Source organism: Clostridium sp. CTA-5 (assembly GCF_054768135.1).
Genome location: NZ_BAAAAT010000009.1, coordinates 57,672 through 115,342 on the forward strand (window position 1 = coordinate 57,672; position 57,671 = coordinate 115,342).

51 protein-coding genes, 1 riboswitch and 1 other annotated feature (1 of these 53 only partly in view) are annotated in these 57,671 nt (G+C 26.5%); of the genes, 43 read left to right on the top strand and 8 right to left on the bottom strand.

Annotation, left to right across the window (positions count from 1 at the left end):
- Positions 1-236 precede the first annotated feature (236 nt).
- From ACYUET_RS14910 to hisS, 5 genes are all read left to right on the top strand, one after another.
- The gene (locus tag ACYUET_RS14910) at positions 237-1,127 is read left to right on the top strand and encodes a sulfide/dihydroorotate dehydrogenase-like FAD/NAD-binding protein (RefSeq protein ID WP_460280905.1); all 891 of its coding nucleotides are present in this window, start codon (positions 237-239) and stop codon (positions 1,125-1,127) included.
- A complete protein-coding gene (gltA, locus tag ACYUET_RS14915) occupies positions 1,127-2,518 on the top strand; it encodes an NADPH-dependent glutamate synthase (protein WP_460280907.1) in 1,392 nt (463 codons plus the stop codon). Before ACYUET_RS14910 ends, gltA begins: the two co-directional genes overlap by 1 nt.
- A 289-nt stretch (positions 2,519-2,807) precedes the next feature.
- Positions 2,808-3,230, top strand: a complete 423-nt coding sequence (locus tag ACYUET_RS14920; RefSeq protein ID WP_460280909.1) for a nucleotidyltransferase domain-containing protein — start codon at positions 2,808-2,810, stop codon at positions 3,228-3,230.
- Positions 3,211-3,669, top strand: a complete 459-nt coding sequence (locus tag ACYUET_RS14925) for a hypothetical protein (RefSeq protein ID WP_460280911.1) — start codon at positions 3,211-3,213, stop codon at positions 3,667-3,669. Before ACYUET_RS14920 ends, ACYUET_RS14925 begins: the two co-directional genes overlap by 20 nt.
- Before the next feature lie 512 nt (positions 3,670-4,181).
- On the top strand, positions 4,182-5,477 hold the full coding sequence (gene hisS, locus ACYUET_RS14930) for a histidine--tRNA ligase (protein ID WP_460280913.1): 1,296 nt from the start codon (positions 4,182-4,184) through the stop codon (positions 5,475-5,477).
- A gap of 499 nt (positions 5,478-5,976) precedes the next feature.
- Here hisS and ACYUET_RS14935 read toward each other — a convergent pair whose 3' ends face one another.
- Complete coding sequence (locus ACYUET_RS14935) at positions 5,977-7,047, bottom strand: bifunctional lysylphosphatidylglycerol flippase/synthetase MprF (RefSeq protein WP_460280915.1); 1,071 nt, start codon at positions 7,045-7,047, stop codon at positions 5,977-5,979.
- A gap of 319 nt (positions 7,048-7,366) precedes the next feature.
- On the opposite strand from ACYUET_RS14935, the gene tlp reads away from it, so the two are divergent.
- Complete coding sequence (gene tlp / locus ACYUET_RS14940; protein ID WP_460280917.1) at positions 7,367-7,594, top strand: small acid-soluble spore protein Tlp; 228 nt, start codon at positions 7,367-7,369, stop codon at positions 7,592-7,594.
- Between the two features lie 314 nt (positions 7,595-7,908).
- On the opposite strand, the gene ACYUET_RS14945 is transcribed toward tlp, so the two are convergent.
- A complete protein-coding gene (locus tag ACYUET_RS14945) occupies positions 7,909-8,859 on the bottom strand; it encodes a TDT family transporter (protein WP_460280918.1) in 951 nt (316 codons plus the stop codon).
- A gap of 219 nt (positions 8,860-9,078) precedes the next feature.
- Between ACYUET_RS14945 and ACYUET_RS14950 the strand changes: the two genes are divergently transcribed.
- The 8 genes from ACYUET_RS14950 to ACYUET_RS14985 all read left to right on the top strand — a co-directional run bounded on the left by ACYUET_RS14950 (position 9,079) and on the right by ACYUET_RS14985 (position 16,466).
- Positions 9,079-11,154: a molybdopterin oxidoreductase family protein gene (locus tag ACYUET_RS14950; protein WP_460280920.1), complete on the top strand. Its 2,076-nt coding sequence runs from the start codon at positions 9,079-9,081 to the stop codon at positions 11,152-11,154.
- A gap of 63 nt (positions 11,155-11,217) precedes the next feature.
- Positions 11,218-12,402, top strand: a complete 1,185-nt coding sequence (locus tag ACYUET_RS14955) for a molybdopterin molybdotransferase MoeA (protein WP_460280922.1) — start codon at positions 11,218-11,220, stop codon at positions 12,400-12,402.
- A gap of 13 nt (positions 12,403-12,415) precedes the next feature.
- Positions 12,416-12,973, top strand: coding sequence for a molybdenum cofactor guanylyltransferase (locus ACYUET_RS14960; RefSeq protein ID WP_460280924.1), 558 nt, complete (start codon positions 12,416-12,418; stop codon positions 12,971-12,973).
- Positions 12,974-12,985: 12 nt separating this feature from the next.
- A complete protein-coding gene (gene mobB / locus ACYUET_RS14965; RefSeq protein ID WP_460280926.1) occupies positions 12,986-13,474 on the top strand; it encodes a molybdopterin-guanine dinucleotide biosynthesis protein B in 489 nt (162 codons plus the stop codon).
- A gap of 59 nt (positions 13,475-13,533) precedes the next feature.
- On the top strand, positions 13,534-14,553 hold the full coding sequence (locus tag ACYUET_RS14970; RefSeq protein WP_460280928.1) for a molybdopterin-binding protein: 1,020 nt from the start codon (positions 13,534-13,536) through the stop codon (positions 14,551-14,553).
- A gap of 5 nt (positions 14,554-14,558) precedes the next feature.
- Positions 14,559-15,032 carry a cyclic pyranopterin monophosphate synthase MoaC gene (moaC, locus tag ACYUET_RS14975; RefSeq protein WP_460280930.1) on the top strand — a complete coding sequence of 158 codons (474 nt, stop codon included), beginning with the start codon at positions 14,559-14,561 and terminating at the stop codon, positions 15,030-15,032.
- Between the two features lie 24 nt (positions 15,033-15,056).
- Positions 15,057-16,025: a GTP 3',8-cyclase MoaA gene (gene moaA, locus ACYUET_RS14980; RefSeq protein WP_460280932.1), complete on the top strand. Its 969-nt coding sequence runs from the start codon at positions 15,057-15,059 to the stop codon at positions 16,023-16,025.
- A gap of 3 nt (positions 16,026-16,028) precedes the next feature.
- Positions 16,029-16,466, top strand: coding sequence for an MOSC domain-containing protein (locus ACYUET_RS14985; RefSeq protein WP_460280934.1), 438 nt, complete (start codon positions 16,029-16,031; stop codon positions 16,464-16,466).
- A 197-nt stretch (positions 16,467-16,663) separates the two neighbouring features.
- Here the strand turns inward: ACYUET_RS14985 and ACYUET_RS14990 are convergent, their stop codons facing one another.
- Positions 16,664-17,506, bottom strand: coding sequence for a DegV family protein (locus ACYUET_RS14990; protein WP_460280936.1), 843 nt, complete (start codon positions 17,504-17,506; stop codon positions 16,664-16,666).
- 135 nt (positions 17,507-17,641) lie between these two features.
- On the opposite strand from ACYUET_RS14990, the gene ACYUET_RS14995 reads away from it, so the two are divergent.
- From ACYUET_RS14995 to ACYUET_RS15055, 13 genes are all read left to right on the top strand, one after another.
- Positions 17,642-18,217 (top strand): TetR/AcrR family transcriptional regulator, encoded by a 576-nt coding sequence (locus ACYUET_RS14995; protein WP_460280938.1) that lies wholly within the window; start codon positions 17,642-17,644, stop codon positions 18,215-18,217.
- Positions 18,218-18,611: 394 nt separating this feature from the next.
- Positions 18,612-19,097: a flavodoxin family protein gene (locus ACYUET_RS15000; RefSeq protein ID WP_460280940.1), complete on the top strand. Its 486-nt coding sequence runs from the start codon at positions 18,612-18,614 to the stop codon at positions 19,095-19,097.
- Positions 19,098-19,343: 246 nt separating this feature from the next.
- Complete coding sequence (locus ACYUET_RS15005; RefSeq protein ID WP_460280942.1) at positions 19,344-19,898, top strand: GNAT family N-acetyltransferase; 555 nt, start codon at positions 19,344-19,346, stop codon at positions 19,896-19,898.
- A gap of 28 nt (positions 19,899-19,926) precedes the next feature.
- Positions 19,927-21,147, top strand: coding sequence for an exonuclease SbcCD subunit D (locus tag ACYUET_RS15010; protein WP_460280944.1), 1,221 nt, complete (start codon positions 19,927-19,929; stop codon positions 21,145-21,147).
- Positions 21,134-24,679 (top strand): AAA family ATPase, encoded by a 3,546-nt coding sequence (locus tag ACYUET_RS15015; RefSeq protein ID WP_460280946.1) that lies wholly within the window; start codon positions 21,134-21,136, stop codon positions 24,677-24,679. The genes ACYUET_RS15010 and ACYUET_RS15015 overlap by 14 nt, the downstream gene beginning before the upstream one ends.
- Positions 24,680-24,745: 66 nt before the next feature.
- The gene (locus ACYUET_RS15020; protein ID WP_460280948.1) at positions 24,746-25,306 is read left to right on the top strand and encodes a sugar O-acetyltransferase; all 561 of its coding nucleotides are present in this window, start codon (positions 24,746-24,748) and stop codon (positions 25,304-25,306) included.
- 198 nt (positions 25,307-25,504) lie between these two features.
- Positions 25,505-27,421 carry a molecular chaperone HtpG gene (gene htpG / locus ACYUET_RS15025; protein ID WP_460280950.1) on the top strand — a complete coding sequence of 639 codons (1,917 nt, stop codon included), beginning with the start codon at positions 25,505-25,507 and terminating at the stop codon, positions 27,419-27,421.
- A 441-nt stretch (positions 27,422-27,862) separates the two neighbouring features.
- Entirely contained in the window at positions 27,863-28,000 is a 138-nt protein-coding gene (scfA, locus tag ACYUET_RS15030; RefSeq protein ID WP_003371542.1) for a six-cysteine ranthipeptide SCIFF, read from the top strand.
- 578 nt (positions 28,001-28,578) lie between these two features.
- On the top strand, positions 28,579-29,934 hold the full coding sequence (gene scfB, locus ACYUET_RS15035; RefSeq protein WP_460280953.1) for a thioether cross-link-forming SCIFF peptide maturase: 1,356 nt from the start codon (positions 28,579-28,581) through the stop codon (positions 29,932-29,934).
- 332 nt (positions 29,935-30,266) lie between these two features.
- Positions 30,267-31,946 (top strand): methyl-accepting chemotaxis protein, encoded by a 1,680-nt coding sequence (locus ACYUET_RS15040; RefSeq protein WP_460280955.1) that lies wholly within the window; start codon positions 30,267-30,269, stop codon positions 31,944-31,946.
- 181 nt (positions 31,947-32,127) lie between these two features.
- Entirely contained in the window at positions 32,128-32,778 is a 651-nt protein-coding gene (locus tag ACYUET_RS15045) for a DUF5105 domain-containing protein (RefSeq protein ID WP_460280957.1), read from the top strand.
- A gap of 272 nt (positions 32,779-33,050) precedes the next feature.
- Positions 33,051-34,268, top strand: coding sequence for a M16 family metallopeptidase (locus ACYUET_RS15050; protein WP_460280959.1), 1,218 nt, complete (start codon positions 33,051-33,053; stop codon positions 34,266-34,268).
- 304 nt (positions 34,269-34,572) lie between these two features.
- Positions 34,573-35,991 carry an aminotransferase class I/II-fold pyridoxal phosphate-dependent enzyme gene (locus tag ACYUET_RS15055; protein WP_460280961.1) on the top strand — a complete coding sequence of 473 codons (1,419 nt, stop codon included), beginning with the start codon at positions 34,573-34,575 and terminating at the stop codon, positions 35,989-35,991.
- Positions 35,992-36,062: 71 nt separating this feature from the next.
- Here the strand turns inward: ACYUET_RS15055 and ACYUET_RS15060 are convergent, their stop codons facing one another.
- On the bottom strand, positions 36,063-36,371 hold the full coding sequence (locus ACYUET_RS15060; RefSeq protein WP_460280963.1) for a hypothetical protein: 309 nt from the start codon (positions 36,369-36,371) through the stop codon (positions 36,063-36,065).
- Positions 36,372-36,599: 228 nt separating this feature from the next.
- On the opposite strand from ACYUET_RS15060, the gene pulA reads away from it, so the two are divergent.
- The 10 genes from pulA (at position 36,600) to deoD (ending at position 48,588) form a co-directional block, all read left to right on the top strand.
- Positions 36,600-38,567, top strand: a complete 1,968-nt coding sequence (gene pulA / locus ACYUET_RS15065) for a type I pullulanase (RefSeq protein ID WP_460280965.1) — start codon at positions 36,600-36,602, stop codon at positions 38,565-38,567.
- A 124-nt stretch (positions 38,568-38,691) separates the two neighbouring features.
- Positions 38,692-38,942, top strand: a binding site (T-box leader).
- A gap of 275 nt (positions 38,943-39,217) precedes the next feature.
- Complete coding sequence (locus tag ACYUET_RS15070; protein ID WP_460280967.1) at positions 39,218-39,697, top strand: Lrp/AsnC family transcriptional regulator; 480 nt, start codon at positions 39,218-39,220, stop codon at positions 39,695-39,697.
- Positions 39,694-40,863 carry an aminotransferase class I/II-fold pyridoxal phosphate-dependent enzyme gene (locus ACYUET_RS15075; RefSeq protein ID WP_460280969.1) on the top strand — a complete coding sequence of 390 codons (1,170 nt, stop codon included), beginning with the start codon at positions 39,694-39,696 and terminating at the stop codon, positions 40,861-40,863. Before ACYUET_RS15070 ends, ACYUET_RS15075 begins: the two co-directional genes overlap by 4 nt.
- Positions 40,864-41,177: 314 nt before the next feature.
- The gene (locus ACYUET_RS15080) at positions 41,178-42,206 is read left to right on the top strand and encodes a LacI family DNA-binding transcriptional regulator (protein WP_460280971.1); all 1,029 of its coding nucleotides are present in this window, start codon (positions 41,178-41,180) and stop codon (positions 42,204-42,206) included.
- Positions 42,207-42,336: 130 nt separating this feature from the next.
- The gene (locus ACYUET_RS15085; protein WP_460280973.1) at positions 42,337-43,440 is read left to right on the top strand and encodes a BMP family lipoprotein; all 1,104 of its coding nucleotides are present in this window, start codon (positions 42,337-42,339) and stop codon (positions 43,438-43,440) included.
- Positions 43,441-43,679: 239 nt separating this feature from the next.
- Positions 43,680-45,203 (top strand): ABC transporter ATP-binding protein, encoded by a 1,524-nt coding sequence (locus ACYUET_RS15090; protein WP_460280975.1) that lies wholly within the window; start codon positions 43,680-43,682, stop codon positions 45,201-45,203.
- Positions 45,200-46,366, top strand: a complete 1,167-nt coding sequence (locus ACYUET_RS15095; RefSeq protein WP_460280976.1) for an ABC transporter permease — start codon at positions 45,200-45,202, stop codon at positions 46,364-46,366. The genes ACYUET_RS15090 and ACYUET_RS15095 overlap by 4 nt, the downstream gene beginning before the upstream one ends.
- A gap of 1 nt (position 46,367) precedes the next feature.
- Positions 46,368-47,321 carry an ABC transporter permease gene (locus tag ACYUET_RS15100; protein WP_460280978.1) on the top strand — a complete coding sequence of 318 codons (954 nt, stop codon included), beginning with the start codon at positions 46,368-46,370 and terminating at the stop codon, positions 47,319-47,321.
- A gap of 111 nt (positions 47,322-47,432) precedes the next feature.
- A complete protein-coding gene (locus tag ACYUET_RS15105) occupies positions 47,433-47,840 on the top strand; it encodes a cytidine deaminase (protein WP_460280980.1) in 408 nt (135 codons plus the stop codon).
- Between the two features lie 40 nt (positions 47,841-47,880).
- Complete coding sequence (deoD, locus tag ACYUET_RS15110; RefSeq protein ID WP_460280982.1) at positions 47,881-48,588, top strand: purine-nucleoside phosphorylase; 708 nt, start codon at positions 47,881-47,883, stop codon at positions 48,586-48,588.
- A 249-nt stretch (positions 48,589-48,837) separates the two neighbouring features.
- On the opposite strand, the gene ACYUET_RS15115 is transcribed toward deoD, so the two are convergent.
- The gene (locus ACYUET_RS15115) at positions 48,838-49,683 is read right to left on the bottom strand and encodes a DegV family protein (protein ID WP_460280984.1); all 846 of its coding nucleotides are present in this window, start codon (positions 49,681-49,683) and stop codon (positions 48,838-48,840) included.
- A 222-nt stretch (positions 49,684-49,905) separates the two neighbouring features.
- On the opposite strand from ACYUET_RS15115, the gene ACYUET_RS15120 reads away from it, so the two are divergent.
- From ACYUET_RS15120 to ACYUET_RS15145, 6 genes are all read left to right on the top strand, one after another.
- The gene (locus ACYUET_RS15120; RefSeq protein ID WP_219778361.1) at positions 49,906-50,067 is read left to right on the top strand and encodes a hypothetical protein; all 162 of its coding nucleotides are present in this window, start codon (positions 49,906-49,908) and stop codon (positions 50,065-50,067) included.
- Between the two features lie 288 nt (positions 50,068-50,355).
- Positions 50,356-51,240, top strand: a complete 885-nt coding sequence (locus ACYUET_RS15125; protein WP_460280986.1) for a DUF368 domain-containing protein — start codon at positions 50,356-50,358, stop codon at positions 51,238-51,240.
- 503 nt (positions 51,241-51,743) lie between these two features.
- Positions 51,744-52,811 carry an HD-GYP domain-containing protein gene (locus tag ACYUET_RS15130; RefSeq protein ID WP_460280988.1) on the top strand — a complete coding sequence of 356 codons (1,068 nt, stop codon included), beginning with the start codon at positions 51,744-51,746 and terminating at the stop codon, positions 52,809-52,811.
- 73 nt (positions 52,812-52,884) lie between these two features.
- Positions 52,885-52,983: riboswitch (THF riboswitch) on the top strand.
- 59 nt (positions 52,984-53,042) lie between these two features.
- A complete protein-coding gene (locus tag ACYUET_RS15135) occupies positions 53,043-53,585 on the top strand; it encodes a folate family ECF transporter S component (RefSeq protein ID WP_460280990.1) in 543 nt (180 codons plus the stop codon).
- Between the two features lie 252 nt (positions 53,586-53,837).
- Complete coding sequence (locus ACYUET_RS15140) at positions 53,838-54,881, top strand: HD-GYP domain-containing protein (protein ID WP_460280992.1); 1,044 nt, start codon at positions 53,838-53,840, stop codon at positions 54,879-54,881.
- A 357-nt stretch (positions 54,882-55,238) separates the two neighbouring features.
- On the top strand, positions 55,239-55,913 hold the full coding sequence (locus ACYUET_RS15145) for an NAD(P)/FAD-dependent oxidoreductase (protein ID WP_460280994.1): 675 nt from the start codon (positions 55,239-55,241) through the stop codon (positions 55,911-55,913).
- Positions 55,914-55,973: 60 nt separating this feature from the next.
- Here the strand turns inward: ACYUET_RS15145 and ACYUET_RS15150 are convergent, their stop codons facing one another.
- The 3 genes from ACYUET_RS15150 to ACYUET_RS15160 all read right to left on the bottom strand — a co-directional run.
- A complete protein-coding gene (locus tag ACYUET_RS15150) occupies positions 55,974-56,378 on the bottom strand; it encodes a bacteriohemerythrin (protein ID WP_460280996.1) in 405 nt (134 codons plus the stop codon).
- Positions 56,379-56,757: 379 nt separating this feature from the next.
- Positions 56,758-57,231, bottom strand: coding sequence for a hypothetical protein (locus ACYUET_RS15155; RefSeq protein ID WP_460280998.1), 474 nt, complete (start codon positions 57,229-57,231; stop codon positions 56,758-56,760).
- A gap of 334 nt (positions 57,232-57,565) precedes the next feature.
- Positions 57,566-57,671, bottom strand: partial view of a DUF1002 domain-containing protein gene (locus ACYUET_RS15160; RefSeq protein WP_460281000.1) — the final stretch only. It continues 896 nt past the right edge of the window; the window shows 106 of its 1,002 coding nt (coding positions 897-1,002); its start codon lies off the right edge, out of view; the stop codon is at positions 57,566-57,568.

The following is a 57,671-nucleotide window of genomic DNA, read 5'->3' on the forward strand; positions in this document are numbered from 1 at the left end:
ACTTACTTAGTTTTATAATTAAGTTAAAGTTTTAAAATACACATACTTAAACTCTCAGTAAAACAATTGCTCTCGTATAAGAGAGCTTTTGTTGTTATTAAAATAAACAGGAATATCATAGAAAAATAACAAATAAAAGTAAGCGCTAGACTAGGCACATAAAAGAAAATACATAAATTATTGGCTTATTATTTTTTGAATATGACTTAATATCAAAAAACACAGGAGGTACTGAAATGTACAAGATAACAAGTAAAAGAGAACTTACAAATAATATATATTTAATGGATATAGAAGCTCCAAGAGTTGCAAAATCAGCTCAGCCAGGCCAATTCATAATTATAAAGAATGATGAAAAAGGGGAAAGAGTTCCACTAACTATTGCAGATTATAATAGAGAAAAAGGAACAGTTACTATTGTTTTCCAAACAGTAGGAAAGAGTACACAAGAGTTAGCAAAATATGAAGTTGGAGAATGTGTAGCAGATTTTGTTGGACCATTAGGTCAACCAAGTGAATTTATTCATGAAGATTTAGAAGAATTAAAGAAGAAAAAATTAATATTCATTGCTGGAGGAGTAGGAGCAGCACCGGTTTATCCTCAAGTTAAATGGATGCATGAAAATGGAATAGATGTAGATGTTATAATTGGATCTAGAACAAAAGATTTATTAATATTAGAAGAAGAAATGAAAAAAGTGGCAGGAAATCTTTATGTTGCAACTGATGATGGATCATATGGATTTAATGGTAGAGTTACTGATTGTTTAATAGATTTAGTTACAAATAAAGGTAAAAAATATGATCACGCTGTAGTTATAGGGCCAATGATAATGATGAAATTCATGGCAGCTTTAACAAAAGAATTAGAAATCCCAACTACAGTAAGCTTAAATCCAATAATGGTAGATGGTACAGGAATGTGTGGAGCTTGTAGAGTTACTGTTGGAGGAGAAGTTAAATTTGCTTGTGTTGATGGACCGGAATTTGATGGACATCTAGTAAATTATGATGAATCAATGAGAAGACAAGCAATGTACAAGAGTGAAGAAGGAAGAGCACAATTAAAATTAGAAGAAGGAAACACTCATAACCACGGTGGTTGTGGATGTAAGGAGGATAAATAATGAATATGCAAGATAGAATGAAAAGAACACCTGTTACAGAACAAGCTCCTGAAAAGAGAGCTAAAAACTTTGGTGAAGTATGTTTAGGATATAAAGAAGAAGAAGCTGTAAAGGAAGCAAATAGATGTTTAGGATGTAAGAATCCTAAATGTGTAGAAGGATGTCCAGTATCTATTAATATTCCAGGATTTATAGAAAAAGCTAAAACTGGAGATTTTGAAAGTGCAGCAAAAGAAATAGCTAAATATAGTGCTTTACCAGCAATTTGTGGTAGAGTATGTCCACAAGAAAGCCAATGTGAAGGTAACTGTGTACTTGGAATAAAAGGAGAAGCAGTAGCTATAGGTAAATTAGAAAAATTTACAGCTGACTGGTCAAGAAAAAACAATATAGACTTAGCATCAACTGAACCATCAAATGGTAAAAAAGTGGCTGTTATAGGTAGTGGTCCAGCAGGATTAACTTGTGCAGGAGATTTAGCTAAAAAAGGATATGATGTTACTATATTTGAAGCTTTACATGAAGCAGGTGGAGTTTTAGTTTATGGAATACCTGAATTTAGATTACCTAAAGAAGATGTTGTTAAAGCTGAAATTGAAAACATAAAGAAGTTAGGAGTAAAAATTGAAACTAACGTTATTATAGGAAGAACAATAACTATAGATGAATTAATGGAAGAAGAAAAGTTTGATGCAGTATTTATTGGCTCAGGAGCCGGACTTCCAAAATTCATGGGAATAGATGGAGAAAATGCAAATGGAGTATTTTCAGCAAATGAATTCTTAACAAGAGTAAACTTAATGAAAGCATTTAAAGAAGGATATGATACACCTGTTAGAGCTGGTAAAAAAGTTGCTATAGTAGGTGGAGGAAATGTTGCTATGGATGCAGCAAGAACTGCATTAAGATTAGGAGCTGAATCACATATAGTTTATAGAAGAAGTGATGCAGAACTTCCAGCAAGAGCAGAAGAAGTACATCATGCTAAAGAAGAAGGAGTAATCTTTGATGTTTTAACAAATCCAACAGAAATCTTAGTAGATGAAAATGGATGGGTTAAAGGAATGAAATGTGTTAAAATGGAACTTGGAGAAGCTGACGCTTCAGGTAGAAGAAGACCWGTWGAARTTRAAGGWTCAGAATTYGTTATGGATGTWGATACAGTAATAATGTCACTTGGAACATCACCAAAYCCATTAATATCTTCAACAACTAARGGWTTAGAWATWAATAAGWGRARATGTATARTWGCAGATGAAAATGGATTAACTACTAAAGAAGGYGTTTATGCTGGTGGAGATGCAGTTACAGGTGCTGCAACAGTAATACTTGCTATGGGAGCTGGAAAGAAAGCTGCTCAAGCTATAGATGAATATCTTACTACAAAATAATTTAAAATAAAATATATATACATACACACTTATAAAAATTCCTTATTAAAATTCATTAGTAAGGAATTTTTTTATTTTTGATAATAAATAAAATATATAGACATTCTGGTATATTTTTTTACCTATGTTTTAAGGAAATATTAATAAAGTAAAATTTAGTGAAAGCGTCCATTTATATTATAATATCAAGATTATTTTAAAAGATAGATTTTTAAAAATAATTTAAATTTATGTTATAATGAAAGTAATAATATATAAAACTTAAAATATTATGAAAGCAGGGATAAAGGTGAAATTATTAAGTGATTTAAAAATAAATAATATAGATAATTTAATTTCATTAGCTGTATTTGGTAGTTATGGGACTAAATATTGGATAAATGGTAAAAGCGACATAGATATTTTAGTTTTAATGGAAAAAAGACAAGATATAATGGATGAGTTTGATTTAGAAGAAATACTAGAACCTATTTTAGAATCTTATTTTAAGTATGATAAAATACATTTAACATTTATTAATATGAGAGATTATGATAGTATTTTTGCAAGACAATATATAGATAGTGATGATAAATTAATTGTAAATGATTTTAAAGAAATTGATTTTAGATTATATATAAATAAATATTTAAGAGAAAATGATTGGCTAATAAAAAAAATAAAAAAAGATAACAAAGTAATGGAGGAGGCTCATGGTAGCAGCATATTATAAATATAAGAAGGAAAGTTTGAATTTAAAATTTAATAGTGCTAAAGATACATTAAAGCTTATGCAGGGAGCTATAAAGGAATATAAATTAACAGAGTCAGTTTATATAAAAAGAGCGATAATAGGCTACTTTCAGGATTTTTCAGAGTATATTATTGATATGTCAGAAACATATCTTGTAATGAATGAAAATTATGTGGATGGATATTCAGGTATTGAACTAATAAAAAAATCTAATTTATATGGATTTATCGATGATGATTTAAGTAAGTTTTTAATTTCTGCAATAAAACTTAGAAATAGATATACACATGATTACTATAAAAGAGAGCGTGTAGAGAAGGATATATTAGAGTACGCAATTTCTAAGATGGAGTTATTAGAAATTTTTCTTAAAATAACAGAACAAAAAGTTAAGTTAGATGCTAAGAATATTTTTTAAATATATTATAAACGTAACTAATTATATTAAAGAAACAGTAGGGAAGTTTTGTTTTAATACAGAATTAACTACTGTTTTTCTATTTCTAAATTAATTTATAAATAAGAGCAATAATAGGAATTATATAAATATGTCTTAAAATTATATTAGAATATAATATGGGGAACTGTATCACAAATAAGTATTATTTAGGTATATATATAGAATTTAATTAGGATTTTTTCATGTAATAAATTTTACAATAAGAATTGAATATTAAATAATTAAAATGTATAATATTAGTAATATTATTTTAGGAGGAAAGTTATGATAACACTTAATACTAGTAAACAAAATAGAATACATCATCATTACTAGAGACTTGGTCTGTAAAAAGCAGATACAAGTCTATCAACATTAGGCTTGTATCTCTAGGTAATGATAAATTAAGTGAAATCATAATTTATTTAGAGCCATGTGGGATATATGCCTACATGGCTTTTGTTATATAAAAATACATAGGAGTGATTAAAATGAAAAGAAATATTATAAAACCAAGTATATTACCAGGATTTATGGAGTTATTACCAAATGAGCAACAAATATTTAATGATATAGTATCTAGAATAACAAAGGTATATGAAGATAATGGATGTTTAGCAATAGATACGCCAATAATAGAAAAAGCAGAAGTATTACTTGCAAAGACAGGAGGAGAAACAGAAAAGCAAGTATATAGTTTTCAAAAAGGAAAAAACAATTTAGCTTTAAGATTTGATTTAACAGTACCATTTGCTAGATATGTATCCCAATATTATAATTACTTAGTTTTCCCATTTAAAAGATATCAAATAGGAAAAGTATATAGAGGTGAAAGAAACCAAAAAGGTAGATATAGAGAATTTTATCAATGTGACATTGATGTTATTGGTAAAGAAAAATTAAGTATAGATAATGATGCATGGGTTATAAGTCTAGCTTCTAAAGCTTTTAAATCGATAGGTTTAAATAATTATAGATTTAAAATAAGTAATAGAAAGATATTAAAAGGTATATTGAATGAATTAGAAATAGATAAGACTAATGAAGTTATGATATTAATAGATAAGTATGACAAGATAGGTAAGGATGTTTTTCAAAAGGATTTAGAGAGTCTTATAGGTGCTGAGAAAAGTCAATATATTAATAGAGTATTAGATATAAAGGGTAATAATAAAGAAATAATAGAGGAACTTTTAAAACTTAATATTAAAAATAAAGATTTTATTGAAGGAATAGAAGAGTTAAATAAGGTCTGTTATATATTATCAATATTAGGTGTAAGTGATGAAGAATTTGAAATAAATTTAAAGATTATAAGAGGTTTAGATTATTATACGGGAACAGTTTTTGAAACTATATTAATAGGAAATGAAGGTTATGGTTCTATTTGTTCAGGAGGAAGATATGATAATTTAGCTGAAAATTATACTAATAATATATTACCAGGAGTAGGCATATCAATAGGGATAACTAGATTATTTTTTGTTTTAAAGGAGATAGGATTTATAGATAAATATAAAATGAAAAATAAGTTAGATTATTTAATAATACCTATAGGTGATACAATTGAATATTGTGTTGAAGTAATGAAATACCTACAACAAAACGGAAAAAGAGTTACAGTTTATTTTGAAGAAGATTCATTAAAGAAGAAAATGAATTATGCTAATAAAATAGCTGTTAGTGATGTAATATTAATTGGTGAAGAAGAGGTAGAAAAGAGAAATGTAAAAATAAAAAATATGGATTTAGGTGAAAGTAAAAATCTTGATTATAAATTATTATAAAGTGCTATCATTTACTATTAAATATAAATAAGTATATAAGAAGTTATAAAGGTTTTTGTAATTATATAAAGCGATATAGTAGTTAATAAGTGTAATATTAGTTTTTTATATTATTGAATTCAAGGTAATTAAAAATAAAAAGAATATTTTTAAAATTATTTGAACATATTATAAAGGCAACTAGTTATATCAAGAAACAGTGGATAATTTTGTTTTAATATAGAATTATCTGCTGTTTTTATATTATTTTAAATAATCGCTATGTTTTAAGTTTTAGAGTTCTTAAATTAAATTTCTCTGTCCATGAGATTTATACTACAATATCGACACTGTTTTAAAACATAGGCTAAATAATAAGAATTTAAATTAATACTATTTAATAAAATACATTGGGACAGTAGATATATTTTTATTAGCTCTAAATAGCTACTGTCCCTATTACTAAATTCAAATAAAAATTCATATTAAATTTTATTAATTATAATTATATTAGATAAGGTTATCTATTTTTCAATATACTTTCAATCATGCTTTTAAAGACTCTATTTCCATTTTTTGCTTTGATTATTACATAGCCTATTTTTAACAAGGATATACTTTTATCATATGCTATATACCGTTCTACCCAATGTGTAGGAGAAAACTTTTTTTTATAATTAAATAATTTCTTAAATTCATAATCACATTTTACATTGTTATATATATAATTCATGCATTTTTCAAGTGATGTAGATTTATAATTTTTTGTATCTATTCCTACAAGGGGGGCAATTCCAAGACTTACATTTTCTATACCTTCATCTTTCATTTTCATAGCAGATGTAATAATAGCATGTTCCATGGCACCAGGAGCAGAATCCAATCTTCTTCTCATTACATCTAAAAAGTAAGACTTCCCTTGGTTGTATGGTGAAAACATAAGGATTGCTTGAATTTCATCTGATTTATCTAGAGAAATAAAGTATCTCCTGTCTAGTGGATTGTCAAGATGCATTTCCCCCATTGAAAAAGTCAATTGCCCATTTTTAGCTTTAAACCACTGATTTGATACTTGGTCAATTTTATTTTCTAAAGTTAGATCTCTAGAGCTTTTAGGATTATACTCTATGACTTTTAAACCTAAATTATTTGCTCTTTTAATTTTTTGACGTAATTTTAAAGTTTTTTTACCTATTATTTCATAACTATCTAATTTTAATACAGCTTCTTCTCCATATTTAGAAACAACAAATTTTAAATTTTTCAAAATAGTACTTGTTTCTTTAGTTATTGAAGAAAAACAAACCTTAACTTTCATTCTTTTACAATAATTTATAAATTCAAGAATAAATTCTTTTTTATCATTACTATCACATATTGGATCTCCAATACAAAGAGCTACCTTATTTACTATGACATATGCAATAAAGCCATCTACATTTTCAGATAAAAATATACTTCTATCTTTTTCAAAGGATAAATAATTTAATGAATCATTTCCATACATTTTAATTAAATATTCTAAGTAAGTATTATCATAATTGTCAATCGGAGTTTTGAAAGCAAGTGTATTATCATATAAGTATTCCATTAATTCTGCACCTCATTAATAAATTTAAATATCATTTATATATTCGAATTTAGTTTTTTTAGCTTTATAAATATATAAGGTTTTAAATTTGGGGATTTATCCAAAATAAGTAAAAGTAAATTTCCTAAAAATATAATAAATTTAGATTTATTTATTTTATAAATATAAAAACTACTACTATTATTTGAAATAATAAGAAATTGAACAAAATTTTTTAAGACATAATAAATATATTTAAACAGATAATAAACAAGAAAAGTATTTAAATACATAATACTTTATTAAAAATAAATTAAAAGAATAAAGGAGAGATAAAATTATGTATAACAAACCAGATGATAGAAGAAATAATGTAGATAGAATTCAACATAATATTAGTAATACTATTCAAAATATTCATCGTGCAGATGAAATGATTGAAAAAACAGATGATGAAAAGATGAAAAAAACATTGAGTGATAAAAATGATAGAAGAGAACAAGCTCTTAATGGTATGAGAGCAGAAATTAAAGACGAGGCAATAGATAAACAAAATAGTTATAGATAATAATGAAGAAAAGTTTTTAAATAAGGCACATTAAAAAATAATAGACCAGTATGTTCGTCTATTTGATCTATTATTTTATTTCATGTGCCTAAGAAAATAGGTTGCGATTTTTCGCAACCTATTTTTATTCTTTAAGAAATTATATTTTTTTAAATCTATGTATAAATCAGATTGTATTTTTAATTAAAGTTTTAGAAATAAAATCTAAAGAATAAAAAAGAAAATATATTTGCCTGCCAGATTTTTCTCACATAGGTTCAAAAAGGCACATGCGTAAAAAAATCGATGGCTCCACAGTTGTCTTGGCGATTTTTTTATTTTGTAAATTTTTTAGCAGGGATGTCCATTAAGAAATGGAACACAAATTTATAGAATACAAAGCAGATTACACCAGTTGCAATAAATAACTCAATACCTGCTATTTCATTAACTATTGCACCTAAATTTTTAAAATCAGTTTTTATTAAATATCCGCTAACTTTAACTGAAGCAACTGTTGATACAGCTAATGGGAAGGTAATCGCTGCAAAAGTTGGGTTAAAGTTTAATTTAAATATTCTTGGGAAGTTTATATAAACATATATAGTTGTGATTAAGCAAAGTATAAAGAATAAAGAAACTATATAAATGCTTGGATTATTAAATAAAGTTATATAACTTATAACACAAAGTGAAGCAGGTGCAGCAAAAATGCAGATTAATGGATATTGAGCATCTGGAACTTCAACAGTGCAAAGTCTATATATAACTACTGGTAAGTAAGTTAAGAATGAGATTACAACAAAGTAAAATACAGGCTTAACTATATTTTGTGTATGCATTGCTGGACTTGTAGTACATGAAACTGAAATACCAACTAAAAGCACATACCAGCAAGGTAAAACTGACTTTATATCAAATTTTTTAACAACATGTGTAATTAAAAAGAAAATTACAAAGAAAATATTAATTATGAATCCGATATACCATAAAGTTAAAGCAAAAGTATGATTAAACTTTAAAAAATAAACTGCAATATTCATTAATAACATTGTAGCTGTTGGATATAGTGCCATTAATATTGGATTATTCATTTCTTTCCACATTACGTCAGGATGTTTTAAGAACCTTAAAAACCAAAATATTAAAGCTATTAATCCTATGTAAATAAAGATACTTCTTACAGCATTAAATTCAAAATTGGGATAAAGACTTGTAAGAGTAACTGCACCTAGACATGTTCCAATAAATCCTATTGGATAATCTTTTAATTTAATTTTGTTCAAAATAATCACCTCAAAAAATTCTAAAAATTTAATTGCTTCTTAAATATACAGAAATTTAATAAAAATATATGTGATAAATATCACAAAATTTAAATAAAAATATATGAAATTTGTCTAAAAAGTATTAAAAATATCTAAAAACGTGATAAAAATCATATTTATTATATATTTTAAATGATAAAATTTAAACAATTACGTGAGTAATAAGGAGTGATGTTAATGATAAAACAATCAGTTTGTAATTATTGTTCTACAGGATGTAACTTAGAATTTAACTTAGAAGATGGCAAAATTCAAAAGATTACAGGAAAAAAAGGTTATCCTGTTAACAATAATATGGCTTGCATAAAAGGTTTAAATTTAGATAAGCAATGTTCGGTTTATGGGAAAAATAAATTACCTCTATTAAGAGGTGTAGATGGAAAAATGCATGAAATTTCTTGGGATGAAGCATTTAAAGTATTTTCTCAAAGAATGAAAGAAATTGAAGATAAACATGGAAAAGGGAGATCAGCTTTTATAAGTACAGGACAATTACCAATGGAAGAGATGGCTCTTTTAGGATATATAGGAAGAGGAATGATGAATATGGAGGGGGACGGTAATACAAGACTTTGTATGGCAACATCAGTTGTAGCTTATAAGCAAAGTTTTGGATTTGACGCTCCACCTTATACTTTAGAAGATATAGAACTTACTGATACGATGATATTAATAGGAGCTAACCCAGCAGTAGCACACCCTATTATTTGGGGAAGAGCTAGAAAAAATACAAAAGCTAAAAAGATAGCTATAGATCCAAGATTTTCAGAGACAGCAAAAGCTTGTGACGAATGGTATGGGATTAAACCTAAATCAGATCTTTACTTCTTATATACATTAGCTAATGTTTTAATAGAAAAAGATTATATAGATAGTGATTACATAAACAAACATACTGAAGATTTCGAAGGATTTAAAGAACACGTTTCAAAATATACTTTAGAAAAAGCAGAAGAAATAACAGGTATTTCTAAAGAAAAAATAATGGAATTAGCAGAAATTATTAATAATGGCCATAAGGTGTCGTTTTGGTGGACAATGGGGGTTAACCAGGGTTATGAGGCTGTTAGAACTGCTCAAGCTATAATAAACATCGCAGTAATGACTGGAAATATTGGAAGAGAAGGAACAGGTCCTAATTCAATAACAGGTCAAAGTGATGCTATGGGTTCAAGACTTTATAGTAATACTGCTTGTCTTTATGCTAGCAGAGATTATGCTAATCCAGAAGACAGAAGGTTTATAACAGAAGTTATGAATATAAAAGATGAGTATATTCCAACTAGACCAACTAAAGCATATCCAGAAATAATAAGTGGAGCTATAAATGGTGAAATTAAAGGAATGTGGATTGTTTCAACAAACCCCGCAGATTCATGGATTGATAATAGCACATTTATAGAAGCTCGAAAAAACTTAGATTTCTTAGTAGTTCAAGATTTATACTCAGATACTGATACTGCTAAAATGGCTGATTTATTCTTACCTGTTGCACCAGGAATAAAGAAATCAGGAACATATATAAATACTGAAAGAAGATTATCAGCATTAATTCCTATAGTTGAAAAGGAAGAAAATGAATTAACTGATTTTGAAGTTTTACAAGGAATAGGTAAAGCTATAGGAATGGAGGAAGAATTAAAAGGTTGGGAAACAACAAGAAAAGTATTTGAGTTACTTCAAAAATCATCAGAGAATACTCCATGTGATATAACAGGAGTAGATTATGATGAAATGGTTAAAGATTATAACGGAGTTCAATGGCCACTTAAAAAGGGTGAATCTTTGAAAAATGATCAAAGAAGGTTATTTGAGAATGGTAAATTTTATAGACCAAATGGAAAAATGAAATTTATGTATGAAGATGTAAAGATTAATGAAGATAAACAAAGTGAAAAATATCCTTATATTCTGAATACAGGAAGAGGAACAGTAGGTCAATGGCATACTCAAACTAGAACTAGAGAAGTTCCAGTTATAGAAAAGATGATTTCAAAAGAAGCTTATATAGAAATAAGTAAAGAGATTTCAGATAAATTAAATATAAAAGACGGAGATAAAATAGAAGTGGCTTCTGTTAATGGTAAGAGTGTATTAGTAAAGGCTAAAATAAATGAAGGCTTACAAAAGGATGAATTATATGGACCAATGCACTATAACGAAACAAATATTTTAACTCGTGGTTCATATGATGCATACTCAAAAGAACCTTCATACAAGTTTGCAACTGTTAATATAAAAAAAGTAAACTAGTTAATTAGTATGTCTACTTAAGATGGTAGGCATACTTTCTTATAAAAAGAAAGAGGGATAAATATGGTAAGTTTAGAACAAGCTGAAATTTTGCTCCTTAATAAAATACCAAAGCTAAAAACTGAAAAGATTTCGTTAAATGAGGCTAGAGGTAGAATACTTAGTGAAGATATTTTTGCAACTATAGATAATCCTCCATTTGATAGATCTCCTCTAGATGGATATGCAATAATAGCTGAAGATACCTTTGATCTAACAGATTTTGTAGAATTAAAAGTTATAGATACTGAATATGCAGGTTATATTTCAAAAGAAGTTGTTAAAAGTAAGACTGCAATTAAAATTACTACTGGCGCAAAAATTCCAGAGGGAGCAAACTGCATAGTTAGAAAAGAAGATACTGAATTTCTTGATGAATATGTTAAAGTATTCGTAAGTCTTAAGCCTTATCAAAATTATTGTTTTAAAGGAGAAGACTATAAAGAAGGACAAAAACTAATTTCTAAAGATATAAAAATAACTTCATCTGAAATTATGGCACTATCAAGTCTCGGCATTAAAGAAGTACATGTCTATAAGAAGCCTATTGTTGGAATAATTAATACAGGTGATGAAATACAAGAAATTGGAACAAAATTAGAAATAGGAAAAATCTATAATAGTAATGGCTATTTTCTAAAGAGTAGACTTGAGGAGCTTGGATGTATAGGGAAAATTTATGATATTATATGTGATTCTGATGAAGAGATAGTTAAAGCTATAGAAAGTTTAGAAGATGAGTGCGATATTATTATTTCTACTGGAGGAGTTTCAGTTGGAGAAAAGGATATAGTAAAGGAAAGTACGGTTAAGGCGGGATATGATATTTTATTTTGGAAAATTGACATGAAGCCAGGCTCTCCTATGTTTGCAGCTTATAAGAATAATAAATTATATATTGGATTATCAGGTACTCCTGTTGCGGCAGGTACAAGTTTTGAATTAACAGCAAGAAAAGTAATAGAAAAGATGTTTAATATTAAATCAAATAAAAAATATGGTTGTGTTCTAAAAGATGATTTTAATAAAGTAACTTTAAAGAGAAGATTTTTAAGAGTTTTTGTGGATGAGTTTAATAATGTTTTTATAAATAATGTCTATCAGACACCAGGTCAAGTTCATACCATGATAAACAGTAATGGAATACTTGAGATTCCTCCAAATACTGCTTTTAACAAAGGGCAAAAAGTTAATATACTAATGATTTAGTTTAGGAGAAATTATGAAAAAAAGTGCAGTAATATTATCAGGTGGCAAAAATTCAAGAATGAATTATAATACGAAAGCATTTTTAAAATTTTCAAAAGAAAGATTTATTGATTTGGAACTTAAAGCTATTGAGATGTTTGATGAAATAATAATTTCATGTAATGATGAAAAATCATATAAAGATTTAGGATATAAATTAGTTAAAGATGAGATAAGAGATATTGGTCCTTTAGGTGGAATATATTCATCTCTTAAAGAATGTAAATATGATGAGGCATTAGTTATAGCTTCAGATATGCCATTTATAGATAGAAATTTTATAGAAAAACTTTATAAATATGAAGTATCAAAAGATGCTTTAATTTTAAGAATAAACAGTAAGATTGAGCCACTTTGTTCAATCTACAAAAAAAAGTGTATAGATAAAATTTTGAAAATGATAGATAAGAAAGATTATAAAATTAAAAATTTAATTAATAATTTGAATATAGAGTATTTAGATTTAGATGATGAAAATAAAATTAGAAATATTAATACTGTTAAAGAATATGAAAGTTTAATTAGAAAGTAATGGTGAAGATAGATGCCAATAGTAGTTAATATAGTAGGGCAGTGTAGCAATGTTGGAAAGACTACTTTAATAGAAGGGTTAATAAAAGAATTAAAAAAAAGGAAATATTCAGTTGGGACAATCAAGCATGATATTCATGGCTTTGATATAGATAAAAAAGGTAAGGATACTTATAGACACAGAAAGGCTGGAGCGGATGAAGTAATTATATCTTCTAAAAATAGATTAGCAATTATAAAAGAATTAAAAGAAGAGATTAATCTTGAAGACATAATAGAAATGATGAAGGATAAGGATGTAATTTTAGTTGAAGGCTATAAAAACTCTAATTTAAAGAAAATTGAAGTATATAGATATGGATATAGCACAAACGTAATTACAGAATCTGAGAATTTGATATGTATTGCTACAGATTTTATAAATGAAGATGGAAAATATCTTCAAATCAATAAGGATCACTATAGTGAAATTGCAGATATTATACTAAAAACAAAGGATTAAGTATTATTTATTTTCTTTTATAACAGAATAATTAAACGCATTAATTAAGGGGGAAATATATGAAGAGTGTTGATGTAAGAGATGCTGTTGGTATGGTTCTTTGTCATGATATAACAAAGATTGTACCAGATGAGTTTAAAGGATGTGCTTTTAAAAAGGGGCATATTATAAAAAAAGAAGATATAGAAGAATTACTTAAGATTGGTAAAGAACATATTTATGTTTGGGAGAATAAAGAGGGAATGCTTCATGAAAATGATGCTGCAATTAGATTGAAAAATTTAGTATGCGGTAAAGGATTAGCTTTTTCTGAGATAAAGGAAGGGAAAATAAATTTTATAGCAGATAGAGATGGAATAGTTAAGATTGATAAAGAAAAGCTTTTAGAGATAAATATGTTAGGAGAAATAATAGTTTCAACTATTCATAACAATACACCAGTAAAAAAAGGTCAAGTAATAGGAGGAACTAGAGTAATCCCATTAGTAATAGAAGAAGATAAGATTATAGAAGCAGAAAAATTAACTAAGGAACCTTTTATAATTGTTAAAGAAATAAAAGGTAAAAAAGTTCATATGATTACCACTGGAAGCGAAGTTTATCATAGAAGAATAGAAGATAAATTTGGACCAGCAGTAAAAAAGAAAATAGAATACTATGGATGTGATCTTGAAAATCAAGTAATTCTTCCAGATGATAAAGATATGATAGTTAGTGAAATTAAAAAAGCTTTAGATAATGGAGCAGAAATGATAGTTTGCACAGGAGGAATGTCAGTAGATCCAGATGATATGACACCTACAGCGATCAAAGAGTGCGGAGCTACAATAATAAGTTATGGTTCACCAGTCCTTCCAGGAGCTATGTTCCTATTAGGATATTGTAATGATATACCTATAGTTGGATTGCCAGGATGTGTTATGTATTCAAAGAGAACTGTATTTGATTTAGTTTTACCTAGAATATTAAGTGATGAAAGACTAGATAGGAGGGAACTTGCAAAGCTAGGGCATGGTGGATTTTGTTTAGACTGTAAAGTATGCACTTTCCCATATTGCTCATTTGGTAAAGGAGAATAATTATTATGGATAAATTAACTCATTTTGATAGTAATGGAAATGCAATAATGGTTGATGTTAGTAACAAGGAAGTAACTAAAAGAATGGCAATAGCTACAGGAAAAGTTAAAGTAAGTAAAGAAACTATAGATCTTATTTTAAAAGATGAAATAGGTAAAGGTGATGTGTTTGGAGTTGCAAGGGTGGCTGGAATAATGGGAATGAAAAATACGAGCAATTTAATTCCTATGTGTCACCCAATTATGATAACAGGTTCTAGTATAGATTTTGAAATAGATAGAGAAAATAATGAGATTATTATAAAAGCTATGGCTAAATTAGATAATAAAACAGGAGTAGAGATGGAAGCTTTAACAGGAGTTTCAATAGCTGCTCTTACAATATATGATATGTGCAAAGCTGTTGATAAGAGAATGATAATTCATGACATTCATCTAGTTAAGAAGACTGGTGGAAAGAGTGGGGAATTTAATTTCTAAAGAATCTAAAGGTTCAAAAATGAGGTGAGGACAATTAAAGATAGATTTTTGAGAGAGGTAGATTACTTAAGAATTTCTTTAACAGATAACTGTAATTTAAGATGTATATATTGCATGTCTGATGGAAATGTAGAATTTACAAAAGAAAAGCTGACTAGTGAAGAAGTTATTAAAATAATTAAAGCCTCAGAGAAACTTGGAATAAAAAAAGTAAGGTTTACTGGTGGAGAGCCATTAGTAAGAAAAGATTTAATAGATATAGTTAGAGAAACTAATAGACTTAAAGGGATTGAAGATATTTGTATAACAACTAATGGAATGTTACTTTTAGATAAGGTACATGACCTTAAAGAAAATGGACTTAGTAAAGTTAATATAAGTCTTGATACATTAAACAAAGAAAAATATAAGAATATAACTCGTGGTGGGGATATAGATGTGGTATTAAAATCTATAGATAAATGTTTAGAACTTGGAATAAAAGTGAAGATAAACGTAGTTATTATAAGAGAAGTAAATGATGATGAAATCTTAGATTTAATGAATATTACTAGAGATAAAAATATTGATGTTAGATTTATAGAACTTATGCCGATAGGTGAGGGAAATAACTTTAATGGAATATCAAATGAAGAAGTAATAAAGCTACTAAAAGGTTCAGAATATGATATTTTAGAACATCAAAGAAAAGATGGTCCAGCAAGTTATATAAGATTAAAAGATGGAAAAGGCAAAATAGGATTTATTAGTGCTTTAAGTAATTGTTTTTGCGAGAAGTGCAATAGAATAAGGATAACATCAGATGGAATGCTAAAGGGATGTCTAAATTGGAAAGCTGGTATTAATTTGAAAAATAAGATGCAAAAAGGCATTTCAGATGATGAAATAAAAGAGTTAATTAAGAGTTCCATTTATAACAAACCAGAAAAATATTTATTTAAAAAAGATGATGAAAACAAAGAAATCAGATTTATGAATCAAATAGGAGGCTAATCTATGGGAAAGATAAAGGCGATATGCACTAGTGAAAGAAAAGGGACAATAAAAATAGAAGTACCAGAGATTGAATTAATAGAGGATTTTGGCTTAAAAGGTGATGCTCATGGTGGAAAGTGGCACCGTCAAGTAAGTATTTTAGAGTATAAAAAAATCGAAGATTTTAATAATGCTGGTGGTAATGTTAAATTCGGAGACTTTGGTGAAAATTTTGTGATAGAAGGAATAGAAGTTGATAAATTACCTGTAGGAACAAAGTTAAGAATAGGTGATGAAGCAGAAGTTGAAATAACTCAAATAGGAAAGAAATGCCATAATGAATGTGAAATTTTCCATAGAGTAGGTAAATGCATTATGCCAATACATGGAGTATTTAGCAAAGTACTTAAAGATGGAAATATAAAATTAAATGATTCTGTTCAAATAATTGAAAAGTAGTTTGATTTCAAATCTGAAATAAATGAAATTGAAATTAAATTTATAATAAACAACAATTCAAATCTTAATATAACTTAAAAAAATGGCTTAAAGGTTGATATTATAGTATTTTAAGACATAGGCTAAACAATAAATAAAAGGTTGTCCAAAATTAAAGTTTAAGACAACCTTTTTCATATATCAAATTTAATATGATATTAATATATCCATGATATTCCAAAACTTCTAGCTCCCGTATGTACACTTATTACAGGTGATAGTTCTTCAATTAAGATTGTATGTTCAGGATATACTTCTAATACTTTTTCTTTTAATTTTAATGCAGAATCATAACCATTTGCATGAGCAATAATAATTTTTGAATTTGAAGTTAAGTTTTCACTTTCTATTAGTTCGATTAAATTATTATATACTTTGTTCATGGTTCTTACTTTGTTTTTTAATACTATCTCACCTTCTTCAAAAGATAAAATTGGTTTTATATTTAGTAATCTTCCAAAAGATGATGCCGATAAAGATATTCTTCCAGTTCTGCGTAAATGAGATAAATCATCTACTACTAAATATATTTTTGAATTTGATTTTATATATTCAAGGTTTTTCAAAATATCTTCAATAGAACTTCCATTTTTAATTAATTCTAACGTTGTTATTGCCATCTGTTTTTGAATAGTTGATGTAAAAAGAGAATCAAAAACTATTATTTTATCGTTGGAAACTTGATTTTTAGCTACTATTCCGGTTTGAAATGTACCACTCAATTTAGAGCTAATTGTAATATATATAATATAATCATATTTATCTACTATGTCCTCAAAAAGTTTTAAAACATCTCCAATCGATGGTTGTGAAGTGGTTGGAAGATGTATACATTCATTCATTTTAGAACAAAATTCGCTTGGAGTTATATCTATTCCGTCCTTAAAGGAGTTATCATCAATTATTAGTTCTAGTGGTAGTGAATATAAATTGTCGTTACTTTCAAATAATTTTTTATCAATTACAGCAGTGCTGTCTACAACAACGGCTATTTTATGCATAGAGTTCACCTCCGAAAAATGTTATTTATGTTACAAAAGGTACACTTGTAACACTTGTATGTTTATCATATAATATTGTAAAGTATGAAGTCAATAATATGAAATAAGTGGTACAAATAAGAGGGAAGGTTACAAATGAATCAATTTAAAGAAAAAGTTAATCCTATAACTTTGAGATCAAAAAACTGGATTGTAAATTCATTAATAGAATTAATGGATAAAAAACCTTATAATAAGATTACTTTAAAAGAAATTGCAGAAAATGTTGGACTAGCGAGACAAACTATTTATAGAAATTTTGCAACAAAGGAATCTATATTAGAATATTATGTGGATGGATTATACAATCAATTTATAAAAATAATTTCAGCTAAAAATGAATTAACACTAAATGATTTACTTATTACATATTTTGAATACTGGTATAAAAGTAAAGAATTTTTAAAAAATCTTATAGATAATAATGTATATTTAATATTGCTTGATTTACATTTAAAATATTTAAATTCAATGGCTACTAATAAAGAATTTAAAAAATTAACTTTTGTATCGGAAAATAGTTATTTTAATCATTTTTCAGCAGGGGGATTATGGTTTGTACTAAAAAGGTGGATTGAGGATGGTGCAGAAAAAACTCCTAAAGAAATGGCAAATATTATTTTGAATTTTTATCATATTAAAGGATTAAATACAGAAAATATAAAAGAATAAAATAATTAATCTATGTTTTAAAACAGTGTTGAGATTTTAGTATAAAGCAAATTCCAATGCCAGTTTGCTCTTATACTACAATATCAATATTCATTTAAAACAGAGCTAATAATTAAAATATATTATAAAGTTACATGAATAATAAATAATAAGAAAATAACCTTTGTTAGAGTAATCTACTTAAGGTTATTTTTTTATTTTCCAATTAATGAGTTATAATTAATAATATATAAGTTCCAATAAAGTTTTTTATTAATATAAATATTAGAATACTTATAAATTTCTATAATGATAAGAAACTTATATAGAATAACCAAAATAAATTATTTTAGTGTAAACTTAAAATATATTAATTTAATATTGTAATTATAATATGAGGTAGGGGGATAAATTTATGAAAATATCAATTTTATATTTTAGTAAGACAGGTAATACTAAAAGGGTAGCAGAGGTCATTAAAGAAGGAATTAATACTATTGATGATATTGAAGTGAAAACTATGAATTTAGATGAAATAGATTATAAATTTTTAGATGAGTCTAAGGCTGTTATATTTGGAACACCAACATATCATGCAAATATGACATGGCAAATGAAAAAATGGATAGATGAATCTAAAAATTGTAATTTAGAAGGTAAATTAGGTGCTGTATTTGCAACTGCTCACTATATTGGAGGAGGGGCTAATGTGGCGATGACAACTATGATAGATCATTTTATGGTTAAAGGTATGTTAATGTATTCTGGAGGTTCTGCACTAGGACAACCATACATTCATTTAGGACATGTATCTATAGGAAATGGTAATGAAGAAGAAGATAAGATAGCAAGAATATTTGGAGAAAGAATAGCACTAAAAGCAAAAGAGTTATTTAAATAATAAAATATCAATATTTACTTAAAGCATAACTAAAAAACATATTTATAGCTTTAATTTTGACAACATAAGGCATATGAAAGAAAATAAATAAGTGAAAGATTTTGAGGATATTTTGCGTCAGACAAGGAAGTGAAGCCTCGGAATAGCCCATCTATTGCAAGGTTTCGCTGACGAAGTATGACACAAAATAAACCAAAAGATTGACTTATTATTTTTTTGAATATGCCTAAAGTAAGGAGAAAACTAATGAATTCAATAATAGATTTAAATAGAAAAGATGGAGTAAAGGTATCAGCGGAGCTTAAGTTTTTGGATAAAAGTTATATTGGTAAAATACTTGAACTTCAAGAAGATATTATGAAGGGAATAGAAGACAAACAATTATATGTAGCTTCAAATGAAGATGAATTTATTAATTATTTTAACACAGGAAAAGCAATTGGGTATGTTACTAAAGATACTAAGGAATTAGTTGCTGTTGGAGTATATAGAAATGTAGGCTTAAAAGAGGACAATTATGGATATGATTTAGGGTTTAAGGATGAGGAACTTTTAAATGTAGGACAAGTTGAATTAACAATAGTAAAAGAAGAGTTTAGAGGGAATAGACTTCAGAAGATTCTTTGTGAGCATTTAGAGAAAATAGCAAAGGAAAATAAAACACCTATTATGTGTGCAACGGCATCACCATATAATAAACATAGTGTGAATACATTCAAAGCTTTAGGCTATAGGGTTGAAAAGGATAAAGTTAAATATGGTGGATTAAGAAGATATGTTTTAGTAAAGGATTTATATTAGAGGTTTTATAGAATAGGAGGAATATGATTTGAGGATACTGCATACAGGGGATTGGCATCTAGGTAAGAATTTAGAAGGCAAAAGTAGAATGGATGAACAGGAATTATTTTTAAATGATTTTGTAGAAATAGTTAAAAAAAATAATATAGATTTAGTAATTATTGCAGGAGACGTATATGATTCAAGCAATCCTCCAGCTAGAGCAGAAAAAATGTTTTATGACACATTAAAAAGAATTTCTTCTAATGGAGAAAGAATTACTCTAGTTATATCAGGAAATCATGATAATCCAGAAAGACTTATATCAGCTGGACCACTTGCTAGAGATCATGGAATTATAATGGTGGGGACACCTAAAACGATTGTTCAAACAGGGGAATATGGGAGACATAAGGTTATAGAATCAGGTGAAGGATATATAGAATTGAAACTTAATGGAGAAAAAGCTGTTATATTGACTGTACCATATCCAAGTGAAAAGAGATTAAATGAAGTTTTATATGGTGAAATGGACAATGAAGATGAGAGAGTTAAATCTTATAGTGAAAGAATACATTCATTATTTGACTCCTTAAAAGTCCACTATAAAGAAGATACGATAAATTTAGTAGCATCACATTTATTTTCAATGGGAAGTGAAGAAGGTGGTTCTGAAAGAAGTATACAACTTGGTGGAAGTTATATAGTAGATGGAGGATGTTTTCCAGAGGAAGCTCAATATATAGCTTTAGGTCATGTGCATAAGCCACAAATAGTACCAGGGACTAATAAAAGGGCAAGATACTGTGGATCTCCTATTCACTATAATAGAAAAGAAATAAATTTTGATAAAAAGTGCTTTATTGCTGATATAAAATCTGGTGAGACTCCTAATATAGAAGAAGTTAAGTTAAATGTTTATAAACCTATTGAAGTATGGAAATGTACCAATATTGATGAAGCAATATTAAAATGTAAGGAAAATGCAGAAAGAGAATGCTGGGTTTATCTTGAAATAGAGACGGATAGATATATAAGAGAAGATGAAATAAAGCAGATGAAAGACTTTAAAAAAGATATATTGGAGATAATTCCAAAGATTAAAGTAAATGATGAAGAGGATGATGTAAAGAATATATCAGAAAAGCCTTTTGATGAAATATTTAAGGAGTTTTATAAAAAAGAAAGAGGAGTAGATGCAGAGCAGGAACTAGTTGATTTGTTTTTAAATATAATGTCAGAAGTAGGTGAAGAAGATGAGACCAATTGAGCTTAGACTTAAGGGATTAAATAGCTTTATAGAGGAACAGAAAGTAGATTTTAATAAGTTGACAGAGAGAGGCTTATTTGGAATTTTTGGACCTACTGGTAGTGGAAAGTCAACTATTTTAGATGGAATAACCTTAGCTTTATATGGAGAGGTTTCTAGAAAAAGTTCTAATTATATAAATACTAATTGTGATTCACTAAATGTAAGTTTTGAATTTCAGATATCAGGTTCAGAGGCAAAAAGGTATATTGTAAGCAGAGAATTTAAACGTGATAATAAAACTGGAAATCCAAGGTCTTCAAGAGCTAAAATTATTGATATAACAGATGAAGTGGAAGAAGTTTTAGCAGATAAAGTAAGAACAGTAACTGAAAAATGTGAGGAAATAATAGGACTTGGATTAGAGGATTTTACTAGAACTGTAGTATTACCTCAAGGTAAATTTAGTGATTTTTTGAAACTTGAAGGAAAAAGTAGAAGAGAGATGCTTGAAAGATTATTTAATCTTCAAAAGTATGGGAATATTCTTTCAGTTAAGTTATCAAAAGAAATAAACAAAGAGAAAACACAAAATAATTTTTTAATGGGTGAATTAAAAGGTTATGAAGAAATTAATGAAGAAAAGCTTAGATTAAAAAATGAAGAGTTAAAAGAAGCTAGAAAGAGATTAAGTAGTGAAAATACTGAGTTAAAAAATATAGAGAAAATTTATAAAGATAGTGAAGAAGTTTGGAATTTACAACTTGAGTTAAATTCATATAAAGAACAAGAACAAATTTTAAATAATAAAGCTGCTGAAATACAAAAGAATAAAATTAAACTTATGCTTGGAGAATCAGCATTAAGGGTCAACCCATATATTTTAGCATATGAAAATACTTTAAAAGAAAGCAATAAAACTCAAGAAGAAAAACAAAGATTAGAAGAAGCTTTTAAAAATCTTAAGATTGAAAAAGAGGAATCAGAAAAAAAATTATTAGAAATTAGAGATAAAAAGGACAAAGAAATACCGGAATTAAAATTAAGAGAACAGAGAATAAATGATGCAATAAAAGAAAAGGATGCATTAGATATTTTAGATAATGAAATAAAAGAAGTTTCATTAAAGGTTGAAGTATTAAGAGAAAGATATAAGAAAGATAAAAATAAGTTCGGAACTATAGAAAATAGTATTAAGAATATAGATATAAATATAAAAGAATTAGAAGAAAGATTTGAAAGCTTAAAAGTGGATGATAATTTAAAAGCTAAAATTCAAGAAGGTCTTTTAATTAGTGAAAAATATAACTCATTTAAAAAAAATATAAATAGTAATGAAGAAAAATTCATTAATATAACTAAGGAAATAGAGACTTTAAAAGGAAAATTTAATGAATTAGAAAAAATATATAAAGAAAAATTTAATTTATTAAATGAAAATAAAGAAAAGTTAGAAGGATTAATTAAAAATTCTCCAGGTAAACAAGAAGATTTATTAATTCTTCAAAAAAACTTAACAGAATGTACTGATAAATGGGAAAAGTTTAATCAACATAGTAATGAAATAAAAAAGTCTAAAAATTTAATTAAAGAACTAGAGAGTTTATTATTAAAAGATAATGATAATAAAATGAATATTGAAAATGAATTATCAGTATTAAAAGAAAAATATAAAGAATTTGAAATAGAAAATTTATCTTTTGAAATAAGAAAGAATTTAGAAAATGGTCAATCATGTCCAGTTTGTGGATCTTTAGAACATAATATAGAAAGTGTAAATAATTTATTAATAGAAGATTTAGAAGATAAAAATTTAGCTGAATTAAACAATAAAATAAGTTTTAATGAAACTAATTTAAAATTATTAGAACAACAAATAACAATATATAATACAAAAATTAATTCTGAAAGAGAAAAAATTAAAGAAAAAACTTGTCAAATAGAAACTTTAGGAGAAGATTTCAAAAAAGTATCACCTAAAAATCTTCAAGAACAATTTATTAATTTTAAAAAAGAATTAGAAGAATATGAGTTAAAAAAAGAAACACTAGAAAATATACTTAATAAATTAAAGGATGAAAATCATTCTTTAGAAAATGAAATTAATAAAATATCAACTATAATAAAAGAAAAAGAAACTCAATCAAATTTAATAAATAAAGAATTAAGTAGAGATCAAGATGAATTTAATAATATAAATAAGGATTTAAATTCTATTAAAGAAGAAATTGGTGTTAGTGATTTTAAAGAGAAAAGTGATGAGATAGTAAATATAGAAAAAGAGAGAGAAAGTATATCAAATCAAATAAAGAGATTTAGAAGTGATTTTGAAACTTTGATTAAAGAAAAAGATAAAATACAAGATGAAGTAAATTTAATCACAGAAGAAGGAACATATGCACGTACATCATTAAATGAAAAAAATAAAAATAGGGAAGAGAAAATAAAACTTATAAAATCTAAGTTAGAAAAAGAACTGGATTTAATTGAAGATTTAAATAATATTAGCAAAGATAAACTTATTATTTTATTAGATTCAATAAAAAAAGAGATTGAATATATAGGAGAAGAATTTAAATTAATTCATAGATTAAAAGATACAGTTTGCATTAAATATGAAAAATGTAATGAAGAATTTATTTCAATAGTAGCTAAAGAAAATGAACTTATAAAGAGATGTGGATTAGAAAAAGAAAATGTAAGTAGAAGTTTAAAAGAAGAAAATTTTGAATCTATAGAGAGTGTAAAAGAAAATATTATCACTCAAAATGAGATTGAAAGATTAAAACAAGAAATAGAAAAATATAAAGAAGATTTATCTAAAATTAAGGGTGCTATAGAAAGTTCAATAAAAAAATTAAATAATAGGGAAATCTCTGAAGACGAGTGGTTTAACATTCAAAATAATATAAGGGAAAAGAAAAATGAAGTTGAACTATTAAATGAAGTCAAAATTAAGCTAGAAGAAGAATTCAAGTTTATAGATAATAAATTAAAGGAACTCAAAGATTTATTAATTAAAAAAGAGAAAATTGATCATAAATTAGCGTTGTTAGATGATTTAGATAAATTATTTAAGGGTAAAAAGTTTGTTGAATTTGTTGCACTTACGCAATTAAAATATATTTCAATTGAAGCATCTAAAAAGTTAAAAGAAATAACAAATGGTAATTATGGTTTAGAAGTAGATGAAAATGGTAAGTTCATAATAAGAGATTATAAAAATGGAGGAGCTGAAAGGGATGCTTCTACTCTTTCAGGGGGAGAAACTTTCCTAACTTCATTGGCATTAGCACTAGCACTGTCATCTCAAATACAGCTTAAAGGAACAGCGCCGCTAGAATTATTTTTCTTAGATGAAGGATTTGGAACACTAGATGATAATTTGTTAGAGGTAGTTATGAGTTCATTAGAAAGATTGCATAATGATAAATTAAAGGTTGGAATAATAAGTCATGTGGAATCAATAAAGAATAGAGTTCCAGTTAAATTAATACTTACACCAGCAGAAGCGGGTAATGGTGGAAGTAAGATAAAACTTGATAGAAGTTAAAAACATTAATGGGTAAAAGGAAAAATGTTTATGTAATATAATTAACATAAATTTGGAGGGGATAAGATGAGAGAAAAAGAAAAGATGATAAATGGAGAGCTTTACCTTACAAATGCAGAGGAATTAGCAAGTGAAAGACAATATGCTAAGGGAGTTATATTTAAATATAACTCATTAAGTCCAACACAAATTGAAGAAAAAAATAATTTGTTAAAAGATTTATTAGGAAAAGTAGGGGCTGAGTTTTGTATTGAATCTCCATTTAGATGTGCTTATGGGTATAATATCTTTTTAGATGAAAGTGTTTATATAAATTATAATTGTACAATATTAGACTGTGCAAAAGTTAAAATAGGTAAAAATGTAATGATTGGACCTTCAGTAAATATTTTCACAGCATGCCATCCTATAGAAGTGAATTTAAGACTTAAAGGGGTAGAGTATGCATCACCAGTTGAAATTGGAGATAATGTATGGATTGGTGGAGGAGTAACCATTACTCCAGGTGTTAAAATTGGAAATAATTCTGTTATTGGAGCCGGAAGTGTAGTAACTAAGGACATACCAGAAAATGTTGTAGCAGTTGGAAACCCTTGTAGGGTTATGAAGAAAATTAATAATAAGTAAAATTTATATTTATAGTGTTTAAGAATAAATAAAGGTCAAAGAAGGTCTAAAAAAGAGAAATTCTTAGATTTATACTGATTAGTTTAATGTAATTAACATTGGCTGAATTTTATAGGTACAACTTGTCGTTTTCTAAACATTGACAATTTTTTCGACTTTTATTAAAATAGCACTAGAAAAAAAGAGGAGTGATAAATTATGGTAAAGGAAAATGGGAATATTTCAATTCATACAGAGAATATTTTTCCAATAATAAAGAAATGGTTATATTCTGATAAAGACATATTTATAAGAGAACTTATAAGTAATGGTTGTGATGCCATAAGTAAATTAAAAAGATTAAGCTCTTTAGGAGAAGCTAATATAGGTGATGACGAAAAGTTTAAAATAACTGTTTCAGTAAATAAAGAAGAGAAAACTCTTAAGTTTACTGATAATGGAATCGGTATGACAGAAGAAGAAATTAGAAAATATATAAATCAAGTTGCTTTTTCTGGTGCAGAAGATTTTGTTGAAAAGTATAAAGATAAAATGGATGAAGGTAATGATATTATAGGTCATTTTGGATTAGGATTTTATTCAGCATTTATGGTTGCTGATAAGGTTCAAATTGATACATTGTCTTTCAAAGAGGGTGCAGAATCAGCTAAATGGATATGTGAAGGTGGAACTGAATATGAAATTTCTTCTTCTGAAGAAAAAAAAGATAGAGGAACAACTATAACATTATATATAAATGAAGATAGTGCAGACTTTTTAGATGAATTTAAACTTAGAACTATAATAACTAAATATTGTTCATTCTTACCAACGGAAATATATTTAGAGAATGAAAATAAACCTAAAGAAGAGCCTAAATATGAAACAAAGAAAAATGAGGATGGAACTGAATATCAAGAGTTAGTACAACCAGAAGAACCAAAGCCTTTAAATGATACTAAGCCTTTATGGATGAAAAAACCTAGTGAATGTACTGATGAAGAATATAAGGATTTTTATAGAAAAGTATTTACTGATTTTAATGAACCATTATTTTGGATTCATTTAAATGTTGATTATCCATTTAATTTAAAAGGAATATTATATTTCCCTAGATTAAAACATGAATTTGAAGCAACAGAAGGTCAGGTTAAACTTTATAATAATCAAGTGTTTGTAGCTGACAATATAAAAGAAGTAATACCAGAATTTTTATTACTTTTAAAAGGAACTATAGATTGTCCAGATTTACCACTTAACGTATCAAGAAGCTTTTTACAAAATGATAGAGATGTAGCTAAAATCTCTAATCATATAGTTAAAAAAGTTGCAGATAAGTTAACATCATTATTTAAAAATAGTAGAGAAGAATATAATAACTTCTGGAATGACATACAAATATTTATTAAATATGGTTGCTTAAGAGATGAGAAGTTCTATGAAAAAATAAAGGATATAATAGTCTTTAAGACTATTAATGATGAATATATTACATTAAAAGATTATCTTGAAAAATCAAAAGAAAAGCATGAAAATAAAGTATTCTATGTAAGCAATGAACAACAACAATCACAATATATAAAATTATTTAAAGAATATAATCTAGATGCTATAGTTTTAGATGCTAGCTTAGATAATCACTTTATATCTTTCTTAGAAATGCAAGAAAGAGGAGTTCAATTTACAAGAATAGATTCAGACATTTCAGATGTGTTAAAATCTGATGATGAAGATTCAAAAGAATTAAATAGCAAAATAGAAGAAATATTTAAATCATCACTTGGAGATAAGATAAGCAAGATTTCAATAGAAGGATTAAAAAATGAAGAAACACCTGCTATGATTTTAATCTCAGAACATTCAAGAAGAATGGCTGAAATGAGTAAAATGTATGCAGCAATGAATATGCCAGCAGGTATGTTTAATGAAGAAAAAACTTTAGTAATTAATAATAAAAATGCTATTGTGAAGAAGCTTATATCTCTTTATGAAGATGAATCTAAAAAAGAGGAAGTTAAATTTATTTGTGAACATATATTAGATTTAGCTAAAATAGCAAGTAATGAATTAACTCCTGAAGATATGGATAACTTTATAAAAAGGAATAACTCTCTTTTAGGAAAAATAGTATTGTAGAATAATAGAGATATCTAATAATCAAGTGGCTCTCTCAAAAACATATTAAGTATTTGAGAGAGTCACTTGTTGATTTACTATGTTTTAAAATAGCATTGATATTGTAGTATAAGGTTGAACTAACATTGGAATTTGCTTTTTATAATTGTTAAGTGAAAGTCAAAGATGAACGTCAAAATTTTATATTTGGCAACATGAATCTACTGGACTAATGTACAGAATTATAATACAAGATCAATATTCAGTTAAAACATAGTATTATGATAAAGTTACAAATTTTAGTTAAAATACTTCATTAATTAACATCATGATACTGTTTACAAAGAATAATCTTGCTATAATTTGAGTATAAATTAAAAAGGTGGTAAGCTTGTTCTTTAATACCTGAGCGTATTATGGTATAATTACACCGTATATTTTTAATATGGAGGAGTTTTTATAATGAAACACATAAAAACAATTAACAAAACAAACATAAAAAATAGTTTATGTAAACCAGGATGCAAAGAATGTGCAAACTCATGCCAATCAGCATGTAAAACATCTTGCACAGTTGCAAACTTAGAGTGCGAAAACTAATTTACCTTAATAGCAGTAACTAAATAGTTGCTGCTAACTTTTTTACTATAGTATATATTCTAATTAAGTTAATATAGTTATAATTTTTTATTTCATGTTTCTAATTTATATAGAAAATTATATATTTAATTAACAATATTTATTTAGAATAATATATATCAAAAAAATTCTATATAAGTTCCTAACTATAATAGTTAAATTATAGATTTATAAATAATATAAAAATTATATTAATAAATTACTATGTTTTAAAACCGTGTTGATATTCTAGTATAAGGGCGAACTGGCATTGGAATTTGCTTTTTAGAACTCTTAAGTAAGAGTCAAAATTTTATATTTTGCTACTCGAACTTACTCAGCGAATGTATATGAGTCGAGTTTCCTTTTAGTCTTATAATTAATTGCTTGTCAGCAATCTGTGATTGGGAACATGCATTAATTGGACTAAGCTTTATTTTAGAGTTCTTAAAGTAAATTCCTCTGTCCATGAGCTTTATACTAAAATATAAACATTCATTTGAAATATATTACAATGAACAAATTTTATTGGAACTTATGTATTTTAGGAGGAAAAGAGAGTGTCTTTAATACACAAATTTAAACAAGGTGAGAACTTTTTTGTTTTAGACGTAAATACAGGTGCAGTACATGTAGTTGATGAATTGGTATATGACTTAGTTGATGATGATAGATTAAAATCTAAAGAAGAACTTATTAAAACTTTAAGTGATAAATACGAAAAAAATGTTATTTCAGAAGCATACGATGAAATACTTGAACTTATAGATGATGGAATACTTTATTCTAAGGATCAATATGAAGAAATAGCTCATAGTTCTATGGATGATAGAGATTATATAAAAGCTGTATGCTTAAATATAATTCATGGATGTAACTTAAGATGCAAGTATTGTTTTGCAGATGAAGGTGAATATCATGGACATAAGGGTGTAATGACAATTGATGTTGCTAAAAAAGCAATTGATTATGTAGTTAAAAGAAGTGGTCCAAGAAAAAATATAGAAATAGATTTATTTGGTGGAGAACCAACTCTTATTATGGATACGATAAAAGAAATAATTAAATATGCAAGAGAAAATGAAAAGAAGTGGAACAAGAACATAAGATTTACAATGACAACTAATGCTACTCTTTTAAATCCAGAGATGATGGATTTTATGGATAAAGAGATGGGTAATATAATTCTATCATTAGATGGAAGAAAATCTGTTAATGATAATGTTAGAATTAAACCTGATGGAAGTGGATCATATGATGATATTATTCCTAACATAAAAGAAATGATCAAAAGAAGAACTAAGGGGAAAACTTTTTACGTTAGAGGAACATTTACTAGAGATAACATAGATTTTTATCAAGATGTTATGGCAATGGTAAATGAAGGATTTGACGAAATTTCAATAGAACCTGTTGTACTTCCAGATGAGCATTCACTTTCTTTAAGAGAAGAAGATTTAGATACTATTTTTGAAAACTATGACAAGCTATATGAAGATATGGCAAAGAGAAAAAGAGAAGGAAAAGATGAGTTTAATTTCTATCACTTTAATATAGATCTTCAAGGTGGACCTTGCGTTTACAAGAGAATATCAGGATGTGGTGCTGGATTTGAATATGTAGCAATAACTCCACAAGGAGAGGTTTATCCATGCCACCAATTTGTAGGAAGAGAAGAATTTAAATTAGGAACTATTTATGATGATACTTATAATGCTGAATTAGGAAAAGAATTTAAAAAAGCACATATATATAATAAACCAAAATGTAAAGATTGTTGGGCTAAGTTCTATTGTAGTGGTGGATGCCAAGCAAATAACTTTAACTTTAATGGTGATATGAAAATACCTTATGAAATAGGTTGTAAAATGCAAAAGAAGAGAATTGAATGTGCAATTGCACTTAAAGCAGAATAAACAAAAAACATATATCAAATAGAGATAAAAAACAGAGTCATTAGACTCTGTTTTTTTGTTTTGCTATACCGAGTATGAGCACATAATAACTAATGAAAGTTATATAATTACTTAGAAAGTTTTAATTAATATTTATTTCAGAGTATCTAATTCTTATTTAATTTATAAAAGTGAGAATATTATTAAAAGGTAAAATTATAATTTTTTATAAATTTATATTAATTATTTATTAATTAAATAGAATTTACATGAAAATATAGATAAATATATGTAAAGTATATAAATTTTAATCGATAATTATAATAGTATTATTTTAGTTAGGAGAAACATATATGAAATCAAAAAGGGTTACTAATTCATCAATTAAAAATAGACTTGTTGCAATTATTACTTTATCGCTAGTAGTTATTTTTTCATTAACGACTATATTAGTTAGTATTAATATAAAGAAGAATATGACTGACCTTATTTTGAATAAATCTATAGATACAGCAAATCAAGCCAAACAGTTAGTAGAATATATAATAAATTCAGATGATAATGCTGTTGAAAAATTACAAAACTTAGTTGATAAACAAGCTGAAAAAGAAAATATTGCTTATGCAGTAATTATAGATAAAAATTGTAAGGCTATAGCGCATAGTGACAAGGAGAAATTAGGAAAAGTATACGATGATAGTTATACAATTGATGCGGTTAAAAATGGTAAAACTATGACTTCAAAGTTTTATGCAGATGTTCAAAAAACATGGACTTACGATATTATGATTCCAATTAGCCATAATGGAGTTTTATATGGAGCATTAGATATTGGGATACCTATAAGTGGTATAGATATTGTTATTAATAATTTTTTAAAGTACCAAGTTATGTTGATGGTAATTACGTTAATAGTAATAGGAAGTGTTTTAATTTTAGTATTAAATAAAGAATTAAATCCTATAAAGTTATTAATGGAGATTATAGATCAAACAAGTAAACTTGATTTAAGTGAAAATAAAACTTTAAATGAATTTTCAAATAAAAAAGATGAGATAGGTGCGATTTCAAAATCATTACTTAATATGAGAACAGTATTAAGGGAGATGGTTACATCTATAAAAGGTAGTACAAATGAAATTAATGAATTTTCTTCTAATTTAGTTAAGACGACTGATGAAAGTGTGAATTCATTAGTTGGAATATCTCAAGCAATATCTGAAATTGCTTCAAGTTCGCAAAGTCAATCAGAAGATATACAAGATCAAGTTAATCAAACTAATGATTTAAGTAAACAAATAGATAACATATCTAGTGATACAATTAGTATGTTTGAAAAAATTAACTACACAAAAAAATTGAGTGATAATGGAATTGATGTTGTAAATAATCTATCTAATTGTGCTGAGAGAAACAAAAAAATATCAGATACTATTAAAGAAATAGTTATTGAAGTTGATGGTAATTCTAATGAGATTAGTAGTATTGTTGATACAATTAAGGAAATTGCAAATCAAACTAATTTATTAGCTTTGAATGCATCTATTGAAGCAGCAAGAGCAGGGGAAAGCGGCAGAGGTTTTACGGTTGTTGCTGAAGAAGTTAAGAAATTAGCAGAACAAACAAGCCAATTTACTAATGAAATAAGCAATAAGATTGATTCAATACAAGAAAAATCTAATAGTGCAGTTGTTTCAATGGAAGAAAATATTTCAATTGTTGAAGAAAATAATAAAGCTGTAATGGATACAGAAGTTATTTTTAATAAGCTTTCAGAAGAACTTATAAATTTAACTGAAATAATAAACAAAATAGTAAATCATAATAAGATTATGATATCAAATAAGGACAAAATTTTAGATATTATTCAAACTATATCAGCAGCATCAGAAGAAACAACAGCATCAACAGAAGAAATAAGTAGTATATCAAAAGAACAATTGTTAGCTATGGAAAACTTATATCATGAAGTTGAAAATTTACAATCATATTCTAATGTTCTTAGAGAAGAAATAGAAAAATTTAGGCTTTAATAATAAAAAATCTTATAGTTGAACAATAATTTTAATTACATTTAAAATTTCCCAATAAAACATAAAAATTCAATATAATAAAAAATATATAAATTAAAACAATATTTGATATTTGTAGAAAAATATAGTATTATAGTAAAGAAAGTAAAAAAATAAATAAAAAAGGGGAATGTAAATGTACATGAAAAAGAACAAAAAAATACTAACTTTGCTACTAAGCATATTACTTGTAGGGGGGATTATGCTTACAGGTTGCGGAAGTAAGGGATTAACAGCCGTTGAAAGTGCAGGAATATTATTTGATATGTATATTAAGCAAGATAAATCAAAAGCTGAAAAACTTCCACTAAAGAAAGAAGAAATAGAAAGCATTCTTGAACAAGAAAATAAAGCACTTAAAGCAAAAATCAAGAGTAATTTTACAACAGCTGGTTTAAAAATATCTGATGAAGATTTAGATAAGGTTTGTAAAGCTCAATTAGCAGCAATGGCTAAAGTTACTTCAAGTATAGAATTAGTTTCAGAAAAAGATGGAATATCAGAAGTTAAAGTTAAAAGTACATATGTAGATATTTTAGGAGCAGACAATAAAGCAGGAGAAGATGCTGCTAATGTAGTTGAAAAGTCAGGTATAACGGATCAACAAGAATTACTTAATAAAGTTACAACAGAGTATATTAATAATTTAATAAATGAATTAAATTCATTAGAACCATCAACTGATACTAAAGAGAAGACATTTAAATTTAAAAAAGATGAAAAAAGTAAAGTTTATTTACCAGAGAATATAGTTGAATTTTCAGTAGGAATATGTGAAGATATAGTAAAATAGTGACTTAACTATTTAAAAATATTTGACCTAAGATATATAATATATTTTAGGTCTTTTTTTTATTAACTTAATTATTATATATATAATAATTAAGTTAATATATTTATAATTAGAAGTATATAGATCATAAATTTGCGATATAAGCTCTTAGCTGTACTAGTTAATTAATGAATAAACTTTATTCGAACTTATATATTTATTAAAATATAGGTTGTTTATTAAAAAAGATATTTTGAAATTTTGTATGATTATATTTAAAGGAGGAATGTAATTTGAAAGAATATATTTTTGAAAATAATTTAAAATTAATATATAAAAAAAGCACGTCAGAATTATCATCTATATGTATATCTTTAGAAGCAGGGGCGGGAGTAGAACAAGATATTTTAGGTATAGCTCATGCTACAGAACATATGGTGTTTAAAAATACTAAAAAAAGAAATGAGAGTGAAATAAATAAAGAATTAAGTAATATATTTGGATTTCATAATGCAATGACTAATTATCCTTATGTTATTTATTATGGAACTTTATTAAGTGAGGAACTAGAAAAAGGAGTAGAAATATTTTCAGATATAATTATTAATCCTGAGTTCATAGAGGTTGGATTTAAAGAAGAAATGGATGTAATTATTGAAGAACTTAATGAATGGGATGAAGAAGTTGAACAATATTGTGAAGATAAACTTTTTTTAAATAGTTTTAATAAAAGAAGAATTAAATATCCTATAATAGGGATAAAAGAGGAACTTAAAAACATAACTTTACAAGATATAAAAAAGTTTTATAAAGAAAATTATTTCCCTGGAAACACATCTATTGCTGTAATATCTTCACTTGAATTTGAAGAAGTTAAGAAAATTATATCAAAATATTTTGGAATATGGGATTGTAAAGGAAAGAAAGATATAAGTACTTTATATGAAGATAATATTGAAAATACATTTATAGATGTAAGAGAAGGCTTAAAAACTTGTAAAGTAGAAATGATATATCCAATTGATATTTTAAATGACAATCAAAATAAAGCATTAAGAATATTCAATGAGTATTTTGGCGAAGGAGTAAACTCATTATTATATGATACTTTAAGAACTAAAAATGGGCTCATTTATGATGTTATTACAAAAATTGCTCATGAAAAATATATAAAATTATATAAAATTACATTTAGTACTTCAAAAGACAATTTAGAAAAGGCCTTAGCTTTAATTAATAAATGTATAGATACTTTAGAGGACGCGAAGAAAGTTATTAACCAAGAAACAATTAACATGTTAATTAAGAGTTACAAATTAAAAAGACTATTTAGAGAAGAACAAAGTATAATTCTAGCTAAAGAGTTATCAACGTATGATACTATGTTTGGAGATTATAATATTTATTTAAATCAAACAAAAGATTTACATAAATTAAAAAAAGATTTTATATTTGACACAGGAATAAAGGTTTTAAAAAATCCATCAATACAAATAATTACGAATAATTAATAATCTTTAAAGTAGGCTATGTTTTAATTGAACAAAGATTTGTTTTACAATTTTTAAAGTAAAATTCTCTGTTCATGAGTTTTATACTAAGGTACATGAAATAAAATAATAGATCAAAGAGGTATTGTATATTTTGCGTCAGACAAGGAAGCAAATTTAGTTAATAGTGAGCTATTAGCTAAATTTGCTGACGCAGTATCACGCAAAATAGACGAACATGTGGGTCTATTATTTTTTTGAATGTGCCTAAGATATTAACGCTATCTTAAAACATAGCTAGAATTATCGTTTGTGGAGGAAAAAAATGAATGAAAAGTTACCATTATTAAATGAACTTTTAAACTATCATGAAGAAAAGAATTTATTACTTTCAATGCCAGGTAATAAATGTGGACTAGGTTTTTTAAAAGATGATATTGGAAAAAAGTTTGCAAATAGATTAGGTTATATAGATATTACAGAGGTAGACCCTTTAGATAATCTTCATTGTCCAGAAGGGGTGATTAAAGAAGCACAGGAACTCCTTAGTAAAACTTATAATTCAAAAAAAGCTTATTTTATGGTTAATGGAAGTTCAGGTGGAAATTTAGCTTCTATATTTGATGCATTTGATGAAGGCGATGAAGTGATAGTGGAAAGAAACTGTCATAAGTCTATTTATAATGGATTAATATTAAGAAAATTAAAGGTTACATATATTGAACCAGTTATAGATTTTGAAAAAGATATATTTTTTCCACCTAATAGAGAAAATATATATAATGCTTTAGAACGTTGTAATAATCCTAAAGGAATAATTCTAACTTATCCAAATTATTTTGGGATAAGTTATGATATTGAAGACATAATTAAAGATTTAAAACAAAGAGGATTAAGTATTATTATTGATGCTGCACATGGTGCTCACTATGGTATAAGTGAAAGATTGCCTAAAGACATATTTTCTTTAGGAGATTATGTTGTTTTAAGTGCTCATAAAACATTACCTGCATTAACTCAAGGTTCATATTTATTAGTTAATAAGGAAGAGAGTAATATAGAATTTTATTTAAAGGCATTTATGACAACATCGCCTTCTTATTTAATTATGGCATCTTTAGATTATGCAAGATATTATTTAGATAAGTATGGAAGAGAAGACTATGAAAACTTAATAAATAGATGTGAAAAGTGGAAAGATAGGATTAGTTCTTTAAATAAAGTAATGATACTATCTAAGAAAAATTTACAAGACAAGTATGATATAGATACAACTAGATATGTTATTTTATTACCAGAGGGGTATAGTGGACATAAGTTATTAGATTATTTAAGAGAAAATAAAATACAATCGGAAATGAGTTTTTCAAGAGGGATAGTTTTAATATTATCGCCATTTAATACTGAAAATGATTTTGAACATATTTATAATGTTATAGAAAAATTAGATTTAGCGATATTAAAAAATGATAATGAAGTTAATGCTAAATATTATAGTCTTATTCCAGATAAAAAATTAGATCCACATGAAGTTTTTAAAGCAAAAGGAATACACTGTAGGATTGAAGAAAGTGAAGGTAGAATATCTAAAAATATGATAATACCTTATCCACCAGGGATACCGTTAGTTTGTCCAGGAGAAGTGATAAGTAAGGATGCTATTAACATAATAAAAGATTACATTTTAAATAAAAAAAGCATTATAGGAGTAGAAAACAGTACAGTAGAAGTTGTTGATTTATAATTAATATAAAGTTTTATAAAAAGAATGAATCACTGAAAATATATAATTTATCAGAGATTCATTCTTTTTATTTAATCATATTGATGACAATTAGAATTTAAATGAATAATAGTTTTCTCAGATCCATTATCTTTTGCTCCACATATTGTACATTCTTTATTATAAGTTGAGTTATAAATTATTATTTCACAATTTTCAGAGGCATCTGTTAGATTATCTTTTGTATTATTAACTTTATGAGATGAAATTTTACCACTGTCTATATTTGCATTTAAAACTTTCCAAGAATGAATATCTTTATTTGTATTTGCAAATGACATAACTGAAGTTGAGGATAATAATGCAAAGGACATCCCAAAAATTATTAGAATTTTTCTCATAAAATAACAACTCCTTTCATAATCAATTTAACCATAATATATAAAAAATGTAAAACTACAGGTAAAAATTAAGGTTGAATAATCTATTTAATGTTTAAAGATGATAATGTTGTAGTATAAAAAGATATGTTGAATTATAAAAATATTTATAATTTGATATTATAAGGTAAAATTTGGTATAATAGTTAGTGGTTGAGAATTTATGAAAGGGTTTATATGGTGGTAGTAATGTCAGTTCAAGAAATATTATATAGTCAAGAAAGTTATAAAGACAAATTAGGTGCAATTTATTTAAAACATAAAACTCAATTTATTTTATGGGCCCCAACTTTAACGCAGGTAAAAGTTATATTATATTATAACAATAAAACTGAAGTAATTAATATGGAAAAAGAGGAAGCAGGAATTTGGTGTGTAGAAGTTAAAGGAGATTTAAATGGGGTTTACTATAATTATATAGTAACAAATAATGGAATAGAAAATGAAGTAGTTGACCCTTATGCTAAAGCAGTTGGAGTAAATGGGAATAGGGGAATGGTAGTAGATTTAGAATCTACTAATCCAGATGGATGGAATGAAGACATAAAACCTAAACTTATAAATCCAACAGATTCAATTATATATGAAATACATGTAAGAGATTTTTCAATCAGTGAGATTTCAGGTGTTACTAGTAAGCTAAGAGGAAAATATAGTGGAGTTTGTGAACATGGAACCACTATACCTGGAACTAAAGAAAAAACAGGGTTAGATTATCTTGAGAGTCTTGGAATAACGCATATACATTTAATGCCAGTATTTGATTATGCTACAGTAGATGAATCAAAGTTTGATACTAAAGATTATAATTGGGGATATGATCCCCAAAATTTTAATGTTCCTGAAGGTTCATATGCGATTGATCCGTTTTCAGGAGCAGAAAGAATAAAAGAATTTAAAAAAATGGTTCAAGAACTACACAAATCAGGAATAAGAGTAGTTATGGATGTTGTATATAATCACACATATCAGACTCATAGTTCCAATTTTAACTTAATAGTACCAGATTATTATTATAGGAAAAACTCAGATGGAACTTTCTCAAATGGATCAGGTTGTGGGAATGAATTTGCTTCTGAAAGAAAGATGGTAAGAAAATTTATAATTGATTCTATACTATACTGGGCAAATGAATATCATATAGATGGCTTTAGGTTTGATTTAATGGGACTTTATGATATAGAAATGATTAAAGAAATAAGAAGAAGATTAGACTTAATAGATGAATCAATAATATTATATGGAGAAGGATGGGCAGGTGGTAGTTCTCCATTGCCAGAATGGGATAGATCACTTAAATATAATATAAGTAAATATGGAGATATGCAAATGGCTGCTTTTAGTGATGACATTAGAGATTCAATAAAAGGAAATGTTTTTGATGCTCATTCTGTTGGATTTGTTAATGGTACCAATGGATTAGAAGAAACAATAAAATTTGGAGTTGTTGCATCAGTAAAGCATGATCAAATTAATTATGATAGAGTTATATATTCTAAATTTCCTTGGGCAAATGAACCTTATCAAACTGTAAATTACGTATCCGCTCATGATAATTATACATTATGGGATAAACTTTGTATTGGTAGTAAAAATTATTCTGGGAAAGAACTAAAATGTATAAATAAATTATCGGCATCAATTATATTTACTTCTCAAGGGTTAGTATTTTTTCAAGAAGGAGAAGAGTTTTTAAGAAGTAAGGTTAATGAAGATGGAACTATAAATCATAATAGTTATAATTCACCGGATAGTGTTAATGCTTTAGATTGGAATAAAATCCTACAATATGAAGACGTTGTTGATTATTATAAGGGATTAATAGAGTTAAGAAAATCACATAAATGTTTTAGAATGAATACCAGTGAAAAGATAAGAGAAAATTTAAGATTTTTAGAAAGAGGAGTAAATTTTTATTCTGATAGGGTAGTAGCATTTAATATAAAAGAATGTTTAAGTAATTCAGATTATAATGATATAGTTGTTATATATAATGCAAATAGAAATCAAGTAGAAGTTAAGCTAGATAAAAAAGGATGGTCAGTGGTTGTAAATGAAAATTCAGCAGGAAATACTGAATTACAATATATAGATAGTGACAAAGTTAGTGTAGCTGGAATAAGTTGTTATGTATTAATTCATGATAATAAAAAATAATTATACTTATATTTTAAGTGAATGTTTATACCAAAATATAAATATTGTTTTAAAATATAATTTAATTAATTTATAAAGTTATATTGAATTAAAACATAGTTGTGTTATAATAAAAGATAATATTTTAAAGATAGTGATAAGGAATAGTATATTTAGGGAACTTTTTAGAGAGTCAGATTAATGGTGGGAGTCTGATAAGGAAACTTTATAGAAGCAGCCTTTGAATTTCACATTAAAAAATAAGAATTTTTATTCTTAATTAGATGTTGACGTGTTCCTCATGTTATAGAGGATGGAACATTTATATGTTCCGGCTGAGTGAGCAATAAATTGCTTATTAGGGTGGTACCGCGTAGTAAATCCTTCGTCCCTTGTTGGGAGGAGGATTTTTTTGTTTTGTTAAATTATAAAAATTAAAATTTATGGATAACGTATATCATAATACAGTTTATAAAAAGTATAGTGATAATTAAAATGTATAAGTTCTAATAAAGTTTATTTATCAGTTAACTAGTATAAAGAGGTATTTATATAAAAAAATTATTATATATATGATTTTAATTAGATAGTATTAAACAATATATTTATTTGTATTTAAGTTTTAACAAGATTATAAAATTTAGTATTTTATTATTAAGGAGGTATTTTGAATGGAAGAAATATTAGAAATATTAGAAAAAAACAGCAGATATACAGATCAACAAATAGCTGTTATGGTTGGAAAAAGTGTAGAAGAAGTTAGAGATGCTATTAGGGAATATGAAGAAAAAAGCATAATAGCAGGATACACTACCTTAGTTAATTGGGAAAATACAGGAAAAGAAACAGTAACTGCTTTAATTGAAGTTAATGTAACTCCACAAAGAGGAGAAGGTTTTGATAAAGTAGCAGAAAGAATTTACAAATTTCCAGAAGTTACAGCATGTTATTTAATGTCAGGTGGATTCGATTTAACTGTTATAGTTGAAGGTAAAACAATGAAAGAAGTAGCACTTTTTGTATCACAAAAGCTTGCAGTACAACAATATGTTTTAAGTACTAGTACACATTTTGTATTAAAAAAGTATAAAGACCATGGAACAATATTTAAAGAAAAAAAAGTGGATGATAGGGAGGCAATATTTATATGATTTTAGAAAATATGATTAAAAAGAATGTAAGGGAAATGCCACCATCAGGAATAAGAAAATATTTTGATATGATAAATGAAATGGATGGTGTTATATCCCTTGGAGTAGGAGAACCTGATTTTGTAACTCCTTGGAATGTAAGAGAAGCAGGAATTTATTCTTTAGAAGAAGGGCATACACATTATTCATCTAATGCTGGATTTATAGAACTGCGTCATGAAATTTCAAAATATTTATATAGAAGATTTAATCTAAGCTATAATCCAATAGACGAAATAATAGTTACTGTTGGTGGAAGTGAAGGTATTGATATAGCTCTTAGAGCACTTGTAGGTCCAGGAGATGAAGTTGTAATACCGGAACCAAGTTTTGTTGCATATAAAGGTTGTACAGCTTTCACAGGGGCAACTGCAAAAGTTATAAATCTTAGGGCAGAGGATGAATTTAAGTTGACTCCAGAACTTTTAGAAGAAGCAATAACACCAAGAACAAAGGTTGTAATAGTTCCATTCCCTAATAATCCAACAGGTGCAATTATGAATAGAGATGAATTACAAAAAATAGTAAATATTTTAAAAGATAAGGATATAATTGTTATATCTGATGAAATATATGCAGAACTTTGTTATGGTGAAGAACATGTTTCAATAGCATCATTTCCTGAAATGCGAGATAAAACTTTGGTTATAAATGGGTTTTCAAAAGCATATGCTATGACAGGTTGGAGATTAGGATATTTATGTGGACATCCTACTTTGATAGAAGCTATGAAAAAAATACATCAATATGCAATAATGTGTTCTCCAACAACAGCTCAATATGCAGCAATAGAGGCTATGAAGAATGGTGATAAAAGTGTAGAAGAAATGGTTAAAGAATATAACAGAAGAAGAAGAGTATTAGTTGATGGCTTTAGAAAAATGGGTTTAGAATGTTTTGAACCACTTGGTGCTTTTTATGTATTCCCGTGTATTAAATCAACAGGAATGACATCAGATGAATTTTGTGAACAACTTCTTATAAATGAAAAAGTATTGACAGTACCAGGAAATGCATTTGGAGATTGTGGAGAAGGTTTTATAAGAGCATGTTATGCATCATCTATGGACAACATAATAGAAGCTTTAAAAAGAATAGAGAAATTTCTTAATAAGATAAGAAAATAATAATTTAAAAAGAGAATGTCTTATATTTTACATATTTAAAATGATTAAATTTAATTAATAACTATTATAAAAATAATAATTAAAATTTAAAAAATAAATAAAAAATATCTAGGAAAATTATGTAATTAATATAAAAAAATATATTTATTTAAAAATATTTCATTATAATGTATATTAAGGCATTCTCTTTAATTATGGAAAATTTATCCTAGTATTGACATGACAATTATAATATACTATGATATATATGTAATCGGTAACATACTTTTGGGTGTTTGAAATATTTTATATAGAAAAATTGTAGGAGGAATTGTATGGGTGTAACGATAAGTGATATTGCTAAAAGAGCTAAAGTATCATCAACTACAGTATCAAGAGTTTTAAATGATTCTGGGTATGTAAAAGAAGAAACACGCTTAAAAGTGATGAAAGCAATAAAGGAAATGAATTATACTCCTAGTGCAATTGCCAGAAGTTTATCTAAAAGTGAAACTAATACAATTGGAGTTATTGTTCCTGATATAACAAATTCTTATTTTGGAGAAATAATAAAAGGCATAAGTGAAATTGCAGAACATAATAATTTAAATATAGTATTATTTAATACAGATAACTCTTTAGAAAAAGAATTAAAAGCAATGAAATCAGCTAAAGAACAAAGAATTGAAGGAATAATAATGACACCAGGTTTTGGAGAAGGAAGATTTAATTCCGATTATATAAAAATAATAGATAATTTAAATATTCCTATTGTTCTAGTATCAGCAGATATAAAATTTATTAATTTAAATGGAGTATTTGTAGATAATATAAAAGGCGGATTTGATGCAACAAGCTTATTGATAAAAGAGGGACATACTAAAATAGGAATTTTAACAGGACTTTTAAGTTCAGATCCGGTAATTGATAGATTAACAGGATATAAAAAAGCACTTCAAGAAAATAATATTGAAGTACTTGATAAATACATTTTTAATGGAGAATTTAAATTTAGCAAATCATTTGAAATAACTAAAGAAATTTTAAAAATGGAAGATTCTCCTACAGCATTAGTTGTTTGCAGCAATATGATGACAATGGGAGTAGTTAGAGCACTAACGGAGTCTGATAAAAAAATTCCAGATGACTTAGCTATAATAGGTTTTGATAAACTTCAATATTTAGATATGGTAGGACTAAATATAACATATATTGAAGATTCTCCTATAAAACTTGGACAATCCTCGATGGAAATGCTTTGTAATATAATAAACGATAAAAGTAAACGTTCTATAAGGAGAATAACAATTGCACCTAAGATAATACGTAAAGGATCAGAGAAAAAAATTAGACAAAATGTATAGTATATATATTTATTGTAAAAATTATTTAGAGTAAAAAGTTTAACTTATAGTAATTATAAAATTAAATTGTGCTCAGGTCATTTATGACTTGTAATATATTATTTATTAAATAGATGTAGGAGGAAGAAGAATGAAAAAGAAGTTATTATCATTATTAGCTATTTCAGCATTAACAATTTCAATGTTTGCTGGCTGTGGTGGAAGCAGCACTGGAAAAGAAGATGGAAATGCAGCGCAAAAGATTAAAGCAGGTATGGTTACAGATTCAGGAACAATAGATGATAAATCATTTAACCAAGGTACTTGGGAAGGAATACAAAGAGCTCAAAAAGAACTAGGAATTGAAGAACCTAAATACTTGAAACCAAATGGTGAAACAGAAGCAGATTATTTAAAAGAAATTGGAAATCTTTATGATGCAGGATTCAGATTTATAGCTACTCCTGGATTTAAATTTGAGACAGCAATATATAAAGCACAAGATAAATATAAAGATGCTAAATTTGTTATAATTGATGGTACTCCAAATGATGGAGCACAACCTCCAAACTATAAGGTAGGAGATAATGCAGTTTCTATTCTATTTGCAGAAGAACAAGCAGGTTTCTTAGCAGGAGTTGCAGCCTCAAAAGAACTTAAAGAAGGAGATTTAGGATTTATAGGTGGTATGGAAATACCAGCAGTACAAAAATTCAACTGGGGATTCCAACAAGGTGTGGCTTATGCTAACGAAAGTTTAGGAACTAAAATGACATTAAAACCTGAAAATGTATTATATCAAGGTACATTTAATGATACTGCAGCAGGACAACAAATAGCAGCTCAAATGTATGACAGAGGTGTTAAAGCTATATTCTGTGCCGCTGGTGGAGTTGGTAATGGAGCTATAACTGAAGCTAAGACTAGGGTAAGTACAGGCCAAAATGTTTGGGTAATCGGTGTTGATAGAGATCAATTTACAGATGGTCAATATGCAGATGGTAAATCAGTAATTCTTACTTCAGCTGTTAAAAAAGTAGATGTAGCAAGTTTTGATATGGTTAAAGCTCTTAAAGAAGGCAATTTCCCAGGTGGACAAAAGTTAACTTTTGATGTTACAAAGGATGCAGTTGGTATTCCAAAAGAAAATCCTAATTTAAGTGAAGAAACAGTTAAAACTGTTACAGATATAAGTGCAAAAATTAAAGATGGATCTGTAAAAATTTCAGCTGAAAGAGGCAATTTACTTAAATAATTATTTTGAATTAAATTTAATAATAAATAATAAAATAGAAAAACTAATATTAGAATATGTGGATTATATATTCACATATTCTAATAACAATTTTTGTTTACTTTAAGAAAATATAATAATTGTTGAACAAACATATTTCAAAAAATTGACAATTGACAATGTACAATATTTTGAAATTAATTATTGTGTATTATCAATTGGCAATTGACAATTGATAATTATAAAAGGAGGACTCTGTTATGGAATATGTAGTTGAGATGCTAAATATCCGTAAAGAATTTCCAGGTATAGTAGCTAATGATAATATCACTCTTAGATTAAAAAAGGGTGAAATTCATGCATTACTTGGTGAAAATGGAGCGGGTAAATCTACTTTAATGTCAGTTCTTTTTGGTATGTATCAACCAGAAAGAGGATGTATAAAAGTAAGAGGTAAAGAAGTTGAAATTTCTAATCCGAATGTAGCAAATGATTTAGGAATAGGAATGGTACATCAACATTTTAAATTAGTACACAATTTTACAGTAACCCAAAATATTATTTTAGGATGTGAACCTAAAAAAGGTTTAGCAGTTGATATTAAAAGTGCTGCCAAAAGAATAGACGAATTATCTAAAAAGTATTCATTAAATGTTGATCCATATGCAAAAATAGAAGATATAACAGTTGGTATGCAACAAAGGGTTGAAATTTTAAAAATGTTATATAGAGATGCTGAAGTTTTAATACTAGATGAACCAACAGCAGTACTTACTCCACAAGAAATTGAGGAGCTTATAAGTATTATGCAAAATCTTATAAAAGAAGGTAAGTCAATAATACTAATAACTCATAAACTTAAAGAAATTAAAGCAGTAGCAGATCGTTGTACAGTTATAAGACGTGGAAAATATATAGGAACAGTAGATGTAAAAGACACATCTCAAGCAGAAATGGCAGAAATGATGGTTGGAAGACCTGTAAGTTTTAAAGTAGACAAAAAAGAAAAAGAAGCTGGAGATGTAATTTTAAAAGTAGAAGATCTTTCTGTAATGAATAACAAAAAAGTTCTTGGACTTAAGAATTTTTCAATTGAAGTTAAATCTGGAGAAATTTTGGGGATTGCTGGTGTAGAAGGTAACGGACAATCAGAATTAGTAGAAGCTATTACAGGAATGAGACATGTACAATCTGGAAAAATATATTTTAAAGGTAATGATATTACTAATATGTCAATACGTAAACGTATAGACGCTGGTATAGCTCATATTCCAGAAGATAGACAAAAAAGAGGTTTAGTTTTAGATTACACTATTGAAGATAACATAGTATTAGAAATATATAATAGAGAACCATTTTCTAAACATGGTTTATTAAATAAAGATGCTATACACAATTATGCAGAAAAAATAATTGAAGAATTTGATGTTAGATCAGGTGAAGGTGGAGCATCTTTAGCAAGAACAATGTCAGGTGGTAATCAACAAAAAGCGATTATCGGTCGTGAAATTGAATTAGACCCAGATTTATTAATTGCAGTGCAACCAACCAGAGGTCTTGATGTTGGATCAATTGAGTATATTCACAAGAGACTTGTAGAACAAAGGGATGAAGGGAAAGCTGTATTACTTATCTCATTAGAACTTAGTGAAGTTTTAAATTTATCTGATAGAATCGCAATCATTAATAGCGGAGAATTAATTGGAACAGTAAATGCTTCAGAAACAAACGAAAATGAAGTCGGCTTAATGATGGCTGGTGTTCAAAGGGGGAAAGAAGCGTGAGTAAAAAAGAAGCTTTAAATTCTATATTAGCAGTTGTTTTAGGATTATTAGCAGGAGCAATTTTAATGGCTCTTATAGGAGATAATCCAGTTGATGGGTATGCGTTCTTATTTAGAGGCGGCCTAATGAACATAGAGAGAATCGGAAATACATTAGCGACAGCAACACCTTTAGTACTTACTGGACTTTCAGTTGCATTTGCGTTTAAAACAGGACTTTTTAATATCGGAGCAGCTGGACAAATGCTTTTTGGAGGATTTTGTGCTACAGCCGTAGGATTAACATATGCAACAAGTATGCCAAGACCTATATTACTATTAGTTATGGTAGTTATGGGAGCGGTTGCAGGAGCTTTGTGGGCTTTTATACCTGGACTATTAAAAGCAAAATTTAATGTAAATGAAGTTGTATCTACTATTATGATGAACTGGGCTTGTTATTGGATAGTATATTATACAATTCCAGCTTATTTTAAAGGTGAAAGTTTAGAAACTGAATCAAAATTACTTCCAGAAGTAGCATCTTTAAAAACACCAATACTTACTAAATTATTTGATGGTTCTTATATTAATTTAGGTATATTAGTTGCAATTATATCTGTTATAATTATTGGATTTATATTAAACAAAACTATTTTAGGTTATGAATTAAAAGCTGTAGGATTTAATAAAGATGCGGCAGAATATGCTGGTATGTCTGTAAATAAAAATGTAGTTGTTTCAATGATGATTGCAGGAGCACTTGCAGGTCTTGCAGGAGTTACTCAATATATAGGTAATGCAGCGAATATTCAAATAGGAGTAATGCCAACTCAAGGTTTTGATGGTATAGCCGTATCGTTACTAGGTGCTAATAATCCTCTAGGTGTATTAATATCAGCTATATTCTTTGGATTGTTATATTCAGGAAAAGGATTTATGAATGCTAATACAAGTATTCCTCCTGAAATTGCAGATACAATAATAGCAACTATTATATACTTTGCAGCAACAAGTGCTGTTGTACCTATGGTAGTTAATAAATTTAAACATAAAAAAGAATTAAAAAATGCACAAAAAGTAGCTGTGGCAGGAACAGGTATATTACCAGATGATAAAAAACATGAGAAGTTAGATTCATCATTAAATGAGAATGATGAAATAAATGAGAAGGAGGATAAGTAATATGTGGCAAATAATACAACAGGTTTTTCCTTATGCTATTGCATACACAATTCCTCTATTAATAACTGCACTTGGAGCATTATATTGTGAAAGAAGTGGAGTAGTAAACATTGGACTTGAAGGTCTTATGATTATAGGATCGTTTTCAGGTGCATTAACAATATTTAAACTTCAAGAAAAAATGCCAAATAGTACTCTTCCTCTTTGGATAGGTTTAGCTGTAGCAGTAATAGTAGGAATATTATTTTCACTTTTACATGCATTTGCTAGTATAAATTTAAATGCAGATCAAGTAATCAGTGGTACTGCAATTAATATGATAGCAGGAGCTTTAACTGTATTTTTATCTAGAACTATTTCAGGTAGTGGACGTATAAGAATTCAAACAGGATTCTATCCAATAGATATACCAGGTCTTTCATCAATACCAGTAATAGGTGATTTATTTTTCAAAAAGACCTATATTACAACATGGATAGTACTTCTAATACTTATAATAACTATATTTTTGATATACAAAACTAGTTTTGGACTAAGATTAAGAGCATGTGGTGAACATCCACAAGCAGCAGATGCGGCAGGAATAAATGTTTATCGTATGAGATATATAGGAGTTTTAGTTTCAGGGGCATTTTCATCTCTTGGTGGTGCAATAATACTTGTAACATATTCAGGAGAATTTAATGGAAGTGTTGCAGGACTTGGATTCTTAGCATTAGCAGCCTTAATATTTGGTCAATGGAAACCATTAGGTATACTTGGAGCTACTCTATTCTTTGGATTTGCAACTACAGTTGCAAACGTATCACAAGTAATACCTGCATTAGCTTCTATACCATCAGTTATATTAAAAGTATTCCCTTATGTGGTTACATTAATTGCTTTAGTATTATTTTCTAAATCTTCACAAGCACCTAGAGCATCTGGTGAACCATTTGATTCAGGAAAGAGATAAAATAATAAAAATATCAGTAATAGATAAACTAAAATATACTTGTATATTTTAGTTTATCTTATCTAAATAGAAATATAGAAATAAATCTTAATGGTAAAAGGGGATTTTAAAATGAATTATAAAGATCTTATAAAAACAGCATTAAAATATAGAGAAAATGCATATTCTCCTTATTCAAATTTTAAGGTAGGAGCTGCTGTTCTTTTTGAAAGTGGTAAAGTTTATGGAGGATGTAATATAGAAAATGCGTCTTTTGGTGCAACAAATTGTGCAGAAAGAAGTGCAATTTTCAAAGGCGTATCTGAAGGGGAAAACAAAATTCTTGCTATTGCAATAGTTGGAAGTTTAGAAGAACATACTTATCCTTGTGGAATATGTCGCCAAGTTATAAGTGAATTTGGTGATGAAAATATAAAAGTAATACTTGCTAAAAATGAAGAAGATTATATTGTAAAAGATATGTCAGAAATTTTACCAGGAGCATTCACAAAAGGTGATTTAGAAAGAAATAATAAATAATTAATAGAGACAATAGAGGAATTTAAAAGGAGAGAGAAAAATGAGTATTCATATTAATGCACCAGAAGGTGCTATTGCAGAATGTGTGTTATTACCAGGAGATCCTTTAAGAGCTAAATTTATAGCTGAAAACTTTTTAGAAGATGTGGTTTGTTATAATGAAGTTAGAGGAATGTATGGATTTACAGGAACATATAAAGGAAAAAGAATTTCAGTTCAAGGAACAGGAATGGGTATACCATCAATTTCAATATATGCTACTGAACTAATTGAAAGTTATGGTGTTAAAAATCTTATAAGAGTTGGAACTTGTGGTGGATATCACGAAAAAGTTAAAGTGAGAGATCTTGTAATAGCAATGTCAGCTTGTACAGATTCAAATCTTAATTTAGTAAGATTTCAAGGAAGAACATTTGCACCAACAGCAAGTTTTGATTTATTAAAACCAGCTTATGATATAGCAGTTAAAAAAGGATTTGATCCAAAAGTTGGACCTATATATAGTTCAGATATATTTTATGGTGATGACAATGAAGATTGGAAAAAATGGGCTAATTTTGGTTGCTTAGGAGTAGAAATGGAAGCAGCAGCATTATATACAATTGCAGCTAAACATGGTGTAAATGCCTTAGCACTACTTACAGTAAGTGATCATTTTGTTACAGGTGAAATAACAACTGCAGAAGAAAGACAAACTACATTTACTAATATGATAGAAGTTGCACTTGAAACAGTAAGCAATTTATAAGAAAAAATAAAAGTATAAGATAATTGACTAAAAATGTCTTTATCTTATACTTTTTTATTCTTTAGGAAATTATATTTTTAAAAATCTGTGAATAACTTAGATTATATTATTGCTTAAAGATTAAGAAATAAAACCTAAAGAATAAAAAATAATCATATGCCGCACCATTATTCCTGCACTACGTTTGGAAAGAGTGCATGGCTAAAAAAATCGACGCTCCACAGTCGCTTAGCGATTTTTTTATATGTACTATATTTCTTCAAATATGCATAGTCCTATTGTGCCAGGACCAGTATGTACAGCTGTACATGCACCTATAGTTTCTAAAGATATTTCTGTTATATTTGGATGCCCCTTTACATCATTTAATAAAGTTTCAGCCTCATGTTTAGCAGCACCATTTAGTATTGCAACTTTACATTTACCTTTATCAAGATAAGAGGATAAAATTTGTTTAAGTTTAAGTATAGATTGCTTTCTTCCACGAGCTTTTGCGTATGAATATAAAAATCCATCTTCATCAGAAGAAATTATTGGTTTTAAATTTAAAGTTTCAGCTATAGCACCTGCAACTCGTCCTATTCTTCCACCAGCTCTTAAATACTTTAAAGAAGGAAAAGTAACAAAACCGTGAGTTCTTAATCTAATGTCTTCAAGCTTGTCAACAATGTCTTCAAAGTTATTATTATTTCGAATTAAATTTCCAACCTGTGCAGTAATTTCTCCAACAGGATATCCAATAGTTTTCGTATCGAAAATATGATACTGTAATTCTGGATAATGTTCAGATAATAAACGCATACTATTAAAACATCCAGATGAGTTACTTGAAACAGTAAGAATAATTGCATGAGTATACCCTTCATTAATTAAATTTTCTATTAATTTACTTGAGTATTCTATATCAGGTAATGAAGTTGTTGGAAGCTCAGTTTCTAGTGCACTAAATAATTCATCTGAACTAATATTAATTCTGTCTAGGTATTCTCTATTATTAAAAATGACTCTAAATGGCAGCAATTTTATATTATATTTATCTAAAGTGCTTTCACTTAAATCACAACTACTATCTGTTATTAAAGCAATTTTTTGCAAATATTTTTCCTCCTCAGTATAGTAAATATTTAAACCTTATCATTGTATATCCATTAAACTATATCATAGGTTTGTTTGTACTACAATAACTTTTATATATAAGTTTTTTGTAAATTTATTCTTCTTAAAAAATCGTTTAAATTATTAAATATTAAGATGTATAGGATATTCATTTTTAACAATACTAAAAAAGAATGATGATATATTATAGGAGGTAAATTTATGGCAAAAGCAGGAATGAGAAGACCAGATCCAAGTGAACCACATGGAACTGAAAGCAATAAAAAACAACATTTTAGAAAAAATGATGAAATACCAGTTCCAGAAATACAAGGAAAAGCTAAAACAGGAAATAAGAAAGTAAAACCAATGTATAATAATTAAAAACTTGATTTAAAGGGATTATCTTAAAAGTCTGTATAAATTTAAGATAATCTCTTATTTCTATATTTATAAGTTAATATAAATATTATTTAAAAATATAGTATATTTATGTTTAGAAAATTTATTTATTTTTATATAACATTATTTTTATTTTAAATATTAAAAGTATGTTAAAAATATGTTATTATATGGGTTTCCGTTTGTTAAATATATGAAAATTGACTATAATAATTAGATATATGAAGTAGATATAGCTAATTTAATAACAAATAAGGAGAAATATATAATATGTATATAATAAATTTTATAAGAGGATTTTGTATGGCACTTGCTGATAGTGTACCTGGAGTTTCCGGAGGCACTGTAGCTTTTATTTTAGGATTTTATGATACGTTTATTAATTCTTTAAATAATTTGGTTTCTGGAAATAAAAAAGAGAGAATAGATTCAATAAAGTTTTTGCTAAAGTTAGGATTAGGATGGATTATTGGATTTATACTTTCAGTATTATTTTTATCATCTATATTTGATAAAGAAATCTATAAAATAAGTTCATTATTTATAGGATTTATCATTTTTGCAATTCCAATAATTTTAATAGAAGAAAAAGATAGTATATTAAATAAATATCAAAATATATTTTTTGCTATTATAGGAGTAATAATAGTAGTTTTAATAACCTATTTTAATCCAGTAGCAGGTAATGGTGCTGGAAGTATATCATTAGATAGATTAACATTTGGACTTGGTATATATATTTTTATAGTGGCAATGATTGCAATTTCCGCTATGGTACTTCCAGGAATATCAGGTTCCACATTATTGTTAATCTTTGGACTATATGGACCTATAATAAATTCAATAAAAGAAGTTTTAACATTTAATTTCGATTACTTATCAGTACTAATAGTATTTGGATTAGGAATTATTGCTGGAATATGTGTAACAATAAGAGCAGTTAAATATGTATTATCAAATTATAGATCACAAACAATATATATGATTTTAGGACTTATGTTAGGTTCAATATATGCAGTATTTATGGGACCAACATCATTAGAAATTCCTAAATCTCCAATGAATATTCAAACATTTAATTTAGTGTTCTTTATTATAGGTGGAGGTATTATAATAGCTCTTCAAAAGTTAAAGTTATATCTTGAAAAAAATTAAATTATATAAATATAAATTCATCTTATAAGTTTATTGTAGGATGAATTTTTTATTTTTTTAAAATTATAATAAAGTAAAATCAGGTGTATAAATTATAGTTAAGACATATCAAGGAAAATAACAAGTCAAAAATGTTCTGATTATTTTTCATTAGGCAAGGAAGTAGATTAGTCTTATAGCGAACCTATTAGAATAGAAAATAGGCTTGGGAGATGAACTTATTATTTTTTTGATTATGCCTAATATGTAGTGTATAAAAGTAGATAAAAAATAAGGTTTTAGAAGTACTAAATATGTACCAAGACATAATAATATTTGTTTTAAGATTAAAAATTAATAATAGATTATAGTGAACTTAAATAAGTAAAAAAATTTGCTGTGAATATTGAATTAAAGCATGAAGTAAGTATTTTTTTAGTCGTTAAAAAGGATAAATATTGAATAAATAGAATAATATATAATAAGGAACTCGAATATATACGTTTAGGGGTAGGATGTACACAATGGAAAAAGAAATAATAAATTTAACCATTAATGATTTAAAGCCTGGAATGATAATTGCAAACGATATAGAACAAGACAGAACAGTATTACTTGCAAAAGATGTTATTATAACAGAAGCAATATTATTAAAATTAAAAAATTCATATTTTGTAGATAAAATTTCAATTTATAAAGATGACACATTATATAAAGCAAACATTAAAAAAAAGAGTGCAGAAAGTGAATTAAAAAAAGTTGAACAGAAATTTAATGGTATATGTGAGAATTTATATCTAGCAATCAATAAGTCAGATAATATACAGAATGATATAATGGAGGAAATTAGAAAGTTAACAAAAGAGCTACAAGATGTAGTAAAGGATCCTAATGCAGTAATTAATGATATCGTATTCTATGGAAGTGGAAATGATACAATATATAGACATAGTGTAAATGTTGCAGCTATAAGTAGTTTACTAGGAGAATGGCTAAATTTTGATAATAGAAAGATTAAATTGCTCATATATTCAGCACTTTTACATGATTTAGGTAAAACTCAAATTGATAATAATATTTTTGATAAGCCATCTGCGCTTACAATGAAAGATTATAAAGAGATTAAAACGCATTCATTGCTTGGGTATAATATTATTAAAAAATTGAATTTTTTAGATAAAGCTGTATGTCAAGGAATATTGATGCATCATGAAAGAGAAGATGGAAGCGGATACCCATTAGGAATTAAAGGAGATAAGATTCCTAAGTTTGCTAAAATAATTGCTATAGCTGATGTATTTGATGCAATAAATTCAGATAGATCATACAGAAAAAAGAAATCTCCATTTGAAGCAATACAAATAATTAGAAAGGAAAGTTTAGGAAAATTAGATTATAATTATTGTAACGTATTTTTAAATCATATAATAAATTATTATATGGGAAGGGATGTAATGCTGAATAATGAGGAGATAGGTAAAATAGTACAAATGGATATTAATAAGTTGGACAAACCATTAATATTTTTAAATAACGAATTTGTAGACTTAAAAGAAAAGAAAGAGTTAAAAATAGAAAGATTTATTTTATAAATGATTAATAAAACATAATTATTATTGACAAATATTAATTTGCTTTGATAGAATTACTGTATAATTTCTTTATGACAGAGTAGATATTTGTGCGTTAAGTGTTAGAAGGACGGGAAGTTGCCTTTTAAACGAAAAACTTTTGTTTGCGGTACAGATATTGCATTCCGCTGTTATTTAAAAGAGAATCTCTCTTTTTTATTCAGCAAATAAGATTAAAAGGGGGGATCTATCATGAGAAATTTTTATGCTTTAGTTTTATCTTCATCTAAGGAATTAAAAAATGTAAGGAATTTAGTTACAGCAGCATTGTTAATAACTATTAAACTAATTTTGGATTTATTTACAATACAAATAACTCCTTTTTTGCATCTTAGTTTTGAATTTTTAGCAACTGTAACTATTAGTATGTTATTTGGTCCTGTAGTTGGAGCAACATGTGGAGGGTTATCTGATATTTTAAATTATGTTATTAATCCTAAAGGCGCATTTTTTATAGGGTTTACATTATCTGCAATGATTTCTGGAGTTATATATGGTAGTATACTATATAAAAAGAAAATAACTTTAACAAGATGTGCTATTGCAAATATTCTTTCAGTGGTATTTGTAGATATATTGTTAAATACTTTTTGGCTTACAATGGTGGTTGGAAAAGGGTATTATGTTTTATTACCTATAAGAGTAGTAAAAAATCTTATAATGATTCCATTTAATGTTACTATGATATATTTTATTTTAAACTTAGTAAATAAAATTAAAAAAGAAAATTTTTAAAATACTTAAAAAGTTAGAATGAATTTGAAGTTTATTCTAACTTTTTTTATTCTTTAGAGGAAATTATAATGCAGTTAGATATTGGATAACTGTTGAAGATAGGAGAAATACACAGTTAGCGAAGTAGATTTTCTTGTTTATAGAAAAAAAGTTATATAATTGTAAAATTAAAGAAAAAATATAATATATCGATAAATATAGTATATATACTATTCTTTACCTAAGAAAATATTTAAGATAGGATGATTATTTATGAAAAGAAAGATAGTACAATTAAATATAGATGAATTAAAACCAGGAATGGTACTTGTTAATGAAGTTCAGCAAAATAGAAAGGTTCTAATGGCTAAGGACACAATTTTGACAGAGCCTATATTAGAACAATTAAAAAACTTATATATTTTAGATAAAATAGAGATTTATGAAGAGTATGAATCAAATGAATCTAAAGCTATAAAAAATCTTGAACATAAATTTAATGAAATTTCTTTTAGTTTACAACAAGTTTATATGAATGTTAATGCTTTACAAAAAAATAATATAAGAGAAGTTAGAGAATTATGTACAAAAATTCAAAATGAAGCACAAGAAGCAAGTGTTATGATAAAAAATGTGGTTTTTTATGGGAGTAAAAATGATTCTATCTATAGACATGGTATTAATGTTGCTGTTATAAGTAATCTTATTGGTAGATGGATAGGACTGGAAGAGAACAGATTGAACTTATTAACTTATGCTGCTATCATGCATGATATTGGTAAAGTAAAGATAGATACTAAAATAACAGAAAAAACTAAACCTTTAACTGTAAGTGAACAAGAAGTTATGCAAACACATTGTTTATTAGGATATAACATTATAAAGGATATTAATTTTTTAGATAAATCTGTTGGTCAAGCAATATTAATGCACCATGAAAGAGAAGATGGTAGTGGATATCCGTTAGGATTAACAGGAGAGAAGATATTTGATTTTTCTAAAATAATAGCTATAGCTGATGTGTTTGATTCATTAAATTCTAACAGATATTTAAAAGCAAGTAACGGACCTTTTGAAACAATAAAAATAATTAAGAATGAAAGTTTTTCAAAATTAGACTATAGATATTGTGATATCTTTATAAAACATTTATTAAATTATTACATAGGAGAAAATGTTTTATTAAATACAGATGAGGTATGTCAAATAGTACAAATGGATATAAATAATTTAGAAAGACCATTAATATTAAAGCAAGATGAATTTATAGATTTAAGAAAACATAAAGAATTATATATTAAAAGCTTAATAGTATAAATCTTAATTATAGGTATATATTATATAGTAACTAGATATTATCTTTAAAGATAAATATTATTGAATAACAGAAAATATTAAAAAACAATTATTTACCTCCAAAAATAAATATGATAAAATTATACATGCGTTAACGAAAAAAGTTAATTAGGTAACATTAAAAAATGATTAATTAGTCTGTTTATATATTTTATATCACAGTTTACTGGGAAAAGTTAGACAATAGTTAAATATTAATTAGTTTTGTTTAATTGTTTGAAATAAAATATACAGCACATTTTTGATTTATTATTTTGTTTTATGTACCTAAAATAAATTTCAATAAAGAGGATATCAAATTTAGGGAGGACATTTATAATGAAAAAAGATTTATTAGAAAAGGGTGCAGTTTTACAAAGAGATAAAGAAACTTATGCAATAGCACCACACTTAACAGCTGGACTTATAACTCCAGATCAGTTAAGAACAATTGCTGATGTTGCAGAAAAATATAATGTTGCAGCTTTAAAAGTAACAGGAGCTCAACGTATTGCACTTGTTGGAATAAAAGAAGATGAAATTGATGCTGTTTGGAAAGATCTTGGAATGAAAGCAGGAGCAGCAGTAGGTTTATGTGTTAGAAGTGTTAAAATATGTCCAGGGACTACTTTTTGTAAAAAAGGTTTACAAGATTCTGTAGCTGTTGGAAGTAAATTAGATAATTTATATCATGGAAAAGATCTTCCTAATAAATTAAAAATTGGTGTTAGTGGATGTCCACAAAGCTGTGCTGATAATCATATAAAAGATATAGGAATATTTGGTTCAGGTAAAGGTTGGATAGTTCAAATAGGAGGAAAAGGCGGAATTAAACCAAGACTTGCAGATAAAATAGCAATGAATGTACAAGAAGATAAGCTTTTTGATTTAGTAGAAAAAATCATTGATGTCTATGCTAATAATGCGACAGCAAGAGAAAGATTAGGAGATTATATTGATAGAGTAGGTCTTGAAGAAGTAAAAAGACAAATAGATGTAGAAAATTATTTATAATAAATAAATAATCTGTCTTAAAAACATATTGTACTTGTTTTGAGACAGATTATTTTTAAATTAAGATTGTTTTATATTATTTGGTATTTCTTTATCAACATATAAAATATGTTCAACTATCCATTTTTGAATAAAATCTAGTAAAGAGTTTAAGTATTTATCTTGATCATTATCTATTTCTGATAAATTTACGTCAGCTAATCGCTTTATAAATTCATCATGCATAACCTTATGAGAAAGAAATTTTGTATATCCTATTGAAAGTTGATATTCCTCTTCACATCTAAAGTGATATGATGTATATTCTTTAAGTTCATCAAGTATTTGAAGAATTTTATCATACTTATCTAAACAAATAGGATTTAATAAAAGTTCATAGCATTGATCAAGTATTTCAAAAAGTTTTTTATGCTGTGTATCTATAAGTTCTACATTAGTAGAATATTTTTCAGACCAAGAATTCACAGTGATTCCCCCTTAAAATAGTTAAATTACTTTATAAAATTATATATTAACATATGATAATTATATTATATAAACATAAAAAAACAAGAAATATTTAAGAAAAATTATGATTGTAATATAAACTATTTTTAAATATATATATCTTGCAATAATAATTATTTAATAAATTAAAGAACTGTATAGTCTTTTGTTGTACATTTAAGTTTGCAATATATATATTAAGTTATTAAGATAAAAAAAGAGGTTTTATTGAAATAGTTACAATACAAAGAAAAAATGTAGAGTATAAGTTTATACTCTACATTTTAAATAGAATGAAATTCATTGGATTTTATTCTATTTATAAATTCATATTTAAATTAAGAAAAATTAATAAAATTTATCTTAAAAATTCTTTGAATGTTGGATGATTATCATACTCATCATCAGATTTTAAAATCTTTTTATACTCTTTTAATTTCTTTTCTTCTTCACTAGTAAGTTTATTATTAGATTTTTTCTTTTCAATTAGGCATTTAAATTCTTTATATTTCTCATCACCTAATTTATTTTTAATAATAATTTCTCTAATTTCATTTAAATCTTTTTTTTGATCATCAGAGAGAGTACCACATTTTTCTTTAGTTTTTTTGATTTCTTCTAATTTCTTTTTTTGATCTTTAGAAAGATATTTTTGATTATCAGCATCAAATATCCATTTATCTTTATTATGTCTACTTGAATGACAATTATCACGTGTTAAATAATCTAGTGGCGATTTGTCAGTTGTAGCCATAGTTTTTTGTGGTACTAATGCCAAAGTTCCCATTATAGTCAGAGAACAAGCAATAGTTTTTATTAAGGTACTTTTCATATGAATAAATCTCCTTTTTATGTATTTTATATCAAATAAGTTCCTTAAATTTTTTTGATTAAGTAATTATTAAAGTAAGAAACTTATATAGAAAATTTATTATATACATTATTCTAAATAGATAAGGCACATGAAATAAAATAATAGATCAAATAGACGAGCATACTGGTTTATTATTTTTTTGAATGTGCCTAATATTAATACAGATATGAGTTTTTATAAAAATTAGATAAAAACTTATAAATGTATTAATTTAATTAGAACATATATAGTAATTAATTTTCACAATTAGTATATGATATAATTATGAGATTTATTATATTTTTTAATTACCTTATTTAGTATTTGTATTATTACTTAAATTAGTTTTGGTTTCTGTAGAATTAGTTCCACTTGTTTTATTTGTATTATCTGAAGTTGTTTTATTTTCAGATTCTGCT

Bases quoted from the DNA above. Each gene is read 5' to 3' on its own strand.
- deoD (WP_460280982.1), top strand. From the start codon at position 47,881: ATGAGTATTCATATTAATGCACCAGAAGGTGCTATTGCAGAATGTGTG.
- ACYUET_RS15080 (WP_460280971.1), top strand. From the start codon at position 41,178: ATGGGTGTAACGATAAGTGATATTGCTAAAAGAGCTAAAGTATCATCA.
- ACYUET_RS15135 (WP_460280990.1), top strand. From the start codon at position 53,043: ATGAGAAATTTTTATGCTTTAGTTTTATCTTCATCTAAGGAATTAAAA.
- ACYUET_RS14960 (WP_460280924.1), top strand. From the start codon at position 12,416: ATGAAAAAAAGTGCAGTAATATTATCAGGTGGCAAAAATTCAAGAATG.
- ACYUET_RS15045 (WP_460280957.1), top strand. From the start codon at position 32,128: ATGAAAAAGAACAAAAAAATACTAACTTTGCTACTAAGCATATTACTT.
- ACYUET_RS14950 (WP_460280920.1), top strand. From the start codon at position 9,079: ATGATAAAACAATCAGTTTGTAATTATTGTTCTACAGGATGTAACTTA.
- ACYUET_RS15105 (WP_460280980.1), top strand. From the start codon at position 47,433: ATGAATTATAAAGATCTTATAAAAACAGCATTAAAATATAGAGAAAAT.
- ACYUET_RS15100 (WP_460280978.1), top strand. From the start codon at position 46,368: ATGTGGCAAATAATACAACAGGTTTTTCCTTATGCTATTGCATACACA.
- mobB (WP_460280926.1), top strand. From the start codon at position 12,986: ATGCCAATAGTAGTTAATATAGTAGGGCAGTGTAGCAATGTTGGAAAG.
- ACYUET_RS15130 (WP_460280988.1), top strand. From the start codon at position 51,744: ATGGAAAAAGAAATAATAAATTTAACCATTAATGATTTAAAGCCTGGA.
- ACYUET_RS15145 (WP_460280994.1), top strand. From the start codon at position 55,239: ATGAAAAAAGATTTATTAGAAAAGGGTGCAGTTTTACAAAGAGATAAA.
- ACYUET_RS15140 (WP_460280992.1), top strand. From the start codon at position 53,838: ATGAAAAGAAAGATAGTACAATTAAATATAGATGAATTAAAACCAGGA.
- hisS (WP_460280913.1), top strand. From the start codon at position 4,182: ATGAAAAGAAATATTATAAAACCAAGTATATTACCAGGATTTATGGAG.
- ACYUET_RS14955 (WP_460280922.1), top strand. From the start codon at position 11,218: ATGGTAAGTTTAGAACAAGCTGAAATTTTGCTCCTTAATAAAATACCA.
- ACYUET_RS14990 (WP_460280936.1), bottom strand. From the start codon at position 17,506: ATGCATAAAATAGCCGTTGTTGTAGACAGCACTGCTGTAATTGATAAA.
- ACYUET_RS15090 (WP_460280975.1), top strand. From the start codon at position 43,680: ATGGAATATGTAGTTGAGATGCTAAATATCCGTAAAGAATTTCCAGGT.
- ACYUET_RS14935 (WP_460280915.1), bottom strand. From the start codon at position 7,047: ATGGAATACTTATATGATAATACACTTGCTTTCAAAACTCCGATTGAC.
- ACYUET_RS15120 (WP_219778361.1), top strand. From the start codon at position 49,906: ATGGCAAAAGCAGGAATGAGAAGACCAGATCCAAGTGAACCACATGGA.
- ACYUET_RS15070 (WP_460280967.1), top strand. From the start codon at position 39,218: ATGGAAGAAATATTAGAAATATTAGAAAAAAACAGCAGATATACAGAT.
- ACYUET_RS15125 (WP_460280986.1), top strand. From the start codon at position 50,356: ATGTATATAATAAATTTTATAAGAGGATTTTGTATGGCACTTGCTGAT.
- ACYUET_RS15005 (WP_460280942.1), top strand. From the start codon at position 19,344: ATGAATTCAATAATAGATTTAAATAGAAAAGATGGAGTAAAGGTATCA.
- ACYUET_RS14970 (WP_460280928.1), top strand. From the start codon at position 13,534: ATGAAGAGTGTTGATGTAAGAGATGCTGTTGGTATGGTTCTTTGTCAT.
- ACYUET_RS15000 (WP_460280940.1), top strand. From the start codon at position 18,612: ATGAAAATATCAATTTTATATTTTAGTAAGACAGGTAATACTAAAAGG.
- tlp (WP_460280917.1), top strand. From the start codon at position 7,367: ATGTATAACAAACCAGATGATAGAAGAAATAATGTAGATAGAATTCAA.
- ACYUET_RS14995 (WP_460280938.1), top strand. From the start codon at position 17,642: ATGAATCAATTTAAAGAAAAAGTTAATCCTATAACTTTGAGATCAAAA.
- ACYUET_RS15040 (WP_460280955.1), top strand. From the start codon at position 30,267: ATGAAATCAAAAAGGGTTACTAATTCATCAATTAAAAATAGACTTGTT.
- ACYUET_RS14985 (WP_460280934.1), top strand. From the start codon at position 16,029: ATGGGAAAGATAAAGGCGATATGCACTAGTGAAAGAAAAGGGACAATA.
- htpG (WP_460280950.1), top strand. From the start codon at position 25,505: ATGGTAAAGGAAAATGGGAATATTTCAATTCATACAGAGAATATTTTT.
- ACYUET_RS15155 (WP_460280998.1), bottom strand. From the start codon at position 57,231: ATGAAAAGTACCTTAATAAAAACTATTGCTTGTTCTCTGACTATAATG.
- pulA (WP_460280965.1), top strand. From the start codon at position 36,600: ATGTCAGTTCAAGAAATATTATATAGTCAAGAAAGTTATAAAGACAAA.
- ACYUET_RS15085 (WP_460280973.1), top strand. From the start codon at position 42,337: ATGAAAAAGAAGTTATTATCATTATTAGCTATTTCAGCATTAACAATT.
- ACYUET_RS15075 (WP_460280969.1), top strand. From the start codon at position 39,694: ATGATTTTAGAAAATATGATTAAAAAGAATGTAAGGGAAATGCCACCA.
- scfA (WP_003371542.1), top strand. From the start codon at position 27,863: ATGAAACACATAAAAACAATTAACAAAACAAACATAAAAAATAGTTTA.
- ACYUET_RS15055 (WP_460280961.1), top strand. From the start codon at position 34,573: ATGAATGAAAAGTTACCATTATTAAATGAACTTTTAAACTATCATGAA.
- ACYUET_RS15015 (WP_460280946.1), top strand. From the start codon at position 21,134: ATGAGACCAATTGAGCTTAGACTTAAGGGATTAAATAGCTTTATAGAG.
- ACYUET_RS14925 (WP_460280911.1), top strand. From the start codon at position 3,211: ATGGTAGCAGCATATTATAAATATAAGAAGGAAAGTTTGAATTTAAAA.
- ACYUET_RS14910 (WP_460280905.1), top strand. From the start codon at position 237: ATGTACAAGATAACAAGTAAAAGAGAACTTACAAATAATATATATTTA.
- ACYUET_RS15060 (WP_460280963.1), bottom strand. From the start codon at position 36,371: ATGAGAAAAATTCTAATAATTTTTGGGATGTCCTTTGCATTATTATCC.
- ACYUET_RS15020 (WP_460280948.1), top strand. From the start codon at position 24,746: ATGAGAGAAAAAGAAAAGATGATAAATGGAGAGCTTTACCTTACAAAT.
- moaC (WP_460280930.1), top strand. From the start codon at position 14,559: ATGGATAAATTAACTCATTTTGATAGTAATGGAAATGCAATAATGGTT.